This is a genomic window from Streptomyces verrucosisporus (assembly GCF_017114865.1).
Taxonomy (GTDB): Bacteria; Actinomycetota; Actinomycetes; order Streptomycetales; family Streptomycetaceae; genus Streptomyces; species Streptomyces fenghuangensis.
In genome coordinates, this window is sequence record NZ_JADEYH010000036.1 from 1 (window position 1) to 43,319 (window position 43,319).

A 43,319-nucleotide genomic window follows, 5' to 3' on the forward strand; every position below is an offset into this window, starting at 1 on the left:
CCCGTGGAGAGCCGGCGAGCCCGGCCCCGGGAACGCGGGCCCTCTCCGGCCCGTACGGCGCCGACCGTCCGCCCGCAGGTCCGGACGGGCACCGGCTCCTCAACCCTCCCGGACCACGACGTCCTTGACGACCCGTTCACCGGGCCGGCCGCGGCGGCCGGACGGGGGCCGGGCCAGGGACGGCGCCGCGCCGGACGGGTCCGTCCGGCGCATGCCGGACGGGGCCTCGTGCCACAGCGGGGCCTGCTCCCGGATCCGCCTGAGCATGACGCCCTCGCGCAGCCCCCACGGGCAGAGCGTGAGGGCCTCTATCTCCATGCACCTCATGGCCGTGTGCGCTATCACGGCCCCGGCCAGGGACTGCCGGGCGCGGGCGGCGGAGATGCCGGGCAGTTCCGCGCGGGCGGCCGCGGGCAGGGAGGCCAGCCGCTCCACGGCCGCCTTGAGGGCCCCGCGCTCGATGCGACGGGTGACGAAGGGGCCCAGCTTGCCCGGAGGCGCCCCGCACAGCCGGGCCAGCTGCTGGAAGGTGCGCGAGACGGCCACGGCGGTACGGGGGCGCTCCCAGTAGATCCGGACCGCCACGTCCCGCAGTTCATGGCGTACGCGGCGTCTGAGCTCCCTGATCGCACCGGCCGGCGGAGGATCCGCCTCCCCGAAGTACTCGCGCGTCATCCGTCCCGCGCCCAGCGGAAGGGAGGCCACGAAGCCGGGCGTCCTGTCCCGGCCGAAGGCCACCTCCAGCGAGCCGCCGCCGATGTCCAGCAGCACCATCGGACCGGCCTGCCAGCCCATCCACTGCCGGGCCGCCAGGAACGACAACTCCCCTTCCGCCACACCCGACATGACGTACAGGGGCACCCCCGCCCCGCTGTGGACGGCCTCCAGCACCTGATGTCGGTTGGGCGCGTCGCGGACGACCGCGGTGGCGAAGGCGAAGGGCTGCTCCACCCCCCAGCGGGCGGACTCCTCCCTCATCTCGGCGACCGCGGTCACCACTGCGTCCACCGCCCGTTCGCCGAGCCGCCCGTCCGGCTCCACGTACTCGGCCAGCCTCAGCCGCCGCTTGGCCGTGTGCACCGGCAGCGGTATGTCACCGCCGCAGTCGGCGACCACCAGCCGCACCGTCTTGGACCCCACGTCCACAACCGCCAAACGCATGGAGGGCTCGTGCCCCCCGGCACCGTGCGGCATGCCATCGCCTCCGGCACACAGGCGCAGACCGGCCATGTCCCGCCGGTGTCCCGCCCGTGCCGTGCCATTGCACCGGCCAGCCGGGGGTAGAAGTCCCGCAGCGAACAGGGAGGTGGGCCGTCGTGTGCGAGTCGTCGCTGCGGGCCGTGGGGTGGGCGCGGTCACTGCCGGTGGCCAGCGGGGTGAAGGCCGCGCGGGAATGGGCGCGCGGCCATCTGGAGTCGCTGGGGTGGACGGAATCGGCCCCGGAGACGGTGGACGCGGTGCTGCTGACCGTCTCGGAGCTGGTGACCAACGCGCACGTCCACGCCCGCAGCACAGCCCAGTTGGTGCTGGCGTGGGACAACCGGTGCCTGCACGTGAGCGTGCGCGACTCCTCGGCCGACCTGCCCGCGCCCCGCTCCCCCAGCACCGAACGGACGTCAGGGCGCGGCATGTTCCTCGTCGACGCCCTGGCCGACGAGTGGGAGGCCCGCCCCTGCACGGGCGGCAAGGCCGTCACCGCCTGCTTCCGTCCGCCCGTCCGGCCCGCGGGGTGACCCCCCGCGGGCCGGACGGGCAAGAGAGCCGCGCTGCCGGGGGCCGTCAGTCCAGCGCCAGCACCGTCGAGACGGCCCCGCGCAGCACCTCGTCCGGGTCGGGTACCGGCCCGGACGAGCGCCACGCCACGAACCCGTCGGGACGCACCAGTACCGCGCCGTCCGGCTCCGTGCCGTGGGCGCGCGCCCAGTCCGCACCGTCCTCGGGGACGAGGTCGGCGTCCGCACCGGTTCCGATCCGGTACGGCGTCAGCGGCACGGACAGCTTCTCGGCGACCCGGCCGGCCGCCTCGTGCCACCCGGCCGCCGAGCCGGCTCCGGTGAGCAGGACCAGGGAGCGCTCGTACAGGTCCAGGGCCGAGATCCGCTCCCCGGCACGGCTGAGCCACATGTGGGGCGCCCGGCTGCCCGGCTCGCCCGTCAGCCGCAGGTCCCCGCTGACGGGCGGCGCGTCGGGGGCAGTACCCACGACGGCGCCGCGCGGGTAGCGGTATCCGACGGCCACGGCGAGGATGCCGCTCTGCGGACCGCGTCCCTGCGCGCCGGGGGCCGGGGTGTAGCCGGGGTGTTTGTGCTCCGCGGAGCGTGCCGAGGCACGGGCGGCGGTGGCCTGCGCGACCGGGCGGCGCTCGGCGTCGTAGGTCTCCAGCAGGGCCGGTCCGGCCCAGCCGCCGAGCACGGCGGCCAGCTTCCACGCCAGGTTGTGCGCGTCCTGGATGCCGGTGTTGGATCCGAAGGCGCCGGTGGGTGACATCTCGTGGGCCGAGTCGCCGGCCAGGAGGACGCGGCCGGCCCCGTACCGCAGGGCCACCCGTTCCGCCGCGTGCCACGGCGCCCTTCCGGTGATCTCCACGTCGATCCCGGACACGCCGACCGCGCGGCGGATGTGCTCGGCGCACCGCTCGTCGGTGAACTCCTCCAGCGTCTCGCCGCTCTCGGGGTGCCAGGGGATGTGGAAGACCCAGTGCTCCCGGTTGTCGACCGGCAGCAGCGCCCCGTCCGCGTCCGGACCGGTGAGGTAGCACATGACGAAGCGCCGGTCGCCCACCACCTCGGCGAGCCCCCGGGAGCGGAAGGTGACGCTCACGTTGTGGAACAGCTCTCCGGGGCCGCTGTGGCCGATGCCGAGGCGCTCGCGCACCGGGCTGCGCGGGCCGTCCGCAGCGACGAGGTAGTCGGCGCGGACGGTGGTGTGCTCCCCGGTCTCCCTGTTCCCGACCACGGCCGTGACCCCATCCGGGTCCGGCTCGAACCTCATCAGCTCGGTGGAGAACCGCAGGTCGCCGCCGAGTTCGCGGGCGCGCTCCAGCAGAACCGGCTCCAGGTCGTTCTGGCTGCACAGGCACCACGCGCTGGGGCTGATGCGGGCGAGCGCGCCGTCCGGGTCGATCTCCTGGAACAGCCACCGGCCCTCGTCCCCGGTCAGCGAGGGGGTCTGGAGAATGCCGTGGTTGCCGGACAGGACCGATGCCGCCTCCTTGATCCCCGCTTCGACGCCCGCCACCCGGAACAGTTCCATCGTCCGTACGTTGTTGCCGCGCCCCCGCGGGTGACTCGAGGTCCCCGCGTGCCGCTCGACGAGCGTGTGCCGCACACCGAGGCGGCCGAGGAACAGTGAGGCGGACAGGCCCACCAGGGAACCACCGACGATGAGGACGGGGGTCCTGTGGTCGGCTTCTTCGTTCATCTCTTTCCTCCAGCACATCGATTCCACGGTTGCGCGCACACACGCGCCCCGGACGGTTATGGATGCCACCGAGACGTCTGTTTCGCCCGCCCTTCACCCGGTTGATTCCGACAGTTTGCGGGACCGGAAAGAGCGTCACATGATCAGTTCTCATGACGACTGACGCCGAGTCAACGCCCTCGGCAGTCCCACCGTTCGCCAGCGGAAAGGTTCACAGGATGACGGTCTCGGGTCGCGCGCCCCAGGTGCCGGACCGTGTCTCCCAGTCGGTGTTCGACGGCTCCCGGCTCCGGGCCGTCCTGCTGGTGGACCTTCAGGAGGGAGCCCAGCAGCGCTTCCTCGACGCCTACGAGCGCATGTGCGCCCAGGTGGCCTCCGTGCCCGGCCACATCAGCGACCAGCTCTGCCAGTCCATCGAGAACCCGTCCCAGTGGCTCATCACCAGCGAGTGGGAGAGCGCACCGCCCTTCCTCGCCTGGGTGAACAGCGAGGAGCACCTGGAGACGGTCAGACCGCTGCGCGCCTGCGTCCGCACCATGCGGCCGCTGCGCTTCGGCATCCTCCGGGAGACCCGCGGCGGCGGGCGCGCCGCGGCCGCTCCGGGCGGGGAGCGGCCGCCCGTCCGCCTGGGCGACGGCACGGTGCACCACGCCCTGACCTACACCGTCCGGCCCGGCAGCGAGTCCAAGGTCGCGGAGATCCTGTCCGGCTTCGCCCCGCCCGACCCCGAGGTGGACGAGGCCACCCGGCTGCTGCGCACCTCGGTGTTCCTGCACGGAGACAGGGTCGTGCAGACCGTCGAGGTGCGAGGCGACCTGTCCGCCGCCCTCGGCCACGCCATCGGCCGGCCCGAGGTCCGCGCGGTCGAGGAGGCCCTCGCCCCCCACCTGGAGCGGGAACGCGACCTCGGCGATCCGCAGTCCGCCCGGGTCTTCCTCACCCGTGCGGCGATGCCGGCGGTGCACCGCACCGCGTCCGGCGGGCCGAAGTCGCCCCGGGCCCGGCGGCACGCCCTGTACTACCCGGCCCGGGAGGGACGCGGCACGGACCTGGCGCGGCTGATCGCCCGCCAGGAGGAGAGCGCCGCGAACGACCCGCACGACCCGGTCCGCGCCGTCACCGTCTTCCAGCGCGACGACATCGTCGTACGGATGGTCGAGGTGGAGGCCGAACCGGACTCCGTTCCCGCCCGGGTCCTCGGCCTCGGCGAACCGGACGCCCTCGCCGAGGCCGCCGGTCTGCTCGACCTCGAAGCGCTCGGCCTCGAGCGTCCCCCGGCCGACGAACGCGGTCTCCTGCGCCTGCTGGCGCACGCCGGCATGCGCCTGGTCACCGACCGGAGAGCACCGCAGTCCTGACCCGCCGGCCACGGCACCGGCCGGTCCCGCCCGCACCCCTCCCGCCCCTTTCCCACTCCCATGGAGCGAACGACCATGACCCAGCAGACCCCCCGCATCGTCGACCTCTCGGAGACCGCGCCCAATCGCAGGCGCGGAGGCGACCTGCGCGCCATGCTCACCCCCACCACCGTCGGCTCCACCAGCGGCTTCATGGGCCTGGCCATCGTGGAGCCCGGCGACCGCATCGGCGAGCACTACCACCCGTACTCCGAGGAGTTCGTCTACGTCGTCAGCGGACGCCTCGAGGTGGACCTGGACGGGGAGCCCCACCCCCTCGCCCCGGACCAGGGCCTGATGATCCCCGCGTACATGCGCCACCGGTTCCGCAACGTCGGCGACACCGAGGCCCGCCTCGTCTTCCACCTGGGTCCGCTGGCCCCCCGCCCGGAGCTCGGGCACGTCGACACCGAGGAGACCGCGGACGCCCAGCCCGCCGGAGCGTCCTCGTGACGCGACGCGTGGCCGTCACCGGTCTGGGCGTGGTGGCACCGGGCGGTATCGGCGCCGGTGCCTTCTGGGACCTGCTGGCGAACGGCCGCACCGCGACCCGGGGCATCACCCTCTTCGACCCGGCGGGCCTGCGTTCACGGATCGCCGCGGAGTGCGATTTCGAACCACTGGCGCACGGCCTGACGGTGCTGCAGACCGAACGCTGCGACCGTTACGTGCAGTTCGCGCTGGTCGCCGCCGCGGAGGCGGTCGGCGACGCCGGTCTGGAGACGGAGCGCGAGGACCCCTGGCGTCTGGGTGTCAGCCTGGGCACCGCGGTCGGCGGCACCACCCGTCTGGAGCACGACTACGTCCTGGTCAGCGAGCACGGCTCGCGCTGGGACGTCGACCACCGGCGGGCCGCCCCGCACCTGCACCGCGCGTTCTCGCCCAGCACTCTCGCCTCGGCGGTCGCGGAGGAGTTCGGCGCCCGCGGCCCGGTGCAGACCATCTCAACCGGCTGCACCTCCGGACTGGACGCCCTCGGCTACGCCTTCCACGCCATCGGGGAGGGCCGCATGGACGTCTGCCTCGCCGGCGCGGCGGACTCCCCGATCTCACCGATCAGCATGGCCTGTTTCGACGCCATCAAGGCCACCTCCCCCAACAACGACGACCCCGCACACGCGTCCCGGCCGTTCGACGCCGACCGCGACGGCTTCGTCATGGGAGAGGGCGGCGCGGTGCTGGTGCTGGAGGAGCTGGAGCACGCCCGGGCCCGCGGCGCGCGCGTGTACTGCGAGATCACCGGCTACGCCACCTACGGAAACGCCTACCACATGACCGGACTGACCAATGAGGGCCTGGAGATGGCGCGGGCGATCGACACCGCCCTGGACCACGCCCGCCTGGACGGCACGGGCATCGACTACGTCAACGCGCACGGCTCGGGCACCCGGCAGAACGACCGTCACGAGACCGCGGCGGTCAAGCGGTCCCTGGGCTCCCACGCCTACGACACGCCCATGAGCTCGATCAAATCCATGGTGGGCCACTCCCTCGGCGCCATCGGCTCCATCGAGGTCGCCGCCTGCGTCCTGGCACTGGACCGCCAGGTGGTGCCGCCCACCGCGAACTACGAGACCCCGGACCCCGAGTGCGACCTGGACTACGTGCCGCGCGCGGCGCGTGAGCGGAGGCTGCGGAACGTGCTGTCGGTGGGCAGCGGCTTCGGCGGCTTCCAGTCCGCGGTGGTGCTGAGCGGTCCGGGCGGGAGGACACCATGAAACCGCCAGGCGCCCGGCGCGCGGTCGTCACCGGCATCGGAGTCGTCTCACCGGGCGGAGTCGGCGCGGAGGCCTTCTGGAAGTCGGCCGCGGAGGGTCACAGCCTCCTGGACCGCGTCTCCCGGGAGGGCTGCGGCCATCTGCCGCTGAAGGTCGCGGGCGAGGTCCGCGGCTTCGACCCGGCCGCCGTGATCGAGGGCAGCCACCTCGTCCAGACCGACCGGTTCACCCACTTCGCCATGGCCGCCACCTCCCTCGCCCTGGAGGACGCCCGGCTCGGCCGCGCCGACATCGGCTCCCCGTACTCGGTGGGCGTGGTCACCGCCGCGGGGTCCGGGGGCGGTGAGTTCGGGCAGCGCGAGCTGCAGAAGCTGTGGGGACAGGGCTCGCGCCACGTCGGCCCGTACCAGTCCATCGCCTGGTTCTACGCGGCCAGCACCGGCCAGATCTCCATCCGCGGCGGTTTCAAGGGGCCCTGCGGTGTGGTGGCCGCCGACGAGTCGGGCGGTCTGGACGCCCTGGCGCACGCCGCCCGCACCGTGGCGCGCGGCACCGACACCGTCGTCGCCGGTGCGGCCGAGGCCCCGCTGGCCCCGTACTCGATGGTCTGCCAGCTGGGCTACCCCGAACTCAGCACCGGAAGCGACCCCGAGCGCGCCTACCGGCCCTTCACCGCCGATGCCCGCGGCTTCGTGCCCGCCGAGGGCGGGGCGATGTTCGTGCTGGAGGAGGAGGGCGCGGCCCTCGACCGCGGGGCCGAGCCCCGCGCCGTGGTGGCCGGCCACGCCGCCACCTTCACCGGGGCGTCCCGCTGGGAGTGCTCCCGAGCGGGGCTGGCGCGGGCGATCGGTGCCGCGCTGGCGGAGGCGGGTTGCTCGCCCGAGGAGGTCGACGTCGTGTTCGCCGACGCCCTCGGTACGGCGGAGGCCGACCGGGCCGAGGCGCTGGCGATCACCGACGCCCTGGGCCCGCACGGCCGGCGCGTGCCCGTCACCGCTCCGAAGACGGGGACCGGCCGCGCCTACTGCGGGGCGCCCGTGCTGGACGCCGCGGCGGCCGTGCTCGCCATGGAGCACGGCCTGGTACCCCCCACACCCAACGTCTTCGACGTCTGCCACGACCTGGACCTGGTGACCGGCCGGGCGCGCTCCGCGAAGCTGCGCACCGCCCTGGTCCTCAGCCGGGGACTGATGGGCTCGAACGCGGCGCTCGTGCTGCGGCGCGGCGCCGAACCTCCCACCGACCGAAGGAGTGCATCCGCATGACCGACCAGATGACGGGCCAGGTGACCGTCGAGGAACTGGCCGCGCTGATGAAGCAGACGGCGGGCGTCGCCGTGGATCCCGGTGACCTGCGGCAGCGGGCCGGCTCCGGTTTCGACGCCTTCGGCCTCGACTCGCTCGGGCTGCTGGGCGTCGTGGGCGAACTGGAGAAGCGCTACGGCCGGGACATGCCGGAGCGGGCCGAGCAGTGCAGGACTCCCCGCGAGTTCCTCGACTTCGTCAACGGCGTTCTGACAGCGGAGGCATGAGATGGCCGGGCACACCGAGAACGAGATCGTCATCGACGCGCCCCTGGACCTCGTCTGGGAGATGACCAACGACATCGAGAACTGGCCGCGGCTGTTCAGCGAGTACGCCTCCGTGGAGATCCTCTCGCGCGACGGCGACACCACCACCTTCCGCCTGACGATGCACCCCGACGAGAACGGCACGGTGTGGAGCTGGGTGTCACAGCGGACCGCCGACCGCGACGCCCTGACCGTACGGGCCCACCGCGTGGAGACGGGCCCCTTCCAGTACATGGACATCCGCTGGGAGTACGCGCAGACCTCCGGGGGAGTCAGGATGCGCTGGACGCAGGACTTCGCGATGAAGCCGGACGCACCGGTCGACGACACGTGGATGACGCGGAACATCAACCGCAACTCCCGCGTCCAGATGGCCCTGATCCGGGACCGGATCGAGCAGCGCGCCCGGCGGGCCGGCGAGCCCGCGGCGATGGCCGACTGAGAAGGGATCCTTTCCGTGCACCACACCCTGATCGTCGCCCGGATGGAACCGGGGGCGGCGCCGGACATCGCGAAGGTGTTCGCCGAGTCCGACCGCGGCGAACTGCCGCATCTGGTGGGCGTCGCCCGGCGCAGCCTCTTCCAGTTCGGCGACGTGTACATGCACCTCATCGAGAGCGAGCGGGATCCCGGACCGGCCATCGCCCGGGCCGTGGACCATCCGGAGTTCCGCTCCGTCAGCGAGCGGCTGACGGCGTACGTCCGGCCGTACGACCCCCAGACCTGGCGCGGCCCGAAGGACGCCATGGCGCGGTGCTTCTACCGCTGGGAGCGCGAGGGCGCGACCGTGCCGCCGCGCTGACGGGCCCGCCCTGCCGCAGGGGCCGGCACGACCGGGCGGGGAGGGGCCGGCGGAACCGTTCTCCGTCCGCCCGGTCGTGCCGTCTCCGCACTCCTTCGGATGCACCGTCCCCGGAGACGGGCCGGCCCGCGCCGCCGGGGCGTGACGGCCCGGTGCCGCCGCCCGTTGCGGGCCGGCCGGGGGCGGTGACGGACGCGGCGGGGGCCGGCCCGTGCGCCGGCCCCCGCCGCGTACCGGTCCCGTCACGTCCGGGCGGGGAGGGGCACCGGACGACGGTCCTCGATCCGCCGCACCTCCTTTCCGGGGGCGTCCCGGCCACGCGCCGTGGGGAGGTGCGGCGGTCGGTACGGAGCCGGACGGCGCCGAAGGGGGCGGGAAGGGCACGGGCGGACGGGCAGGCCCGCGCCCTCTCACCGGCCGGCCGCGGCCGGCCGTCCCCCGCCGCGGCCGTCGCCGAAGACCGTTCCGCGCTCGGTGGGCGCCTGGTTGAGTACCCATAGGCCGATCAGGGTGGCGAGTGCGAACACGACGGTCACCAGGACCGCCAGCACCAGCCGGCGTCTGCGCTCCCTGCGCAGCCAGCCGCCGCGGGCGGTGCGGTAGGCGTCGGGGGCCGCGTGGACGCCCCCCGCCAGGGCCTCCAGGGCCTCTTGGAGTCTTTCCTCCGTGCCGGGGGCGCCCGGGGCGGCGGGCGTGCGGGGGGTGTTCATCTCCGGGCCTCCATCGCCTGGGTCAGGGCCGCGATGCCGCGCGAGGTGTGGGTCTTGACCGAACCGGCCGATATCCCCATGGCCGCGGCGATCTCGCTCTCCTTCAGTCCCAGCCAGTGACGCAGGACGAGGGCTTCGCGCTGCCGGGTGGGAAGCCGCTGGAGCGCGTCGATCAGCACCCGCTGGTCGTCGCGGAGGAGTGCCGAGTTCTCGGCGGAGGCGACCGGCTCGGACGGCGGCGGCTCCATGTGCTTGCGGGCCACCTGGAGGTGGCGTATGCGCATCCGGGTCAGATTGCAGACCACGGACCGCAGGTAGGCCTCCGCGGAACCGGGCTCGCGCAGCTTCCTCCACTTCCGGTAGATCTGATAGTAGGCCTCGGCCACGATGTTCTCGGGGTCGTCGGCGCCGAGCAGTGTGGCCAGCCTCAGCATCGGTGTGTAGTGCAGGCTGAACAGGCGGGCCACCTCCGCCTCGCGCTCGGGTTCCAGCCTCTCGGCGGCCACCCGCGGCGGCGCCGCCGGCGCGGGCGGCACCGGGCCGCGCTCGGCCGGGGCGGGTGGCAGGACGGCGGCGCGGGCGGCCCTGCCGAACCGGCCGCGGGTGGGTCTCATGGTGTGCTCGCTCCCGTCTCGGGACGGCGTCTGAGGATGATACGGGGCGGGAGGGTGGTGGCGTCCGGACCGCGGGGAACCCCGGCACGGTCGAGGGCGAACGTGGCGGCCACCGCGACGGCCAGGTTCGGCAGCAGGGCGGCGAGGCCGGCGTAGACCTCCGGGCCGGACGGCCAGAAGGGCACCACCGGGGAGAACCCCTCCCGTACGACCATGAAGGTGCCGACCGCCATTCCGGCGGCCCAGCCGGCGAGCAGCGCGCGGTGGTGCAGGCGGCGGGTGAAAAGCCCCGCCGCAACCGCGGGAAGGGTCTGCAGGATCCATACGCCGCCGAGCAGTTGCAGGTTCACGGCGTCCTGGTCACGCAGGCCGAGTACGAAGGCGATCGCCCCGGCCTTGGCGGCGAGCGATACCGCCTTGGCGACCCTGACCTGGTGCTTGGGGGTGGCCGTGGGGTGGAAGTACTCGACGTACACGTTCCGCACGAACGAGGTCGCCGCCGCGATCGACATCACGGCGGCGGGCACCATCGCGCCCACCGCCAGTGCCCCGAAGACCAGTCCGGCCTGCGGCCCCGGCATCAGCCGGTCGACCAGCATGGGCACCGCGGCCTCCGCGCCTCCGTGCGGGGTGCGCACCCCGTGGGCCAGGGCGGCGATGCCCAGCAGCCCGAACAGTCCGAGCACCGCCGTCCACAGCGGCAGGGCGGAGGAGACCCGGCGCAGCACCCCCGTGCCGGAGGCGGCGAATCCCGCGGTGAGCACGTGCGGATACATCAGCAGGGCGAGTGCCGAGCCCAGCGCGAGGGTGGCGAAGGCCGACCGCTGGCCGGGGGCGAGGACGAGCGGCGCCCCCTCCGCGCCCCGCTCGGCAAGCGTGCTCCCGGCCGCGGCGAACATGGCGCCGGGGCCGCCCAGGTGCTCCAGGGCCAGCCAGACGGTGGCCAGGACCGAGCCGAAGACGGCCACGCCCTTGAGGGCGGATATGACGGTGGGAGCCCTCAGCCCGTGCCGGTAGGTGGCCACCGCCAGCCCGGCGAACAGCGCGGCCGTCGCCAGGTCCCCGGTGACCGCGTCCGGGTACAGACCGCCCGCGGTGAGCACCGCGCGAATCCCCAGCAGTTGGAGGGCCAGGTAGGGCATGGTCGCGAGGATGCCGGTGAGGGCGACCACCAGCGCCAGCGGCGGCGAGCCGTAGCGCCCGCGGACGAAGTCGGCGACGGTGACGTAGCCGTGGCGACGGGCCACGGACCACAGCCGGGGCAGCAGGGCGAACGCCAGAGGGCAGACGATCACGGTGTAGGGGAGGGCGAAGAAGGCGGTGGCCCCGTTGCCGTAGGCCAGCCCGGGCACGGCGGTGAAGGTGTAGGCGGTGAACACCGTGCCGCCGAGCAGCAGCCAGGCCCACACGGTGCCCAGGCTCCGGTCCGCCAGCGCCCAGCCCTCCAGCGACGGCAGGCGGTCGCGGGCGTGGAGGCGGCGGGCGGTGGCCGCCAGTAGCGACGCTCCGCCGATGACGGCGAGGAACGCCGTGGCCATGGCGCCGTCGGCCATCCATCACCGTCCTCGGGGTGCGCGGGTACCTCGCCCGCCGGTTGCCGGCCCACTGCCTTCCGCCGGCGAGGAGACCAGGGAAATCCGCCGTAAACCCGTTGTCAACCCGATCGCGGCGACCGGCAACTCTTGCACAGACCACAGGAGCCGTCCGGCCCCGCGGCCTGTGGCCTTGACACCGCTGTCCACCGGGGCCACGAGCCAGTGACGACCCGGCAAGGAGCCGCCATGACCGCACCCACAGCACCCTCCGCACCGACCGAACCACCGAGGAGCAGGCCGAGATCGGTTCTGCTGTGGACCGCCGTCGCCCTCCTCGGCGCGGTCGGCTGGGGCATGCTGGCCCTGGCCCGGGGAGAGGAGGTCTCCGCGATCTGGCTGGTGGTGGCCGCCCTGGGCTCGTACGCCATCGCCTACCGCTTCTACGCCCGCTTCATCGCCCGGCGCGTCCTGCGGCCCGACGACAGCCGTGCCACCCCGGCAGAGCGGCTGGAGGACGGCGTCGACTACCACCCCACCGACCGCCGTGTGCTGTTCGGCCACCACTTCGCCGCCATCGCGGGGGCCGGGCCGCTGGTCGGTCCGGTGCTGGCGGCCCAGATGGGCTATCTGCCGAGCACCATCTGGATCGTCGTCGGCGTGATCTTCGCCGGGGCGGTCCAGGACATGATGATCCTGTTCTTCTCCATGCGCCGGGACGGCAAGAGTCTGGGACAGATGGCGCGTGACGAGATCGGCAGGGTGGGCGGTGCCGCGGCGCTCATCGGCGTCTTCGCCATCATGGTCATCCTGCTGGCGGTGCTCGCGCTGGTCGTGGTCAACGCGCTGGCCCACTCCCCCTGGGGCACCTTCTCGGTCGCCATGACCATCCCCATCGCCCTGTTCATGGGCTTCTACCTGCGCTACCTGCGGCCGGGCCGGGTCGTGGAGACCAGCGTCATCGGTGTGGCCCTGCTGCTGCTGGCGATCCTCGGCGGCGGCTGGATCCAGGACTCCTCGCTGGCCGACGCCTTCGTCTGGAGCCCCACGACCCTGGTGTTCTGCCTGATCGGCTACGGCTTCGTCGCCTCCGTGCTGCCGGTGTGGATGCTGCTGGCCCCCCGCGACTACCTGTCCACCTTCATGAAGGTTGGGACCATCGTGCTGCTGGCGGTCGGTGTGGTGATCGCCGCACCGACGCTGAGGACCGACGCGGTGACCCCCTTCGCCTCCTCGGGCGACGGCCCGGTCTTCGCCGGGGCGCTGTTCCCCTTCCTGTTCATCACCATCGCCTGCGGCGCACTGTCCGGCTTCCACGCGCTGGTGTCCTCCGGCACCACGCCGAAGCTGATCCAGAAGGAGTCGCAGGTCAGGATGATCGGCTACGGCTCCATGCTGATGGAGTCCTTCGTGGCCGTCATGGCGCTGGTCGCGGCCTGTGTCATCGACCCGGGCCTGTACTACGCGATGAACGCCCCGGCGGGCATGCTGGGCACCACCGTGGAGAGCGCCTCGCGGGCGGTGGCGGATCTGGGCTTCAGCATCACCCCCGACCAGCTGGCCGCGGCGGCCAGGGCCGTCGAGGAGGAGACCCTGATCGCGCGCACCGGCGGCGCGCCCACCCTGGCGGTCGGCATGGCGGAGATCTTCTCCCAGGTGTTCGGCGGCGCCGGGATGAAGGCCTTCTGGTACCACTTCGCGATCATGTTCGAGGCACTGTTCATCCTCACCACGGTGGACGCGGGCACCCGGGTCGGCCGCTTCATGCTCCAGGACATGCTGGGCAACGTCTGGAAGCCCATCGGCCGGGTCACCTGGAAGCCGGGCATCTGGATCACCAGCGCCCTCGTCGTCGGCGCCTGGGGCTACTTCCTCTACGTCGGCGTCACCGACCCGCTCGGCGGGATCAACCAGCTCTTCCCGCTGTTCGGCATCGCCAACCAGCTGCTCGCCGCGATCGCCCTCACCATCGCCACCACTCTGCTGGTCAAGGCCGGGAAACTGCGCTGGGCCTGGGTGCCGGGCCTTCCGCTGGCATGGGACGTGGCGGTCACCTTCACCGCCGGCTGGCAGAAGATCTTCTCCGACGATCCCAAGGTGGGCTTCTTCGCCAACCGCGAGCGCTTCGTGGACGCCATCGAAGCCGGCCAGGTGCTGGCCCCGGCCAAGAACATGGACGAGATGCACACGGTGGTGCTCAACCAGACCGTCGACGGCGTGATCATGGCCCTGTTCCTGCTGGTGGTCGCCACGGTGATCGCCAACGCGGCCGTGGTGTGCGTACGCGCCGTGCGGTCCGCCGAGCCGCTGCCGACCACCGAGGCGCCCTACGTGGAGTCCCGGATCGAGGTCCCGGCCTCGTGGCCGTCGGACGGCGGGAGGGAGAAGGGCAGGGAGCCGGTGGGGGTGGGCGAACGATGACGGCCGCACTGCTCGACAGGGCGGCCCGGCTGCTGCGGGGGGTGCGCTGGTATCTGCGCGAGTTCTCCGGTGAGGCGGACTACGAGCGCTTCCGCCTCAGGCACCTGCGCGAGCACCCGGACGAGCCCGTCCCCTCCTGGCGCGAATACGAAAGGCGGCGTGCCCGGCACCGGGAGGAGCACCCGCAGAGCCGCTGCTGCTGACCCCCTCGGGGAGGTCATCCGCCGGCGTCGGCGGATGACCTCCCCGGCCTCCCCGGCCTCCCGCCCGGATACTGGTCCCCATGGGCTCAACCGCAACGGGCGGCAAGCCCGTGGGGAGGTGTGCGGTGCCGCGGCGGCCTACGGCGAAGTCCCTCACCCCCGCCCAGCGGCGGGCGGTCCTGGCGTCCGACCCCGCGACGGGGGAGCTGGCGGGGAGCCCGGCGACGGGTGCCGCGCTGCGGGACAGGGGCCTGGCCGTGGCGTACGGCGCGGCGGGCAGGTACTACCTGACCGAGGCGGGGCGGGCGGTGCGCGAGGGACTGTACGAGGAGTCGCGCCGGGGGCCGGTTCCGGCCGCGTCCGGTCCCCCGGCCGCTCCCGCCGGGCAGGACGGGGCGGGGGGTTCCGGTGCGTTCGCCGCGGCGACCGGTGACGGGCCGCCGCGGGAAGAGGGCTCCGGGCGGCGCGCCGCCGTGGCCCGCGCCTGGGCCGGGGTGCTGGAGATACGCCGTGTCACGGACGGCTCCGCCGGCACCGGTCCGGGTGTCCCGGCGCCCTGGGAACGGACGCGGATGGTCTGGGCGGTGTCCCTGGCCCTGGAGGCCGCGGGCGTACCGCCGTCGGCGGTGGACGCGGGCGGACGCCGGGTCGGGGCGGGATACCGCGTCCTCGAATCCGGCGAGCCGGGCACGGTACGTGTGGAATGGCGGGGCCCCACCGCCTCCACCGGACGCGAGCGGGCCGAACGGGAACTGAGGGCGTGTGCGGAGCGTCTGACCGGGTGCGGCTGGGAGGCGTTGCTCTACTGGGGAGCTCGCCGCACCCCTTTCCTGCTGGTCACGCCCGGCGGGCTGTGAGGGCCCGGGCGACGCGCCGGCCTTCCGGATCCGCGGAGGTGCCGTGCCGGAAGCCGTGCCGGGGACGCGGTCAGCGCGACGGGGCGGAGACCGGCTCCCCCTGCCCGGCGAACGCGTCGGCGCGGACGTTGGGCGTGGGGCTGCCGGTCACCCGGTAGCGGCCGTTGGGCAGGTCGTCGCAGACGGTGACGCGTACGGTGAGCGGACCGGCCCACTCGTAGCCCTTACGCTCCCCGTGGCGCGCCAGGCTGTCCGCCAGGAGCTGGCCTATCTGGCCGCCGCGCCGCGCCAGTTTCCCGTGCACCGAGGCGGAGAGCTCGACCTCGTAGGCGTTGGGAACCACCACACGGCTGTGGCTGCACACCACGGCGTGGTCGTCGCACTCGCGCCGCAGGGCGCCGAGGAGCTCGACCGGTTCCCTGCGGAGCATCCTGGCCAGCGGCGAGTGCTCCCAGCTCTCGACCTTGCGTTCCCATCGGTTCAGAGTTCCCATGACAGACCGCGTGCCCGGGGCGGATCGCCGCATGCGCGCCCGAATGGCCGGATCCTTACGGTTTCGCGCCTTCGCGCGGATGCCGCCCGCACACACGGTGGCCGGCGCCACCGACCCGCGGTGGCCGCACGGGCAGGCCCGGGAACGGGGATCAGGGGCGGGCCGCGGAACGGGACAAGGCCGCCGCTTCCCGTGAAGCGGCGGCCTTGTCCCGGCACGGATCACCCGGCGGTTCGGCCGGCCGGCTCGCGCCGGTACCGGGGCGGGGCCCTGCGGAGTTCCCGTCCCGCGGTGGCCGCGTCTCACGCGGCGCGCTCGTCCTCGCGCGGGGCGGCGGACCGCGACGGCCCGCCCGCCGGCAGGTCCGGCACGGCCCGCAGGTGGCGTTCGCGCGGGGCCTTGGCGGGCTCCGGGCCGGCCTCGCCCAGCATGCGTTCCTCGTACCGCCCGAGGGCGAGCATCACGCACAGCAGCAGGGGAGGTATCACGAAGGCGGTGACAGCCACGGGGACTCCTTGGGAAAGGAAGGGGTCGACCCTTTCCGCGTTGCCTCCCTCACCGGACGGAAACCCCCGTAAGATCCCTTTCGGGTCATTCGGACGGCCCGTGCCGGCCGTCACAGCCATCCGTTGCGGCGGAAGGCCCGGTACAGGAAGCCGGAGGAGGCGGCCATCGCGGTCACGGCCAGCGGGTAGCCGAAGTCCCAGCGCAGTTCGGGCATGTGCTCGAAGTTCATTCCGTACAGGCCCGCGACCATGGTGGGGATCGCGAGGATCGCCGCCCATGCCGAGATGCGGCGCATGTCGTCGTTCTGCCAGGTGCCCACCCTGGCCAGGTGGGCGTCGAGCGCGGAGTTGAGCAGCTCGTCCAGGGACCGGACCTCGGTGTCGGTACGGTCCAGGTGGTCGGCCACGTCCCGGAAGTAGGGCAGCGCCTCCTGCGGCCACCGTGACCCGGACTCTGCGGCGAACTCCCGCGCCACCGGGACCAGGGGGCGGACGGCGTCGCGGAACTCCAGGACCTCACGCTTGAGCGAGTAGATCTCCTCGGTGAGGTCGTCTCGGGACGGGGAGAAGACGCAGCGCTCCAGCCGGGTGAGGTCGGTGCGCACCTTCTCGGCGGCATCGCCGTAGGCGTCCACCACCACGTCCAGGGCGGCGTGCAGGACCGAGACGGGGCCGAACCGCAGCATCGCCGGGTCGGCGGCCAGCCGGCGGGCGGCCTCGGCGGCCGGATCGGCCGGCCCGTGGCGGACGGTCATCACGAAGCGGGGGCCGAGGAAGACCATCACCTCGCCCGTCTCCACCTCTCCCGCCTCAGCGCCCGGCCCCTTCCCGACATACCACAGCGTCCTCAGCGCCACCGCGTGCACATCGTCGTACCGCTCGTGCTTGGGGCGCTGGCGCGCGTGGACCGCGTCCTCGGCCGCCAGCGGGTGCAGCCCCAGCTCGGCGGTCAGCTCGGCCACCTCCCGCCCGGTGGGGGAGTCCAGGCGCACCCAGCCGAACTCCCCCTCGCCCAGATCGCGCAGGTGCTTGAGCACCTTCCGCCCCGCCTCGTCGGGCCGCTCGCAGCCGACCTGCCGGGCCGTGCCGTCCTCTTCCCGGTAAATCACGCACTCCATGTCACACGGATGCTTCGCCTGTCCCGTTCCATGCGTGACCGCCCCATGGCTCCGGTACCCGCACCGCCCCGCGGGCGCTGCCGAACGCCGCCGCGATGCGGGCGGCCGAGGTGCCCGGGCCGGTGGGACCGAGAGGGAGGCGCGGCGGCCCTCCCACCGGACGGCGCAGCTCGGACTCCGTGTAGCGTCGGCATCCCTGGTGCCAGACGAGGATGCCGGCCATCCAGTGCTGGAGCTCCCGCGCGTAACCGGTGAGCGTGGCGCGGACCTCGGAGTCGAGGGCGAGGTCCTCGAACATCCGGGGCAGCTCGGTGGAGACGACGCGCTCGAACTCGCGCATCCGGGAATCGGCCAGATCCCCGACGATCCTCAGGGCCTCGGCCGTGCCGCAGTCGAGGAAGTTCCGTACGACGAACACGCAGTTGTGGATCTCACCCTCGAACTCGATCTCCTTGCGGTAGGAGAAGAGGTCGTTGAGCAGGCCCGCGTAGTCCCCCGCCGCGTGCTCCATCGCCATGACCGGACGGGCCCGGTAGATCTCGGCCGGCACCGTCCTGCCGTGGGAGAGCCTGGACAGGCTCATCGTGAACTCCGCGCCGAACGTCTTCCTGCGCATCTCGACATAGTCGACCGGGTCCGGGACGCGGTGCGCCGCCTGGTTGGCGAGCTCCCACAGCCAGCTGCCGGTCATCTCCTCGATGGTGCCGCGGAAGGCGCGGCGGGCGTCCACCGCCATCGGGCCCGTCGTGCGGGCCCACAGGTCGGCCAGGCCCCGTTCCAGCGCGTTCGACGGCGCCGGGACGTCACCGGAGTCCACCGGCATGAAGGACGACAGGCGCGCGGTGCACACCTTGGCGCCCGCCATGTCGCCGGTGCGTCCGAAGACGACCGGGTAGTAGTCGTCGCCGTAGGTGCCCCAGGTGAGCCAGCCCGTGGTCAGGTCCAGTTGCGCGGGCGAGGCGTCGGGGTGGATCCCGGCCGAGCAGAGGGCGAAATCGAAGGCCCGCAGGCTGTGCTCGTCCCAGATGCCGGAGAAGGGGACACCCGGCACCGCGTCCAGCATCCCCATCCGGTGCGCCCAGTCCACGACGTTCTCGCGGGAGGCGTCCAGGTGCGGGCTGAGCCGGGTGGTGTACGGCATGCGCAGCTTCGGGAGGCACACCGGCCCGACCCTCTCGTACGGGGGGTGCGCATGGCTCCTGAGCCTGGTCGGCAGGGTCGACGCCACCGAGGCCGCGATGCGGGCGGCCGAGGTGCCCGGGCCGGTGGGACCGAGGGGGAGGCCCGCCCCGCCCGGCAGGGGGGCGCCGCGCCCACCGGCCGGGCCGTCGTTCATGTAGCGACTGGAGCGCATGTGCCACTCGTGGCCGCCGGCCTGCCAGTCCTGGAGGCCCTTGGCGTACGCGAGCACGTCGGCGCAGGACGTGTGGTCCAGGCCGTGTTCGGCGAACAGCGGCGGCAGTTCGGTGAGAACCGTGTGCTCGAACTGGTGGAGCCGGGAGGTGATCAGGTCGTTGACGGCGTCGGCGGCCTGCTGGGTGCCGACGCCGAGGAACGTCTCGAAGACCAGGACGCCGTTGGAGAGTTCGCCCTCCTCCTCGACCTCACGCTGGTAGGAGAAGAGGTCGTTGCGCAAGTGCACCGCGTCCGAGAAGGCGTCCCTGAGCACCCGGAGCGGGCGGCTCTCCGCGACCGCCCCGGGCACCTCGGCTCCCGCCGCGAACTCCACCAGACCCGCCGACCAGGGAGCGCCGCCGACCTTGCGGCGCATCTCGATGTACTCCAGGGGGTTGGCGATCCGCCCCTCGCTGATGTTGGCCAGCTCCCACATGCTCTCCTCGAGCAGATGGCGGGTGGCCTGCGCGAACCGGTGGCGCCAGCCGTCCGACATGGCCGGGACCGTACGGGTCCACAGGTCGGCCAGGCCCCGCTCCACCGCGTTCTCCGGCGTGCCGGGGGCGTCGGCGCCCCGGGCCGTTCCGCCGGGGTCGGCCGGCATGAAGGCCCGCAGCCTCTCCAGGTACTCGCCGGCACCCGCGATGTCCCGGTCGCGTTTGAATCTCTCCAGGAAGTGGTCGTCGAAGAAGAACACCCACACGTACCAGTCGGTCACCGTGGCCAGCCGGTCGGCGGACGCGTCCGGGTGGGTGTAGGCGCACAGCAGGGCGTAGTCGTGGGAGTCGTAGTCGTCCTCGTCCCAGATCCCGGAGCCCTCGATCATCCCCATCCGCCGGGCCCACTGCTTGGAGTGCGCCCTGGCCGGCTCCAGGTGGGGGTTCAGCCGCGCCGGATACGGCTCGTAGAAGTCCGGCAGTTCGAAGGGCCGCGACACGCGCGCCTCACTCTCCTCTTGTCGTCCCGACCGCCCATCACTCCCCTTCGCGGGCGATCTCGACGTTCTCCAGGACGCCGAGCGCGTCGGGCACAAGCACCGCGGCGGAGTAGTAGGCCGTGACGAGGTAGGAGATGATCGCCTTCTCGTCGATGCCCATGAACCTCACCGACAGGCCGGGCTCGTACTCGTCGGGGATACCGGTCTGGTGCAGGCCGATGACGCCCTGGTCGTCCTCTCCCGTACGCATGACGATGACGGAGCTGGTGCGCTCCCTGGTGATGGGGATCTTGTTGCACGGCAGGATCGGCACGCCCCGCCAGGCCGGGACGTGGTTGCCCATCAGGTCGACGTGGTCGGGGTAGAGGCCGCGGGCGTTCATCTCGCGGCCGATGGCGGCGATGGTGCGCGGGTGGGCCAGAAGGAATTTCGAGCCACGGCGACGGCTGAGCAGTTCGTCCAGGTCGTCCGGGGTCGGCGGTCCGGAGTGGGTCTGGATCCGCTGGCTGTACTCGGCATTGTGCAGCAGGCCGAACTCGGGGTTGTTGATCAGCTCGTGCTCCTGGCGCTCGCGCAGGGCCTCGACGGTGAGCCGCAACTGCTGCTCGGTCTGGTTCATCGGCTTGTTGTAGAGGTCCGCCACGCGGGTGTGGACCCGCAGCACGGTCTGGGCGACGCTGAGTTCGTACTCGCGCGGACGGAGCTCATAGTCCACGAACGTGCCGGGCAGTTCGGGCTCTCCGCTGTGGCCGGACGCCACCGCGATCTCGGCCTCGCCCCGTTCGTTCTGCCGCTGCCGGGGAAGGGCGGCGAACTGCGCGACATGGTCCCGCAGAGCGGGCGAGCTCTCCATGACGGAGGTGAACTCCCGCCGCTGGAGGGCGAGGAGAGTGCCGCCGGTGACGGCCTTGGCGGTGTACTCCCAGACCGCCTCGCCGTCGAGCAGACTCTGCTCGCCGAAGCGGTCCCCGTCGCCGAGCACGCCCAGACGGGTGGGCTCGCCGTACGGGCCGCTGCCGGTCTTCTGCACCTTGCCGTGCGCGATCAGATAGATGTGGTCGGCCGCGCCGCCCTCCTCCGCGAGCACCTCGCCCGCCTCGAAGTCGCGCTGGACGAAGCGGTTGGCCAGGGCCGTCAGCACGCCCACGTCCTCGAAGCCGCGCAGTACCGCGAGTTCGCCCAGCTCCCGCGGGATGACCTGGACGCGTGAGCCGGTCTTCACGAACTCGATCCGGCCGTCACCGACCGTGTAGGTCAGACGGCGGTTGACACGGTAGACACCGCCCTCGGTCTGCACCCAGGGGAGCACCTTGAGCAGCCAGCGTGAGGTGATGCCCTGCATCTGGGGTACGGACTTGGTGGTGGTGGCGAGGTTCCGCGCGGCGGCGGTGCCGAGGCTGAGGCTCTGGTCCTGCTGCGCTTCACCGGCTGCTTCTACCGACATCGGCCGTGTCTCCTTCGGGTGGACGTGCGCGGGTGGGACATACGGCGAGGGCCCGGCTCCGGGCGTGGGGTCCTCGGCGGTCGAGCAGCACGCTAGGCGGGCGCCGCGGGCGAGGGCCATGGTGATCCAATTCTTCTCACACCATCGGGTGCTCTTGATCGTCAGATGTTTATCGATCTTGGCTCCGAGGCAGCGGTCTCGCTTCAGCCAGGCTCCCGGCCCGTTCCCGGGGCCCTACGCCACGACAGGCGGTACACCACCGGTCTTCGTGCGCCCGGACGGGGACCGGGGTCGGGGCCGCGCGCGCTAAGCGCTCCGGCCGCTTCCGGGCGTTCCGGGGCCGGACGTGTCCGCCGTCTCCCCCGCCGGCGCCGGCAGCCCCATCGGGTTGGGGAACCGCAGCGCCGCGGCGCTCGCGCGGGCCATGGGGCCGAGCAGCCGGCGCAGCCGGTCCCCCGTCGCCTCGTCCAGTCCCTGCCAGGGACGTGCGGCGGCACGGTCGGTCGCCTCCTCGACGGCACGGTGGACCAGCCGGCCCTCGGGTGTCGCCCTGCCGCCGGGCCCCAGCAGGCCGCGGGCGGCCAGCCGCCGTTCCGCGGCCCGCCACTCTTCGTCGCTCCAGCCCCGGTGGGGCTGGAGTTCGCCGCGGGGAAGGTCGATGCCCGCCCGCAGGACGAGGGTCTCGCAGCCGTCGAATCCCGCGGCGACCAGGGCCGCGACATGGCCGTCGCCTCGGTGTTCGCGCAGTACGGTCGCCGCGTGCCACAGGCGCTCCACCGGGTCCGGAGGAACGGGCAGCGCCCGGTTGGCCGCGGCCAGCACTCGCCCGGCGCAGTCCAGCTCCCGGAGCACGGGCAGCAGGAGACCGGCCGCCTCCTCCACCTCGCGGCCGTACCCGGACAGCAGGCGCCGCAGCGCCGCGCCCGCCCCGGTGCGCCGCGCGTCGAGGGCCCGCTCGGGCGTCACCGCCGCCCAGAGGCCGGGCAGGGCCCGGGCGACCATGGCCGGGGAGAAGCCGAAGAACGCGGCCGTGACCGGTTCCGGTCCGGTCTCCCCCAGCGGCGCGGCGCGCCCGGCGAAGTAACCGCGCCAGAAGCCGCGCAGCCCCGCGTCCTCGAACGCCTCCCGGGCCTCCGGCGCGAAGTAGGTCACCGCGTGGAGCGGTTCGAGCAGGGCCCACAGCTCGCGTGCGGTGTGCGACGGGTCCTCCACATCCTCTCCTCCTCCCCTTCTCCTCGACGGCTCACCGGCTGTCCCTTCCCGCCCGGCGGACGGTTCACCCGTTACCGGAGTGTCCCGTTCCGCCTTGTCCGGCGGGGATCCTGAGCCGATGTCACGGTTGCCCGCCATGGGCACCGCGCCTCCGGAAGAACGACCGCACTCGCGTGATCGAACGTCTGGTCAGGTCACGTGATCGTGGCTACGCTCCTGCGTGGTCACCGGCTCCCCGGCGACCGCGGCGGCCCTGTGTCCTGCTCGGGCGCCGCACCCGAGCACGTACCCGAACACCTGAACACCTGCGAGGAAGAGGAATCGGCGGGCGACCGACCGTCCCCGGTTCAACGCGCGTCGACCGGCGTCGTCACCCGACGGTCCGGTCGGCCGGACCGTCCCCCGGCCGGACCCCACCGGTCCGCCGCGGGAGTTCGATCAGCGACTCGTGCCGGCTTCGATCGCCGGCGCCCGGGAGGCTGTGTGAGGCACGACAGCGGCAGGAACGGAAAGAGCGGCGGGGATGTCCCGGAGGACGGGATGGAGGCGGTGTTCACGGAAGTGGACGCGATCCGCCGGGAGTTTCCGGACCGCTCGTCGTTCCGCGAGAGGGACACGCTCAAGATCCTGGCCGAACGGATCGAGGGATCCCCGGAACTGTCCCGCAGACCCGTGGTGCGGGCCTTCCTGGAGGACATCGGCTCCTTCGCCCCCGGCGACCGGCTGGACGCCGTCAAGGGGCACATCAACGGCCGCCGCGACAACCACGTCTTCTCCCTCTTCGACGCCTCCTACTTCCCGAAGCTGTCGCTGGACTACCTCACCTACGAGGAACTGCCCGCCGATCCCCACCTGGCCGAGCGCTACGCCAGTCCGACGGCCCCGGTCGTCATCACCGGGCGGTCGCAGGGCTTCACCTCGCGCGTGGTGGTGGCGCTCTTCCCCGAGAACCACATCGACGGCCTCCAGCGGCCGGACGACCTGATCTTCTACTTCATCGACAAGTTCGTCGAACGGCACAACCGCATCACCCGGAAGATGATCGGCGCGGTGATGGCCGAGGACAGCTTCCCGCGCATCCAGGGCGCGCCGGACGAGCGGATACGGCAGGCCTCGTCCTGGTGGGTGCGACTGCACGAATACCACCACCGGCAGGGCGACATGCCCATCCCCGAGTTCCTGTCGGCCAAGAAGTACAAGCCGCTGGCGGGTCTGGAGGAGCTGCGCGTGGACGTCTCCGCCATGCTGGCCCTGCTGAACGACCGCGCGCTGCCGCGCGAGGAGGCGCACACCGCCTACGAGTACATCCTGGCGGAGCGGCTGCTGCGCTACGCCGTGGAGGGCATCCCGCGCCCCAACTACGACGCCGTGGCGTCCCAGCTGCTCTTCGGCTATCTGAGCGAGCACGGAGGCATCCGTGTCAGGGACGGGGTGATCGGGCTCGGCGCGGCGGTCCCCACGGTCCTGGCCGAGTTCCTCGGCGAGATCCAGCGCATCGAGGCCGCGATCCACCGGGAGCCGGTGGAGGCCGTCCGGGGGCGGCTGCTGGAGTTCACCAACCGGTACACCGACTACGACCCGGTGGCCCGGGACTACCGGTACGTGCCGTTCTTCGCCGAGGTCAAGGAGCGGCTGGGCGTCTAGGCCGCTCCCGTCACCGGCCCCCGTACCCGGCCCGGCGGGGCCCTGCGGCGGGGCCCTGCGCCGTCCGTGTCCGAACGCCCCCTCCCGTGCACCACCCGTACCCCTGCGCACACCACCCGTCGGACCCCCTGGAGTGATCGTGACCACTGCCCCGGAGTTCTCGCCCGCCGACCGCGACACCCTCGACGAACGGATCGAGGAGGAGCTCGACAAGGCGCGCCTGCGGCGCGCGGACAACGGCTTCTTCGGCACGGCGCGGAGCGTCGAGGCCGTCAGCCCGCAGGCCGGACTCGCCGTCGCCGAGTGGTGGCGCGCGATGACCAAGGGATTCATGTTCACCACCCTGGCCGGGCTGGGTGTGATGGCCCGCTCCTTCGCCGGCGAGAACCCCTCCCGCGAGGTCCTGGGCGCCTTCCAGACGGTGTACCAGGTCATCGGCGACGACCTGGACAACGCCGCCCCGGAGTTCCGGGCAGTGGCGCCGCGCGGACCGGCCGGCATCCACTACGTGTGGTGGGAGGACACCGTCATCGCCCCGCTGCTGCCGCACGTGTCCGAGGAGGAGCGGCGGGCCGCCGCCGAACTCCCCGCCCCCGTGAAGGACCTGCTGGAGAACATGGACCGCCTGGCGGTCTCGCCGCTGGGAGCGGCGGTACAACTGCGGGTCGTGGAGACCATCGCCCTTGACATCGCGGTGGGCTTCCGCCGCATGTACGCCAAGGTCCTGGCCGGCGGCGAGCAGATCTTCACCGACAAGGAGCAGTTCGCCTGGATCGACGCCCACATCAAGGCGGAGACCGTCCACGCCCAGCAGGTCAGCGACGACGAGACCGGTATGACGAGCCTGGTCGACGACGGCGCGCGGGCGGCCGAGTTCGTGGAGCTGGTCACCGAGTACGCGGGCAACTGGTCCCGCGCGCTGGAGTGCTTCGGGGACCGCCTGGCCCGGCGGGCCTGAGCGCTCCGGAGAAAGACAGCGCGCCGTGCCGGTCCTCCCCGGCCGGGGAGGACCGGCACGGCGCCCGGCAGCAGCCAACCGTCCGGCCCGGGAGTGGTGCATGGAGATCGTGGACAGATACGGCCTGTCGCTCGCCCTGATCGAGCCGCACGAGCTGGCCGCCGAGCCCTGGACGGCGGGCGCGGGCGCGGGCGTGGACGTGGACGTGGTCAGGATGGAACGCCCGCCGGCCGGACTGTGGGACGAACTGGCCGGACGGGGCTTTCTGCGCAAGCCCGCCACCGTCACCTGGGTGGCCGAACTGGGCGGCGGTCAGGAGGAGTTCCTGGCCCGGCTGGACACCAAGGCGCGGCAGGACGTACGGCGCGCCTGCCGCCGGGCCCAGGCGGCCGGGCTGCGCGAGGTGGTCGAGGATCCGGTCTCGGAGCGGACCCTGGAGGCGTTCCTCGCCCTCTACCGGGAGCGTGTGGCCCGGATGCGCTTCGGCGTCCCCTTCGCCCTCGGGTACCGGGACGCCGTGCTGCACGGACCGGAGAAGTTCTGCGGGGTCTTCGCGTACGCCGGGGACGAGCTGGCCGGGGGCTGCCTGGTGCTGGAACTGCCCGAGAGGGACGCCGCGGTGGTGCGCTTCTCCGCGGTCAGCGCCGAATGGCGCAGGCACAGCCTCGCCCGCGCCCTGTACTTCTCCGCGATGCGCGTCGCGCGGGCCAAGGGCTGCACCCGGGTGACGCTGGGGAACGAGCCGAACCTGCTGGGCCACCTCACCCGGCCGGGCCTGTTCCACTTCAAGACCGGTATGGGCTTCACCGCCGTCCCCTCCCAGGAGTTCGGCGATCCGGACGGCCACGACGAGGCGGATCTGGTGCTCTCCCTGCGCACCCTGGGCGATCCCGCCCTCGTGCTGGCCTACGCCGGTCCCGGCGCGGCCCCGGAGCGTCCGCTGGCGGGGCGTCTGATCAGCGACTCCCCGGTTTCCACCGCGCCGTACCGGGCGCCGTTCCTGGCAGAGGTGACCCGGTCCGCCCCCCGGTCCGGGAGGCGGACCGGTGCCTGAGCCGACGCCTCCGCCGGGCTCGTCCCTAGGCCACCGGTACGGCGCGGGCGGCCACCCGGTCCGGTTCTCCGCCGAGCACGGACTCGCGCACCAGTGCGTTGATCTCGTGCGGCGTGCCGAGCGGTATCTCTCCCGCCTTGTCCAGGCGGCGCGTCTGCTCTTCGGTGAGCGCGATGTCGAGCGCCGCGAGGTAGTCCTCGAGCTGGGCGGTGCTGCGCGGGCCGATGACGGGGACGAGCGCGGTGGTGGAGCGCGCGGCGCGGGCCCGCAGCCAGGCGAGTGCGATCCGGGCGGGCGCGGTGCCCGCCTCGTCGGCCACCTCCCGTACGGCGTCGACGACGGCCGCGATCCGGTCGGTGTTGTTCCGGGGGTGGCGGCGGTTCTCGTCGCTGACCCAGCCGGTCTCGGTGCGGCGGTACTTGCCGGTCAGCAGCCCGCCGCCCAGCGGCGACCACAGGGCGGCCCCGAGGCCGAGCCCTTCGGCCATGGGCAGCAGTTCGCGCTCGGCGGTGCGGTTGAGCAGGTTGTACTCGGCCTGGATGCCGACGACCGGCGACCAGCCACGCAGTTCGGCGATGGTGACGGCGCGGGAGGTCCGCCAGGCGGGGAAGTTCGACAGCCCGGCGTAGAGGATCTTGCCGCTGCGCACCAGGTGGTCGACGGCGGCCAGGATCTCCTCGGTGGGGGTGAGGTCGTCGGGAAAGTGCGCCCAGTACAGGTCGATGTGATCGGTGTTCAGGCGGCGCAGGCTGCCCTCGACCGAGCGGATCATGTTCTTGCGGCTGTTGCCGGTGTCGGAGATCCCCGGGTTCCGGGAGTCTCCGCCGCTGTACTTCGAGGCCAGGACGAAGTGGTCGCGGTCGGCGGCGAGGAACTCGCCCAGCAGGCGCTCGGCCTGGCCGAAGTGGTAGCAGTCGGCGGTGTCGATCAGGGTGCCGCCGGCGGCGGCGAAGCGCTCGAAGATCCTGCGGGCCTCCTCCCGGTCGGCGCCGTCGCCCCGTCTGCTCCACATCAGGTCGGCGCCGCCTGCGTTCCCGCCGTAGGCGGCACCGAAGTTGGCGGTCCCCAGGGCGAATTCCGAGACCCGCAGCCCCGTGTTCCGTCCGAAGGTCGTGTAGCGCATGGTTCTCCCGGTGCTCGGTGTCGTACGGCCGGTGCTCCGGCCGGCGGCCGAAGCGGGGTTCGGCGGTCCGCCGTCAGGCGGAGGGGGCCTCCTGGACCTTCCGCTCCACCCAGTCGTAGACGCCGGCCAGCACCTGCCGGTGCTGTTCCGCGCCCAGGACGCTCAGAAAACCGGGAACGGGATTGACCTCGAGAATCATGTAACCGCCCTCGTGGGGAAGTACGTCCAACCCCGAGAGGGTCATTCCCAGGGCCCGGGTGGCACGGACCGACAGATCGACCAGCTCCTCCGGAGCGTCGATCCTCTCGAAACTCGCACCCTCCAGCGTCTTACAGCGCCAGGAACCGACCGGAGGGAGCTTGAGCATGTTTATCGGCGTGGTATTCCCTGCCACGCTGATGCGGTATTCACCGCCCTCCGTCGGATAGTACGGCTGACAGAGAACGGTGGAGAAACGCGCCAGCAGATCCTCAGCCACTTCTTTCTGCGAACCGAAATCATGGATGCGTTCGACATCCTGTCCCCGGTATCCGTAGGAGGGTTTGAGGATGATGTCTCCCCATTCCTCGAAGGCCGTCTCCACATCCGTGAGCGACACCGCCGAGCGCACCGGCGGGACAGGCAGTCCGGCCGCGGCCAGTTTCTGCGCCATGAGGAACTTGCTGTAGCCCGTCAGCCACACGTCCACAGGGTCGAACAGCATAGGACCTGGGACGTTGCTCAGCATGGCCAGCCGTTCGACCCGGTCGCGCCAGTCGTCCCCGTAGAGCTTCGAGCGGTTGATCACCGCTTCGAAGGAAGTGGCCGGCTCCCCCTTCAAAGTCAGTTCCACCCCTTCCGGTCCGGGGTGGTACGCGATTTCCTCGAGCGTGAAGAAGGAGGTGTCGTGACCGCGCTCCCGACCGTATTCCACCAGGCTCGTTCCATCGGGGTCGATCCCGGAATAGTCCCATCCGAGCAGGCCAATCTTCACGGTGCCTCCAGAGGCGCTCTCGTGCGCTGCGGACAGCGTCTGACGCACGGCGCAGCCTGACTCCGCCACTTCCCATCTGTCAAGGCATCAAATCCTCCGCCGCAGCGAAAGACCGTTGCTCCCCGATGGGCCGCCATGCCCACTCCTGTCGCTTTTGCGGCACGTTTACGTGAATTACACGGCCGCCGAAGAGGATGTTATTCGAAGGGGGTACCGCGATCCGTGTCCCGTACTCTAGGATCGGCGGTCGGATTCGTGCTCGAGTACGAGAGGGACCGCTTGTGGGCGACTGGGACACGCTGGTCGGGCCGAGACCCGAACAGGCCGCCGAGTACCGGGCCGCGGGCTGGTGGCGCGAGGAGACGTTCCTCGACGACCTCGACGAGGCGGCGCGCCTCAGGGGCGGACATCCCGCGATCATCGCCCACGAGGGCCGGGATCGCTCGCGCACCATCGACTACGCCGAGCTCCGGCGCCTGGTCGAGCGCTTCGCCGCCGCCCTGGCCGAACTCGGCGTGGGGCGCGGGGATGTGGTCGCCCTCTACCTGCCGAACCGCTGGATGCTCACCCCCCTGTACCTGGCGTGCCACCGCGTCGGCGCTGTCGGCTGCCCGGTCATCCCCGCGCTCGACGTGCGGGAGCTGTCGGACGTGCTCACCCGCAGCGAGGCGAAGGTCTGCGTGACCGCCGACCGCGTCGACGGGACGGACTACGGCGCCCGTCTGGCCGCGGCCGCGCCCGCCTCCCTGAAGCACCGGGTGGTCGTCGGCGACGCCGCCGCGACCGGCGCGGTCGACTTCGAGGACTTCTTCGTCCGCACGCCCTGGGAGGAGCGCCGCACCGTCCCGGAGGCCGGCCGGCTGGGGCCCGACGACCCGTCGCTGCTGCTGTACACCTCAGGCACCACCGGCCGGATGAAGGGCGTGGTGCACAGTCAGAACACCCTCCACGCGGCCGTGCTCGCGGTCTCCGTACCGCACCGGCTCACCGCGGACGACGTCATCTCCATCCCCAACTACGCCACCCACATGGCCGGGCTGACCTACGCCTGCTACATGCCGCTGCTGCTGCGCGCCACCTGCGTGATGCAGGAGGCGGGCCGCGACATGGAGCTGCTGCTGGACCTGCTGGCCGAGCACCGCGTCACCTGGGCGTACGTGCCGCCGGCGTTTCTGGTCTCGATGCTGGAGGCGCAGCGCGGGAAGCCGCGCGACACCTCCGGCGTGGTGCAGGTCGTCTCCGGATCGGCGCCGATCGCGCCCCAGCTGATCGCCGAGATGCGGGAGGTCTTCGGCGTCCCGGTGCGCGCCCTGTGGGGCATGACGGAGAACGGCGCGGTCACCGTGACCCGCGCGGACGACCCGGAGGGCTGGGCGGCGCACAGCGACGGGCGCCCCGAGCCGTCGATGGAGATACGCATCGACGCCGCGCCCGGCGACGACACCGGCCGGCTGCTGGTGCGCGGCGCCTCCCAGTGCCTGGGGTACCTCGGCCAGCGCGAGGTCTACCAGGCGTGCCTGGACGAGGAGGGCTGGTTCGACACCACCGACCTGGCCCGCGACGACGGGCGCGGCGGCATCCGCATCACCGGCCGCAGCGTCGACCAGATCACCCGGGCCAACGGCATGAAGGTCTCCACGCTGTACGTGGAGTCCGTGCTGGTGCGGCACCCCCTGGTGAAGGAGGTCGCGCTGGTGGGCTACCCGGACCCGAAGGTGCCCGGTGCGGAACTGGTGTGCGCCGTGGTGGTGCCGGGCGATGAGCCGCCCACCCTGAAGTCGCTGCACGCGCTGCTGGCCGAGGAGAGGGTGGCCCGGGCCCTGTGGCCGGACCGGGTGCAGTTCGTGTGGGAGCTGCCCAGGAACTCGCTGGGCAAAATCCTGCGCCACCCGCTGCGCCGCCGTCTGGAGATCGAGTACGAACGCGCCGCGCGCCGATGACGGCGGCGGCCCGGGCCGCGGCGGACGCCCAGGAGCGAGGGCGTGCCCCGCGACGGCGGTCGGCCGCGCTGGCGGTGATCTCCGCGGCGCAGCTGATGTTCCTGCTGGACGCCACCATCGTCAACGTCGCGCTGCCGAGCATCCGGCGCTCCCTGGGGCTGGACGGAGCGGGCCTGGAGTGGGTCGTCGCCTCGTACTCCATCGCCTTCGGCGGTCTGCTGATGCTGGGCGGGCGGGCCGGGGACATCCTGGGCCGGCGGCGGATGTTCGCGGCCGGGCTGGCGCTGTTCACCTGCGCCTCACTGCTGGGCGGCCTCGCCTCCCAGCCGTGGCTGCTGGTGGTGTGCCGCGCGGCGCAGGGCGCGGGCGCCGCCGCGGCCTCGCCCGCCGCGCTGTCACTGATCGCCGTGACGTTCCGCCAGGGTCCGGAGCGCGACCGGGCGATCGGCTGGTACACGGCCGTCGCCACGGCCGGCGGCGGCCTGGGCCTGCTGGCGGGCGGTGTGATCACCACCTGGCTGTCCTGGCGCTGGGTGATGCTCGTCAACGTGCCGATCGGGGTGGTGCTCCTGGCCCTCACCCGGCGGGTGCTGCCCGAAGCGCCCCGGCGGCACGGGGTGTTCGACGCCTCCGGCGCCGTCACCGGCACCCTGGCGGCGCTGCTGCTGGTGTACGGACTGGTCTCCGCCTCCTCCGGGCACGGCGGCTGGACGCGGGCGGAGGTGCTCGCCGCGCTGGGCGCCGCGACCGTGCTGCTGGCGGTCTTCGTGGCGGTCGAGCGGCGCGGGGCGCAGCCGCTGGTCCCGCTGCGGCTGTTCGCCGGCGGGCGGCGGGCCGGCGTCTACGCGGTGCTGGCGCTGACCAGCACCGCCATGTTCGGCGTCTTCTTCTTCCTCACCCTCTTCCTCAGCCGGGTGTGGGGGTACGACCCGCTGCGGATCGCGGTCGTCTACCTCCCGCTGACCTGCCTGCTGGTCGCCGGGGCCAGGATCGGTCCGCGTCTGGTGGCCCTGATGGGGGCCCGTGCGCTGGTCTGCTGCGGTCTGCTGACCGCGGCCGCCGGAATGGCGTGGCTGTCGCGCATCGGCGAGTCCGGCGGTTACGCCACCGGCATGCTCGCACCGACCGTGCTGGTCTACGCGGGGCTCGGCGTCACCGGCGTCCCCCTGACACTGGCCGCCCTGGCGGACGTCGCCGACGAGGACTCCGGCGCCGCGTCGGGCCTGCTCACCATGGCCCGGCAGATCGGTGGCGCGACGGGACTGGCCGTGCTCGGCGCCGTCGTCTGGGCGGCGGCCGGCGCCGCCGGGCACAGGGGGGCGGAGGCCTCGGACGCGGCGCTGTCCCAGGGGATCGCCCAGGGCTTCCTCGCGGCGGCCGCGGTCACCGCGCTGTCGCTGCTGCCGGCGGCCTTCGCCGTGCCGGGGAAGGCCACCGCGGACGTCTCGAACGGCATGCGCCTCTCGGCCACCGAGGCCGCCGGGAGCACCGGGAACGCCGGGCAGAAGACCGGACCGGACGAGGGGTGAGCGGTGTGGACGACTTCCTGGTGGTCGGCGGCGGCATCGCGGGCGCCGCGGCCGGCTGGTTCCTGGCCCGGCACGGCCGGGTGACGCTGCTGGAGGCCGAGCACGTCCCGGGCGCGCACTCGACCGGGCGGTCCGCCGCGGTGTTCTCCGAGTACTACGGCGGCCCGGTGGTGCGGGCCCTGACCGCGGCCGGCCGCGCTTTCTACACCGATCCTCCCGAGGGCTTCTCCCCCACCGCCCTGCTGCGTCCGCGCGGCGTCCTGGCCCTGGAGACCCCGGGGAGCTCCGGTCTGTTCGAACAGGCACTGGCCGAGGGGGCGGACGCTCCCGAACCGGCCGTCGAGATCGACCGGGCCCGCGCCGTGGAGCTGTGCCCGGTGCTGCGTCCGGACTCCTTCGGCCGCGCCCTGTACCGGCCGGGGGTGTGCGACATCGACGTGGACGCCGTCCACCAGGGTTTCCTGCGCGGTCTGCGCGCGGCGGGCGGGACCGTCGTGACCGGGGCCCGGGTCCGCTCCCTGCGACGGCGGCGCGACCGCTGGTACGCGGCCACGCCGGCCGGGGAGTTCCGCGCCGCGGCCGTGGTCGACGCGGCCGGGGCCTGGGCCGACGAGGTGGCCCGGCTGGCGGGCGCGGCGCCGGCCGGGCTGGTGCCGCGCCGCCGTACCGCCGCCGTCGCCGGACTGCCGCCCGGTCTCGACGCGTCCGGCTGGCCGATGGTCTGCGACGTGGCGGACACCTTCTACGCCAGACCGGAGTCGGGCGGGCTGCTGCTGTCCCCGGTGGACGCGGTCCCGGCCCCGCCCGGCGACGTACGTCCCGACGACCTCGACGTGGCCGTCGCCGTCCACCGCTTCGAGGCGGTGGCCGCCCTCCGCGTCCGGCACATAAGACACGCCTGGGCCGGGCTGCGGACCTCGCCCCGCGACGACGTGCCCGTCATCGGCCCGGACCCCGGCGCACCCGGCTTCCACTGGCTCGCCGGACTGGGCGGATACGGAATCCAGACAGCTCCCGCGGCGGGCGCCCTGCTCGCCGCCCTCGCCGTGGGGGACGGGCCGCCACCCGCGCTCGCCCCCCTGGTCCCGGACCTTACCCCCCGTCCGTGACCCGCGCGGCTCCCCTTCAGCGCGCCGTCCCGTCACCAGCAGGGAGTGCACAGATATGTCGACAGACGCGTCGGACGACCTCCGGCTTTCCGCCGGCGGCAGCGTCGACCACGGCCCCTACCGTCCCGTGACCGCGCTCATCGAGGAACAGACCGACCGGACCCCCGACCGCCCCGCCCTGGTCTGGCGGGGGACGCGGGAGGAGAGGACCCTGACGTACGCGGAGTTCGACGCGCTCGCCAACGGGCTCGCCGCGCGGTTGTCGGCGGCCGGCGCGGGCCCCGGCTCGGTGGTACCCGTGGTGGTGGGCAACAGCGTCGAACTCCCCCTGTGCGTGGTGGCGCTGATGAAGACCGGTGCGGCGTTCGCACTGTGCGACCCGGTGTGGCCGGAGGAGCGGCTGCGCTCGGTGCTGCGGACGCTGGACGCGCCGCTCGTCCTGACCTCCGGGCCGCCGGTGTGCGCCGGCCGGCCGGCGACGGTCGTGCGCGCGGCCGGGATCACGCCGAGCACCGAGCGTCCCGGCGTCCTGCCCGGCCCCGGCGACACCGCCTACGGGGTGTTCACCTCCGGCACGACCGGTGCCCCCAAATGCGCCCTCAACCTGCACGGCGGCCTGGCCAACCGGTTCCGCTTCATGAGCCGCCGCCTCCGCGCCACCGGAGGGGAGGTGGTGCTCCAGAACAGCCGCCACACCTTCGACTCCGCCATCTGGCAGCTGCTGTGGCCGCTGACCACCGGCGGGCGGACGGTCGTCCCCGAGCAGGGCGAGTTCCTCGACCTGGAGCGGACGGTGGAGACCATCGACCGCCACCGGGTCACGGTCACCGACTTCGTCCCGGCGATCCTGGGCATGCTGGTGGCCCTGCTGGAGTCCGACCCCGCGGCCGTGCGCCGGGTCTCCTCCCTGCGGCATCTGGTGGTCGGCGGCGAGGAGATCGTGCCGCGCGCCGTCCACCGGCTGCGGGAGATGGTCCCCGGCCTGGAGGTCTACAACGGCTACGGGCCCTCGGAGACCGCCATCGGCATGGTCTTCCACCGCGTCCGGGGCGACGAGGGCGATCACATACCGCTCGGGCGGCCCATCGACAACTGCCACGCCCTCGTCGTCGACGACGCGCTGCGGCCCCTGCCCGCGGGCGCCACCGGCGAGATCCTGGTCGGCGGCGCCTGCGTGGGGGCGGGCTACCTGGGCGATCAGGAGCGTACCGAGCGGGCGTTCGTGCCCAATCCCTTCCCCTCGGTCGCCGGCGAGCGGCTGTACCGCACCGGTGATCTGGGCTGGTACGACGAGCGGGGGCTGCTGCGCTTCGCCGGGCGGCGCGACCGGCAGGCCAAGGTGGACGGCGTCCGCGTCGAGCCGGCCGAGATCGAGAACGCCGCCGAGGGCTGCCGCGGTGTCGTCCAGGCCAAGGCCATGACGGTGCGCCGGGCCGGGCGCACCCGGCTGGTGGTCGCGGCGGCGGCCGAGCCGGGCGTCACTCCGGCGGCGCTCCGCGCCCATCTGGCGTCCGTGCTGCCCCGCATCCAGGTACCGCGCCACTGCTTCGTGCTCCAGGCCCTGCCGCTGACGGACAACGGCAAGGTGGATCTGCGCGCGCTGCGCGCGATCGTGGAGGACAAGCTGGAGTCCGAGGCGAGACCGGCCGTGCGCGGGCCGTCGGGCGCGCGGTCCCCCGCCCAGCACATCGCGCATGTGATGGGCTCGGTGCTCGGACTGCCCGACTTCCGGGCCGGCGACGACTTCCTGGCGCGCGGCGGCGACTCACTGTCCGCCATGAGCGCGACGCTGCGCATCCGGGAGGCCGTGGGCGTCTGTGTGAGCCTGTCCGACGTCTACGAGCACCGCACGCCCGAGCGGCTCGCGGCGGTCCTGCACACATCCGGCGCGCACGGCGGCGAAGGGCCCGGGGCGCCCGCCGTGGACGAGGAGCGCTCGATGGAGCTCGACGCCCGGCTTCCGGCGGATCTGACCCGCCTGGCCCGCCGGGCGGCGGGAGCGGTCCCGGCCGTACCGCCACGCACCGTCCTGGTCACCGGGGCCACCGGCTTCGTCGGGGCCCGGACCGTGCACCGGCTGGTGACCTCGACCGGGGCGCGCGCGGTGTGCCTGGTGCGCGCCCGTGACGACGCGCACGCCCGGGAGCGGCTGGCGCGCACCCTGCGTTCGCAGGGGCTGTGGGACGCGGACGTCGCCGTGCGCGTCGAGGCCCGCCGGGGAGATCTGGAGCGGCCCCGCTTCGGCTGGCCGCGCCCGCGGTGGGAGTCCCTCACCGCCGGGTGCGACGCCGTGCTGCACATCGGAGGGCTGGTCAACTTCCTGCTGGACTACCGCTCCCACCGCCCTGCCAATGTCACCGGCACGGCCGAGGTGCTGCGTTTCGCCCTGTCGGGGCGGCCCAAGCCGCTGCACCACATCTCCACCCTCGGCGTTCTGGACCGGCACGCGGCCGGTGCGGCGGAGCCGGTGGGCGAGGACTTCGACCCCCGCGACGCGGCCCTGCCCGCCAGCGGCTACAGCCGGTCCAAGTGGGTGGCCGAGCGCATGGTGCTCGCGGCGCGGCGGCTGGGCGCCCCGGTGGTGGTGCACCGGCTGGGCGAGGTGATGCCGGCGGCCGACAACGGCGTGCCCAATCCCGCGGCGCTCACCCACCTGCTGCTGTCGGCCTTCCTCCAGCTGGGCCTGCGGCCCGGCGTGCCGATGGTCTCCGACTACACCCCCGTGGACGAGACGGCCGCCCGGCTGGTCGCCGCGCTGACCGAGCCGCCGCCCGGGCCGCCCGGCCACGGCGTGTACCACGTCTTCCGCCCCGGCGGTGTGGACTTCGCCGCGCTCGACCTGGCCGCTCCCGGCGGTGCGCGCACCCTGCGCACGGTGCCGGCGGAGGAGTTCGCGGCGGCGCTGCGGGAGGCGGCGGACGGCGACAGGGAATCGGCCGCGGCCGTGCTGCACGCCCTGCTGACGGCCCTGCCGTCGGCCGCGCCCGGCCGGCCGCCGGACTTCCGGCACCTGCTGTCGGACAATCCGGGCCTGTTCACCAGGAAGGCGTGCGCCGCCCTGGATACCCGGCACGGTCTGCGCGAGGGGCCGCTGGAGGCGGCGGTCGCCGCCTACAGCGCCACACTCACCTCCTGAACGGCGCGCCGGGCGACCGGACGAACCGAGAGCACACCCGAACCCGAGAGTTCCGAGAGAACGAACCGAAAGGACGACAGTGCACTACCGAAGCATGGGCCGGCTCGGCTGGGACGTCAGCGAGATCGGCTACGGCATGTGGGGCATCGGAGGCGGCCCCGGCGGCTTCACCGGCTGGGACTACGACACGGCGCCGGACTGCCTGGACCTGGCGGTCGAGCTGGGCTGCACGTTCTTCGACACCGCCTGGGTCTACGGCCGCGGTGTCAGCGAGCGGATGCTGGGCGACCTGCTGCGCAGGCACCCCGGACGCCGGCTGTACGTCGCCACCAAGGTCCCGCCGCTGAACCGGCAGTGGCCGCCGCGCCCGGACGACACCCTCGACGACGTCTTCCCGCCCGGCCATGTGCGCGAGTACGTCCACCGCAGCCTGGAGAACCTCGGTACCGACCGCATCGACCTGCTGCAGTTCCACGTCTGGGAGGACCGGTGGAGCGATGACGAGCGCTGGCAGCGGGTGATCTCCGACCTCAAGGCCGAGGGTGTGATCGAGGGCTTCGGCCTCAGCGTCAACCGCTGGGAGCCGGAGAACTGCCTGCGGGCGATCGACACCGGCCTGGTCGACGTCGTCCAGGTCATCTACAACATCTTCGACCAGGCTCCCGAGGACGAACTGTTCGAGCGCGCGCTGCTCGACGACATCGGCATCATCGCCCGCGTCCCCTTCGACGAGGGCGGTCTCACCGGAAGGCTCACCCGCGACACCGTCTTCCCCGAGGACGACTGGCGGGCGGTCTACTTCGGCCCCGACAACCTGGGCCCGACGGTCGAACGCGCCGAGCGGCTGAAGAAGGTGCTGCCCGAGGGCATGACACTGCCCGAGCTGTCGCTGCGTTTCATCCTCCACCACCCGGCCGTCGGCACCGTCATCCCCGGCATGCGCAGGCCGGAGCACGTCCACGCCAACCTGGCCGTCTCCGACGGCCGGCGGCTGGACCGCCCCATGCTGGACGAGCTGCGCGGCCACCGCTGGGACCGCCGCCCGACGGAGTGGTCGATGTGAGCGTCATAGCCATGTGGGCGCACCCCCGGGCGGTCTCCACCGCCTTCCTGCGCATGATGGCCGAACGCGGGGACGTGACCGTGGTGCACGAGCCGCTGGTGCTGCTCACCGACCACGGTGAGGTGTCCGTGCCCGGCCCGGACGGGGGCACGGCCGTGCTCCGCTCCCCCGGCGATCTGCTGGCCCACCTCGCGGCGCTGGGCCGGGAGCGGCCGGTGTTCTTCAAGGACACCCTGGAGTACCACTACCAGCACCTGTTCGACCACCCGGAGCGGATCGCGGGCTTCCGGCACACCTTCATCGTCCGCGACCCGGCACGCGCCATCGCCTCGCACCACGCGGTCAAACCCGAGGTGACCTGCTCCGAGATCGGCTACGAGCACCAGTGGGACCTGTTCGAGCTCGCCTGGAGGACCACCGGCGAGCGCCCGGTGGTGGTCCGCGCCGAACGGCTGCTGGCCGATCCGGCGGGGGTGGTCTCGGCTTACTGCGAGCGGGTCGGACTGCCCTACGTCCCCGAGGCCCTGAGCTGGCGGCCGGGCGAGCGCGCCGAGTGGCGGCCGAACCGGCGCTGGCACCTGGACGTCATGGCCAGCTCGGCCTTCCGGGCGCCGGAGCGGGAGTACGCCGTCACCGTCGACAACGACGAACGGCTGCGCTCCTTCCACGAACACCATCTGCCGTACTACGAGCGGCTGATCGAGCACGCACTGTGAGACGGCCTGCGACACCCCCCGTGACATGCCCTGTGACACGCCCCGTGAGACCCGCGGGCCCAGTACCAGGAGGGACCGGACCATGAACGCCACCGCGACCGCCACCGAACAGGGCGGCCCACCGCCGGCCGCGACCGCACCGGCCGCCGCGCCCTCACCGGGCGAGGAGTTCGCCCGGGCCTTCGTCCAGTCGCCGGACAGGGCCGAGGTCCACTTCGGCTTCACCGTCACCGACTCCTTCCAGCCGGGGAAGGAGAGGCACCGGCTGACGGCCCGCCACCTGTTCCGCAGGCAGCGGGCCGGCTCCGGTGCGGTGCGCACCTGGTTCGAGACCAGACCGCCCGGGGAGGCGCCGGCCCGCGAGGGCCGGCTGCGCGAGGACTCGTTCCTGTTCGCCCCGGCCGACCACCACGTCGCACCGATCACCGCCTGGGTGCGGATCCCCGACGGGCTCGCCGGGGACCCGGCGGCCCTGGCCGCCTTCGTGGACCGGCGGCTGATGGTCCGGCTGGGCACCGCGGAGAACCGGGCGCTCACCCATGACGTGCTGCGCCATCCGGACGTGGCGCCCCTGCCCTACCGGGGCTCGTACGCCGCCGGCCTGCTCGCCGCCTTCGACGAGATAGAGCAGACCGGCGGGACCGGGCACGCGGTGATGGTCAACCCCCGCGACTACTACGGGCAGCTGGTCGGCTCCGGCAGCCTGCTGGCCGACCTGGCCCGCGAGGGCGTCATGGTCTGCCGCCACCGGCAGGTCGCGCCCGGCTGCGCGCTGGTCGGGGACTTCGCCATGGCCGCCGTGCTCCTGGACGCCGAGCACTCGGTGATCAAGGTCGCCGAGCCGCCGCCGGGGACCTTCGACGAGCCCGGGGGCACGGCGGTGTGCGCGGTGGTCCACGAGTCCGTCGCCGTCCAGCTACCGACCCACTTCTTCCACGTGGTGCCGGGCTGACCGGTGCCGGTGCGGGCGCCGACGGGCCGGCGCCCGCACCGGGCCGTCAGGTCTGCGCCAGCCAGATGCTCAGGTTGAGCGCGGCGGCGAAGGCCGTCCACAGCAGATAGGGCACCAGCAGGTATCCCGCCGCCGGGCGGACGCGGTGGAACGCCACCGCCGTCGCACCGGCGGCGGCGAGCAGCAGACAGATGTCGGCGAAGGCGAGCCCGTACTGGCGGGCGCCGAAGAACAGCGGGGTCCACGCCGCGTTGAGCAGCAGCTGGACGCCCCACAGCCCCAGCTCGGTGCGGGCCCGCGGCCCCCTGGCACGCCAGACCAGCCAGGCGCTGAGACCGATGAGCGCGTAGAGGACCGTCCACACGGGGCCGAAGAGCCAGGACGGCGGCGCCCAGACGGGGCGGTCCAGGGACTGGTAGACCCTGCCGGAGTCCGCGGCGGCGAGGGCCCCCACCGCCGCGGCGGCGTAGGCGAGAGCGGTGAACAGCGCCAGGGACGGCCAGGACGCCCGTTCCCGCGTCGCGGTCCTGCTCCGGGATGCGCGGTGTGCCGGCATGCGGTCCTCCTCACGGGTCGTCCGCTCCCTCCGGCACCGCCTACCCCCTCGGTGCCGCTTCACCGGACCGGCTCAGCGGCCCGGCCGGAGTCATCCGCCGGCGCGCGGGCCGGAGCAGACTGGAAGAGGATGGCCGAAGGAGACGGCCGCGGGCCGGCCGGCGCCCCGGGAGACCCGCGCCGGCCCGGACGCCGGCGGCCGGCCGCAGAACGATCCTCGGGGCCGATGGACGAAAGGTGCCGACATGACCGCGAACAGCCCGTACGAGCAGCCCCCGGGTCACGGCCCGCAGAGCTCGCAGGAGGCTCGGGTGGAGGTGCTGGAGACGCAGGTGCAGGCACTGGCCGAGGCCGTCCGGGCACTGGCCCGGAGCCTGGAGCAGCCCCCCTCCCAGGACACGGCGCTGCCCGAGGAGGCGGCCCGCGGGGCCAGGCTGGCGCACGAGATCCTGCTGGCCCAGGGCCTGTAGACAACGGCCTTCGGCCGCTTGCGGCCCGCCCGCCCGGCGGGCGCGACCGGCGGGCGCGACCGGCGGGGCGCTGACAGACTGGGGAGACGAGGGGGGGCGAGAGACTACCCCGGAGGCGGCTATGGCGAGTTCACAGGGGCGTCGGCCGATCGTGGTGGGCGTGGACCCCGACCCCTCCCGGCGGGCAGCCCTCGCCTGGGCCGCGGACGAGGCCGCCCGGCGGGGCCTGCCGCTGCGCGTGGTGCACGCCCAGGGCGTGCCGACCGGCGGTTACTGGTCGTCGGAGCTGCGGCCGTCCTGGGAGCAGTGGAACGAGGCGCTGCACGAGGCCGGCGAGCGGGTGCTGGAGGACGCGGTCGCCTTCGCCGGGGAGCGGCAACCGCGGGTGGAGGTCTCCTGGCTGCTGGCTGAGGGGCATCCCGCCTGGGTGCTGCGCGAGGAGTCGCGGAACGCGGCGATGGCCGTGGTGGGTTCCTGGCACCTGTCCTCCGCGCAGGAACTGTTCGGCTCCACCGCGGTGGGCCTGCCGCTCACCGCCCACGCCACGTGCCCGGTGGTGGTCCTGCGGGAGCCGGAGCACGTCACCCGGCAGCCGCCGTACCTCGTGGTGGGCGTCGACGGCAGTCCGGACTCCGCCGCGGCCGTCGACTTCGCCTTCGAGGAGGCATCACTGCGCGGCGCGGCGCTGCGGGCGCTGTACGTGTGGCATCCGCCGCTGCTGGGCTCACTGGACGAGAACGCGGCCGAGCAGGAGGCCCGCCGGCTGCTGTCGGAGTCGGTCGCGGGCCGCACCGCCGCGCATCCGGAGGTGGATCTGCGGCACGAGTTCGTACAGGGCCACCCAGTGCAGGTCCTGGCCGAGGCGTCCGAGCAGGCTCTCGGCCTGGTCGTGGGCACCCGGGGGCGCGGGGGTTTCACCGGGATGCTGCTGGGCTCGGTGAGCCAGGGCGTGCTCCACCACGCGCGCTGCCCGGTCTTCACCGTCCCCGCCGCGGGCGGGCGCACCGCCTGACGCGGCGCTTCGCCGTCCGGATGCGGGACTCGGTGGAACGGACCAGAATGGAGTACCGGTCCGGGTGTCCGAGGAGGCCGGGGCGCCCAGGCGCCCGGGCCTTACCCCGAAGCCGGGCCCACCGCGTTCGCCGGATCGGCCGAACCCGCCGAGCCCGCCGGGTCCACAGCGTTCACCTCATTCACCGCATTTCCGATGCGAGGAGACTGCCATGACCACTGCCCGGGACATCATGCACACCGGCGCGGAGTGCGTCGGGGAGCACGAGACTCTGGACGCCGCGGCACGGCGCATGCGCGACCTCGACGTGGGCGCGCTGCCGATATGCGGCGACGACGACAAGCTGCACGGGATCATCACCGACCGCGACATCGTGGTGAAGTGCCTGGCCACCGGGAGCGATCCGGCCAGGATGACCGCCGGTGAGCTGGCCCAGGGACGGACGTTCACGGTGACCGCCGACACGGACGTCGAGAAGGTGCTGGACACCATGGAGAAGCACCAGATCCGCCGGGTGCCGATCATCGACGAGCAGAAGCGGCTGGTCGGCATGGTCAGCGAGGCCGACCTGGCGCGCAGCCTCCCCGAGGCCGAGGTCGGCCGGTTCGTCGAGGCCGTGGTGGCCAAGCAGACCTGACCGCCGCTCCCGCGGGGCCGGGCCCCGGTCCCGCGGGAGCGGCGGGGCGCGTCAGCGCACGTCCGTCAGGGGCGGGCCGAAGCGGACGTCCACGCGCGGCGCGTACAGCACGCTGACGGGGGCCCCTCCGGGGCGGGCAGCCCGCAGGCGGTGACGAGGTCCTCCTCGCACTCCAGGAGCTCGGCGCGGTGCAGGGGCCAGGTCTCGTGGACGTTGGGCAGGTACACCGTCCTGCCGCCGTACCAGGCCGTGTGCAGCCCCCAGCGGGCCGTAAGGAAGTGCTCCAGGGCGGTGGGCCCGGCGATCCGCTCCCCCACCCGCACCCGGATCCGGGTGGCCGGACGGCCCCGGCCGCGCGGCCCGATCCTGGCGCTGGTCCACAGCAGGTCGCGGTCGTGCCCGGCGCGGCGGCGCATGGAGGCCCATCGGTACGGAAGGCGCAGCGCGGCCCGCGCCCCGAGCACCGGCAGCAGCCGCGCGCACTCCAGCGTCAGGAACACCACCCCGCGCCGCCCCCGCCGGTCCACGCCGTACACGCGCACGTTGGTCTCCGGGAAGCTTCCCAGGTACGGCAGTCCCGGCCCGCGGCCGAAGCCCAGACCGTGCATCCGGAAGGGCACCAGCCCCACGTGGGTGGTGCCCTCGTGGACGTCGGGACGGACCCCGGCGGGCAGCAGCGGGGCGACCGCCGCCGGTGCCACCGGCCAGTGCAGGAAGGTCACGTCGCGCCAGGACTGCGTCAGCAGTGCCCGCCCGACCGGACGCGGGCCGACCGCCGTGACGGGCTCGGCGGGCCCGTCTCCCCACTGGCTCATGGGCGCTTCCCCTCACTCCCGGCCGTCCGTGCAGGCCGCGCACACCGTGCGGTCCACCGCACAGTACTGCGCCGGCCCAGGCCTGGCCGTAGGCTGGCCCGTGTGCGCACCGTGGAGTTGCTTCCGGACGGCTCGGGCGACCTGGCCGTGTGCCGGGCGTGGCGCCATCTGGCCGCGGCGGGGATGCCCAGCCAGGAGGCGCACACTCATCCGACCAACCGCCCCCACCTCACCCTGGCCGCCGCCGGCGCGCTCCCGGACGCGGCGCGCGAGAAGGTGACCGAGGCCCTGGCCGCCCTGCCGCTGGGGCTGTGCCTGGACGGGCTGCTGCGTTTCGCGGGCCGCACCCACGTCCTGGCCTGGGCGGTGCGGCCGGATCCGGAGCTGCTGCGGCTGCATGCGGCGATCTGGCGGGCGCTGGCCGCCTCACCGGAGACCGGCGGGACGAACCCGTTGCACGCCCCCGGCCGCTGGGTCCCGCACATCACCCTCGGACGCAGCCGCCGCCCGGCCTGGGACCGGCCGGACGCGGAGCTGCTGCCCGCCGGTCTGCGGGGGCCGGTGCGGGGCCGTCTGACCGGTGCCCGCAGCTACGACTCGGCCGCCCGCACCACCGAGGTCCTCGCACCGTAGGGGCGCGTCCGGGCCGCGCCGTCCGTCAGCCGGCGGTGCGGCCCTCCCGGCCACCAGCGCGAAGGTGTGCCCGGCCGGATCGGAGTACAGGCGCACGTCGCGCGGGCCGCCGTTGTCCTTGGTGCCGACCGGGCGCGCCCCGTGCCCGACCGCCTCGCGTTCGGCCTCGTCCATGCCGTCCCGCGGGACCAGGATGTGCAGGTGCGCCTGGAGCGAGTCGTCCGGGCGGGGCCGGCTCGGCGGCGTGAAGCCGTGATCGCGCCGCATCGCCAGGCGGATCCCCTCCCCACCGGTCACCTCGATGAAGTCCGGGTCCACGCCCCGGCGCGCCTCGGCGCCCATGAGGTTCGCGTAGAACTCCGCCGGCGCCTCGGGTTCGGCGCAGTCCAGCACCAGCACGCTCGTCTTCTGCACGGGCACGGGTCACCACCACGGGTCGTCGACGGCCGTCCGCCGTCCGTCGGGGCCCGTATACCGTTCCTAAACAGTGTCCAGGAGTGGCATCTGATGCCGGCTCCCGGAACTGCGCGCACCCCGAACGGTGTTGGATGCGCTGGGTTCCCGCGTTCGCTGTTCCCCGGTCCGGCGACGTGCATCGTGTGCACGCTCCGTGACGGGTGGGCGGGTTCCTTCACGCCCCCGGCCACCACC

40 protein-coding genes and 1 pseudogene are annotated in these 43,319 nt (G+C 73.4%); 25 read left to right on the forward strand and 16 right to left on the reverse strand.

The annotated features are described in order from the left end of the window. Positions 1-99 precede the first annotated feature (99 nt). A complete protein-coding gene (locus IQ279_RS24950; protein WP_206351575.1) occupies positions 100-1,161 on the reverse strand; it encodes a Ppx/GppA family phosphatase in 1,062 nt (353 codons plus the stop codon). 155 nt (positions 1,162-1,316) lie between these two features. Between IQ279_RS24950 and IQ279_RS24955 the strand changes: the two genes are divergently transcribed. Further along, positions 1,317-1,733: an ATP-binding protein gene (locus IQ279_RS24955; RefSeq protein WP_206351576.1), complete on the forward strand. Its 417-nt coding sequence runs from the start codon at positions 1,317-1,319 to the stop codon at positions 1,731-1,733. A 46-nt stretch (positions 1,734-1,779) separates the two neighbouring features. Here IQ279_RS24955 and IQ279_RS24960 read toward each other — a convergent pair whose 3' ends face one another. Then, positions 1,780-3,420 carry an FAD-dependent oxidoreductase gene (locus IQ279_RS24960; protein WP_206351577.1) on the reverse strand — a complete coding sequence of 547 codons (1,641 nt, stop codon included), beginning with the start codon at positions 3,418-3,420 and terminating at the stop codon, positions 1,780-1,782. A 218-nt stretch (positions 3,421-3,638) separates the two neighbouring features. Between IQ279_RS24960 and IQ279_RS24965 the strand changes: the two genes are divergently transcribed. The 7 genes from IQ279_RS24965 (at position 3,639) to IQ279_RS24995 (ending at position 8,907) form a co-directional block, all read left to right on the forward strand. Further along, entirely contained in the window at positions 3,639-4,778 is a 1,140-nt protein-coding gene (locus IQ279_RS24965; protein ID WP_241028709.1) for a SchA/CurD-like domain-containing protein, read from the forward strand. 75 nt (positions 4,779-4,853) lie between these two features. Further along, positions 4,854-5,270 (forward strand): cupin domain-containing protein, encoded by a 417-nt coding sequence (locus IQ279_RS24970; RefSeq protein ID WP_206351579.1) that lies wholly within the window; start codon positions 4,854-4,856, stop codon positions 5,268-5,270. Then, the gene (locus IQ279_RS24975; RefSeq protein ID WP_206351580.1) at positions 5,267-6,535 is read left to right on the forward strand and encodes a beta-ketoacyl-[acyl-carrier-protein] synthase family protein; all 1,269 of its coding nucleotides are present in this window, start codon (positions 5,267-5,269) and stop codon (positions 6,533-6,535) included. Before IQ279_RS24970 ends, IQ279_RS24975 begins: the two co-directional genes overlap by 4 nt. Continuing rightward, positions 6,532-7,800, forward strand: a complete 1,269-nt coding sequence (locus IQ279_RS24980; protein ID WP_206351581.1) for a ketosynthase chain-length factor — start codon at positions 6,532-6,534, stop codon at positions 7,798-7,800. The genes IQ279_RS24975 and IQ279_RS24980 overlap by 4 nt, the downstream gene beginning before the upstream one ends. Beyond that, on the forward strand, positions 7,797-8,066 hold the full coding sequence (locus IQ279_RS24985; RefSeq protein ID WP_093848769.1) for an acyl carrier protein: 270 nt from the start codon (positions 7,797-7,799) through the stop codon (positions 8,064-8,066). Before IQ279_RS24980 ends, IQ279_RS24985 begins: the two co-directional genes overlap by 4 nt. A gap of 1 nt (position 8,067) precedes the next feature. After that, complete coding sequence (locus tag IQ279_RS24990) at positions 8,068-8,547, forward strand: SRPBCC family protein (protein WP_206351582.1); 480 nt, start codon at positions 8,068-8,070, stop codon at positions 8,545-8,547. 15 nt (positions 8,548-8,562) lie between these two features. Next, complete coding sequence (locus IQ279_RS24995) at positions 8,563-8,907, forward strand: TcmI family type II polyketide cyclase (RefSeq protein WP_206351583.1); 345 nt, start codon at positions 8,563-8,565, stop codon at positions 8,905-8,907. A gap of 410 nt (positions 8,908-9,317) precedes the next feature. On the opposite strand, the gene IQ279_RS25000 is transcribed toward IQ279_RS24995, so the two are convergent. From IQ279_RS25000 to IQ279_RS25010, 3 genes are read right to left on the reverse strand one after another with little or no spacing between them, the layout of a single operon-like run. Beyond that, the gene (locus IQ279_RS25000; protein WP_206351584.1) at positions 9,318-9,617 is read right to left on the reverse strand and encodes a hypothetical protein; all 300 of its coding nucleotides are present in this window, start codon (positions 9,615-9,617) and stop codon (positions 9,318-9,320) included. Beyond that, on the reverse strand, positions 9,614-10,231 hold the full coding sequence (locus IQ279_RS25005) for a sigma-70 family RNA polymerase sigma factor (RefSeq protein WP_206351585.1): 618 nt from the start codon (positions 10,229-10,231) through the stop codon (positions 9,614-9,616). The genes IQ279_RS25000 and IQ279_RS25005 overlap by 4 nt, the downstream gene beginning before the upstream one ends. Further along, entirely contained in the window at positions 10,228-11,784 is a 1,557-nt protein-coding gene (locus IQ279_RS25010; RefSeq protein ID WP_206351586.1) for a sodium:solute symporter family protein, read from the reverse strand. The genes IQ279_RS25005 and IQ279_RS25010 overlap by 4 nt, the downstream gene beginning before the upstream one ends. A gap of 228 nt (positions 11,785-12,012) precedes the next feature. On the opposite strand from IQ279_RS25010, the gene IQ279_RS25015 reads away from it, so the two are divergent. The 3 genes from IQ279_RS25015 to IQ279_RS28285 all read left to right on the forward strand — a co-directional run bounded on the left by IQ279_RS25015 (position 12,013) and on the right by IQ279_RS28285 (position 15,244). Further along, a complete protein-coding gene (locus IQ279_RS25015; protein WP_206351587.1) occupies positions 12,013-14,184 on the forward strand; it encodes a carbon starvation CstA family protein in 2,172 nt (723 codons plus the stop codon). Then, positions 14,181-14,387, forward strand: coding sequence for a YbdD/YjiX family protein (locus tag IQ279_RS25020; RefSeq protein WP_206351588.1), 207 nt, complete (start codon positions 14,181-14,183; stop codon positions 14,385-14,387). Before IQ279_RS25015 ends, IQ279_RS25020 begins: the two co-directional genes overlap by 4 nt. An 80-nt stretch (positions 14,388-14,467) precedes the next feature. After that, complete coding sequence (locus IQ279_RS28285; RefSeq protein ID WP_241028710.1) at positions 14,468-15,244, forward strand: hypothetical protein; 777 nt, start codon at positions 14,468-14,470, stop codon at positions 15,242-15,244. A gap of 70 nt (positions 15,245-15,314) precedes the next feature. On the opposite strand, the gene IQ279_RS25030 is transcribed toward IQ279_RS28285, so the two are convergent. From IQ279_RS25030 to IQ279_RS25055, 6 genes are all read right to left on the reverse strand, one after another. Further along, positions 15,315-15,737 carry a DUF3662 domain-containing protein gene (locus IQ279_RS25030; RefSeq protein ID WP_206351589.1) on the reverse strand — a complete coding sequence of 141 codons (423 nt, stop codon included), beginning with the start codon at positions 15,735-15,737 and terminating at the stop codon, positions 15,315-15,317. 302 nt (positions 15,738-16,039) lie between these two features. Then, on the reverse strand, positions 16,040-16,243 hold the full coding sequence (locus IQ279_RS25035; protein ID WP_206351590.1) for a hypothetical protein: 204 nt from the start codon (positions 16,241-16,243) through the stop codon (positions 16,040-16,042). A 110-nt stretch (positions 16,244-16,353) separates the two neighbouring features. Next, a complete protein-coding gene (locus tag IQ279_RS25040) occupies positions 16,354-17,361 on the reverse strand; it encodes a magnesium and cobalt transport protein CorA (RefSeq protein ID WP_206351591.1) in 1,008 nt (335 codons plus the stop codon). 1 nt (position 17,362) lies between these two features. Next, positions 17,363-19,693 carry a terpene synthase family protein gene (locus IQ279_RS25045; protein ID WP_307792529.1) on the reverse strand — a complete coding sequence of 777 codons (2,331 nt, stop codon included), beginning with the start codon at positions 19,691-19,693 and terminating at the stop codon, positions 17,363-17,365. 37 nt (positions 19,694-19,730) lie between these two features. Beyond that, positions 19,731-21,137, reverse strand: coding sequence for a family 2B encapsulin nanocompartment shell protein (locus IQ279_RS25050; RefSeq protein WP_206351592.1), 1,407 nt, complete (start codon positions 21,135-21,137; stop codon positions 19,731-19,733). Positions 21,138-21,443: 306 nt separating this feature from the next. Continuing rightward, positions 21,444-22,349, reverse strand: a complete 906-nt coding sequence (locus IQ279_RS25055; protein WP_206351593.1) for an SCO6745 family protein — start codon at positions 22,347-22,349, stop codon at positions 21,444-21,446. Between the two features lie 483 nt (positions 22,350-22,832). Here IQ279_RS25055 and IQ279_RS25060 point away from each other — a divergent pair, with 483 nt between their 5' ends. From IQ279_RS25060 to IQ279_RS25070, 3 genes are all read left to right on the forward strand, one after another. Beyond that, positions 22,833-23,993: a DUF6421 family protein gene (locus tag IQ279_RS25060; RefSeq protein ID WP_307792530.1), complete on the forward strand. Its 1,161-nt coding sequence runs from the start codon at positions 22,833-22,835 to the stop codon at positions 23,991-23,993. Positions 23,994-24,132: 139 nt separating this feature from the next. After that, on the forward strand, positions 24,133-24,951 hold the full coding sequence (locus tag IQ279_RS25065) for a DUF6202 family protein (protein ID WP_206351594.1): 819 nt from the start codon (positions 24,133-24,135) through the stop codon (positions 24,949-24,951). Positions 24,952-25,051: 100 nt separating this feature from the next. Next, positions 25,052-26,005 carry a GNAT family N-acetyltransferase gene (locus IQ279_RS25070; RefSeq protein WP_206351595.1) on the forward strand — a complete coding sequence of 318 codons (954 nt, stop codon included), beginning with the start codon at positions 25,052-25,054 and terminating at the stop codon, positions 26,003-26,005. Positions 26,006-26,030: 25 nt separating this feature from the next. Here IQ279_RS25070 and IQ279_RS25075 read toward each other — a convergent pair whose 3' ends face one another. Both IQ279_RS25075 and IQ279_RS28715 read right to left on the reverse strand, forming a co-directional pair. Further along, on the reverse strand, positions 26,031-27,128 hold the full coding sequence (locus tag IQ279_RS25075; RefSeq protein WP_206351596.1) for an aldo/keto reductase: 1,098 nt from the start codon (positions 27,126-27,128) through the stop codon (positions 26,031-26,033). A gap of 73 nt (positions 27,129-27,201) precedes the next feature. Further along, positions 27,202-28,101: an ATP-grasp domain-containing protein gene (locus tag IQ279_RS28715; protein ID WP_206351597.1), complete on the reverse strand. Its 900-nt coding sequence runs from the start codon at positions 28,099-28,101 to the stop codon at positions 27,202-27,204. 281 nt (positions 28,102-28,382) lie between these two features. On the opposite strand from IQ279_RS28715, the gene IQ279_RS25085 reads away from it, so the two are divergent. The 7 genes from IQ279_RS25085 to IQ279_RS25115 all read left to right on the forward strand — a co-directional run bounded on the left by IQ279_RS25085 (position 28,383) and on the right by IQ279_RS25115 (position 38,546). Beyond that, entirely contained in the window at positions 28,383-30,041 is a 1,659-nt protein-coding gene (locus IQ279_RS25085) for an AMP-binding protein (protein ID WP_206351598.1), read from the forward strand. Beyond that, a complete protein-coding gene (locus tag IQ279_RS25090; protein ID WP_206351599.1) occupies positions 30,038-31,570 on the forward strand; it encodes an MFS transporter in 1,533 nt (510 codons plus the stop codon). Before IQ279_RS25085 ends, IQ279_RS25090 begins: the two co-directional genes overlap by 4 nt. Further along, on the forward strand, positions 31,567-32,679 hold the full coding sequence (locus tag IQ279_RS25095) for an NAD(P)/FAD-dependent oxidoreductase (protein WP_206351600.1): 1,113 nt from the start codon (positions 31,567-31,569) through the stop codon (positions 32,677-32,679). Before IQ279_RS25090 ends, IQ279_RS25095 begins: the two co-directional genes overlap by 4 nt. A gap of 55 nt (positions 32,680-32,734) precedes the next feature. Next, positions 32,735-35,815 carry a non-ribosomal peptide synthetase gene (locus IQ279_RS25100; RefSeq protein ID WP_206351601.1) on the forward strand — a complete coding sequence of 1,027 codons (3,081 nt, stop codon included), beginning with the start codon at positions 32,735-32,737 and terminating at the stop codon, positions 35,813-35,815. A 79-nt stretch (positions 35,816-35,894) separates the two neighbouring features. Beyond that, positions 35,895-36,878: an aldo/keto reductase gene (locus tag IQ279_RS25105; protein WP_307792531.1), complete on the forward strand. Its 984-nt coding sequence runs from the start codon at positions 35,895-35,897 to the stop codon at positions 36,876-36,878. Next, positions 36,875-37,594 carry a sulfotransferase-like domain-containing protein gene (locus IQ279_RS25110; protein ID WP_206351602.1) on the forward strand — a complete coding sequence of 240 codons (720 nt, stop codon included), beginning with the start codon at positions 36,875-36,877 and terminating at the stop codon, positions 37,592-37,594. Before IQ279_RS25105 ends, IQ279_RS25110 begins: the two co-directional genes overlap by 4 nt. 82 nt (positions 37,595-37,676) lie before the next feature. Beyond that, the gene (locus IQ279_RS25115) at positions 37,677-38,546 is read left to right on the forward strand and encodes a family 3 encapsulin nanocompartment shell protein (protein WP_206351603.1); all 870 of its coding nucleotides are present in this window, start codon (positions 37,677-37,679) and stop codon (positions 38,544-38,546) included. A gap of 46 nt (positions 38,547-38,592) precedes the next feature. On the opposite strand, the gene IQ279_RS25120 is transcribed toward IQ279_RS25115, so the two are convergent. Further along, the gene (locus IQ279_RS25120; protein ID WP_206351604.1) at positions 38,593-39,102 is read right to left on the reverse strand and encodes a TspO/MBR family protein; all 510 of its coding nucleotides are present in this window, start codon (positions 39,100-39,102) and stop codon (positions 38,593-38,595) included. 244 nt (positions 39,103-39,346) lie between these two features. On the opposite strand from IQ279_RS25120, the gene IQ279_RS25125 reads away from it, so the two are divergent. The 3 genes from IQ279_RS25125 (at position 39,347) to IQ279_RS25135 (ending at position 41,220) form a co-directional block, all read left to right on the forward strand. After that, the gene (locus IQ279_RS25125; RefSeq protein WP_206351605.1) at positions 39,347-39,571 is read left to right on the forward strand and encodes a hypothetical protein; all 225 of its coding nucleotides are present in this window, start codon (positions 39,347-39,349) and stop codon (positions 39,569-39,571) included. Between the two features lie 121 nt (positions 39,572-39,692). Beyond that, on the forward strand, positions 39,693-40,583 hold the full coding sequence (locus IQ279_RS25130; protein ID WP_206351606.1) for a universal stress protein: 891 nt from the start codon (positions 39,693-39,695) through the stop codon (positions 40,581-40,583). A 211-nt stretch (positions 40,584-40,794) separates the two neighbouring features. Further along, positions 40,795-41,220, forward strand: a complete 426-nt coding sequence (locus tag IQ279_RS25135; RefSeq protein ID WP_206351607.1) for a CBS domain-containing protein — start codon at positions 40,795-40,797, stop codon at positions 41,218-41,220. A 65-nt stretch (positions 41,221-41,285) separates the two neighbouring features. Here the strand turns inward: IQ279_RS25135 and IQ279_RS25140 are convergent, their stop codons facing one another. Continuing rightward, positions 41,286-42,035, reverse strand: a complete 750-nt coding sequence (locus IQ279_RS25140) for a YqjF family protein (protein WP_307792532.1) — start codon at positions 42,033-42,035, stop codon at positions 41,286-41,288. Between the two features lie 102 nt (positions 42,036-42,137). Here IQ279_RS25140 and IQ279_RS25145 point away from each other — a divergent pair, with 102 nt between their 5' ends. After that, positions 42,138-42,668 carry a 2'-5' RNA ligase family protein gene (locus IQ279_RS25145; protein WP_206351608.1) on the forward strand — a complete coding sequence of 177 codons (531 nt, stop codon included), beginning with the start codon at positions 42,138-42,140 and terminating at the stop codon, positions 42,666-42,668. A 54-nt stretch (positions 42,669-42,722) separates the two neighbouring features. Here the strand turns inward: IQ279_RS25145 and IQ279_RS25150 are convergent. Beyond that, positions 42,723-43,088: pseudogene (locus IQ279_RS25150) on the reverse strand (VOC family protein); the annotation flags it as partial. Positions 43,089-43,319: the final 231 nt, after the last annotated feature.

Coding starts and splice junctions, on each gene's coding strand:
- IQ279_RS25020 (WP_206351588.1), top strand. CDS start 14,181: ATGACGGCCGCACTGCTCGACAGGGCGGCCCGGCTGCTGCGGGGGGTG.
- IQ279_RS24980 (WP_206351581.1), top strand. CDS start 6,532: ATGAAACCGCCAGGCGCCCGGCGCGCGGTCGTCACCGGCATCGGAGTC.
- IQ279_RS25140 (WP_307792532.1), bottom strand. CDS start 42,035: ATGAGCCAGTGGGGAGACGGGCCCGCCGAGCCCGTCACGGCGGTCGGC.
- IQ279_RS25120 (WP_206351604.1), bottom strand. CDS start 39,102: ATGCCGGCACACCGCGCATCCCGGAGCAGGACCGCGACGCGGGAACGG.
- IQ279_RS25040 (WP_206351591.1), bottom strand. CDS start 17,361: ATGGAGTGCGTGATTTACCGGGAAGAGGACGGCACGGCCCGGCAGGTC.
- IQ279_RS25130 (WP_206351606.1), top strand. CDS start 39,693: ATGGCGAGTTCACAGGGGCGTCGGCCGATCGTGGTGGGCGTGGACCCC.
- IQ279_RS25075 (WP_206351596.1), bottom strand. CDS start 27,128: ATGCGCTACACGACCTTCGGACGGAACACGGGGCTGCGGGTCTCGGAA.
- IQ279_RS25000 (WP_206351584.1), bottom strand. CDS start 9,617: ATGAACACCCCCCGCACGCCCGCCGCCCCGGGCGCCCCCGGCACGGAG.
- IQ279_RS25125 (WP_206351605.1), top strand. CDS start 39,347: ATGACCGCGAACAGCCCGTACGAGCAGCCCCCGGGTCACGGCCCGCAG.
- IQ279_RS24970 (WP_206351579.1), top strand. CDS start 4,854: ATGACCCAGCAGACCCCCCGCATCGTCGACCTCTCGGAGACCGCGCCC.
- IQ279_RS25135 (WP_206351607.1), top strand. CDS start 40,795: ATGACCACTGCCCGGGACATCATGCACACCGGCGCGGAGTGCGTCGGG.
- IQ279_RS25115 (WP_206351603.1), top strand. CDS start 37,677: ATGAACGCCACCGCGACCGCCACCGAACAGGGCGGCCCACCGCCGGCC.
- IQ279_RS25010 (WP_206351586.1), bottom strand. CDS start 11,784: ATGGCCGACGGCGCCATGGCCACGGCGTTCCTCGCCGTCATCGGCGGA.
- IQ279_RS25030 (WP_206351589.1), bottom strand. CDS start 15,737: ATGGGAACTCTGAACCGATGGGAACGCAAGGTCGAGAGCTGGGAGCAC.
- IQ279_RS24965 (WP_241028709.1), top strand. CDS start 3,639: ATGACGGTCTCGGGTCGCGCGCCCCAGGTGCCGGACCGTGTCTCCCAG.
- IQ279_RS24985 (WP_093848769.1), top strand. CDS start 7,797: ATGACCGACCAGATGACGGGCCAGGTGACCGTCGAGGAACTGGCCGCG.
- IQ279_RS25015 (WP_206351587.1), top strand. CDS start 12,013: ATGACCGCACCCACAGCACCCTCCGCACCGACCGAACCACCGAGGAGC.
- IQ279_RS24950 (WP_206351575.1), bottom strand. CDS start 1,161: ATGCGTTTGGCGGTTGTGGACGTGGGGTCCAAGACGGTGCGGCTGGTG.
- IQ279_RS25070 (WP_206351595.1), top strand. CDS start 25,052: ATGGAGATCGTGGACAGATACGGCCTGTCGCTCGCCCTGATCGAGCCG.
- IQ279_RS25100 (WP_206351601.1), top strand. CDS start 32,735: ATGTCGACAGACGCGTCGGACGACCTCCGGCTTTCCGCCGGCGGCAGC.
- IQ279_RS24960 (WP_206351577.1), bottom strand. CDS start 3,420: ATGAACGAAGAAGCCGACCACAGGACCCCCGTCCTCATCGTCGGTGGT.
- IQ279_RS25005 (WP_206351585.1), bottom strand. CDS start 10,231: ATGAGACCCACCCGCGGCCGGTTCGGCAGGGCCGCCCGCGCCGCCGTC.
- IQ279_RS24990 (WP_206351582.1), top strand. CDS start 8,068: ATGGCCGGGCACACCGAGAACGAGATCGTCATCGACGCGCCCCTGGAC.
- IQ279_RS28285 (WP_241028710.1), top strand. CDS start 14,468: ATGGGCTCAACCGCAACGGGCGGCAAGCCCGTGGGGAGGTGTGCGGTG.
- IQ279_RS25050 (WP_206351592.1), bottom strand. CDS start 21,137: ATGTCGGTAGAAGCAGCCGGTGAAGCGCAGCAGGACCAGAGCCTCAGC.
- IQ279_RS25090 (WP_206351599.1), top strand. CDS start 30,038: ATGACGGCGGCGGCCCGGGCCGCGGCGGACGCCCAGGAGCGAGGGCGT.